Genomic DNA, 57,671 nt, shown 5'->3' with positions numbered 1-57,671 from the left:
GGCCGTCTCGGTCACCGCAACGCCGCCACGACCCTGAACGTCTACAGCCACTTCCTCGCCGAAGCCGACCGGGACGCCGCCGACGTCCTGGGTCGGATCTTCGAGGACGCAGTGCCGCCGCGTCTGACACTGAGGTCAGGCCTGGTTCGGGATGACCTCCAGCATCTCGTCGGCTGCGTCGATCACTACACGGAACCACCGGAAGAACCCAAGATGGCCGAACACCTGGAAGTCGAACGGCCAGGGATCGCAGAAGGAAACGGGCGCCTCCCAGGTGAAGTCGCCGAGCACGAGCTGGCACGTGACCATTCGTGCCTCCACGACTACCCCAGCGAGGGCGATTCCTTCGACCGCGACGCCGTCGAGGTCGATGCCGGCAAGACCGGCAACCCACGCGCCGACTCGGTTGTGAACAGCGCCGGTGTCGAGGAGCCCCAGTACGCTGACGTTTGCATGCGGACCGACGACGGACACCTCAAGGGCCGGTCGGGCAATGTCGGCCCCTGCGCCGGGGAGGAGCTCGAAGGCGAACCTCAACCCTGGCCGTGCATCCCCATGTCGGCTGCCGGGTCGACCGGAACGCGGAAGATCACGGCGCCCTCAACGCCGTTCTCCTCAAGCCAGGCAAAGACTTCCTCCGGCGTCTCGGCATCAACCAGGATCCGCTCGTCCTTACGGGCGACGTAGCGACCGATGTAGGGCCGGAGGAGGTCGGCCCGCGCCTTTTGGCGCGCCTCGACCTCCGGTCGGACCCTCGGCTCGGGTAGTCGGATCACCTGACGCATGGCCCCAGTATGCCGGGCGCCAGTCACGAACCTTCGCCCTTTGGCGGATGCTCCACCGACGCGCGCTGCATGGCGTTCTCCTGGAGCAGTTCCTCGGCCCGGTCGTAGACGGCGGCCAGGCGAGCGACTGTCTCGGGGTCGTCCAGGTCGATGACCCGCTCGATGGCGTCGGGCGAGGCGATCTGCATCCGGAGGTACGTATAGCGCCCGTCGTCGGCGGGGTCGTGGGTGAACATTACCTTGCGGAACACCCGCTCGCCGATGATCGAGTGCGAGATCGCCTTGTAAACGGCCCGCGGGTGGGTGTCGTAGTGGGTCCGCATCGACAGGTCGTCGAAGCGGTCGAGCACCCGCCGCAGGTCGCCGACCATCCGTTCGATCTGGGTCGTCTCCTCCTCCACGAGGGCGAACAACGCTTCCTCCCGGCTGCGCTGGAAATGTTCCCATGAAACCTCCGGCGGGAACCCGCCGGCCCGCCCACGCCCAGTCGCTGGCGCGACGCAGGCAGGCTCGACCGCCTTGCCGATCACCCGGCAAGTCTTCCATTGCCGGGAGGCCAACCTCGGCCTGGCTCTCGGCCCGACCGGCCCCACGTCGCGTACCTAACGCGGTTGGCAGCGTCGAGCAGGACCAGCAAGCGCTCGCCGTCCGGGCAAGGCGAAGCTCGGCTCAACAGGGGATCAGAAGATGTCGATCAAGTCGAAGACAGCGCCGCTCGAGGTGATCTCGGAGCCACCCGGCAGGTTCATGGCGCCGTCGGGAGTACTCGAGGAGCAGTCGACGGCGGCCTTCTGGGCGCGGCCCTCGGCCTGCAGTTCGACCAGCCGGTCACATGCCGGCGACGCCCCGTGGGCAGCCCGTGGGCCGGGCCGGCGAGTGCCGGCGACACCAAGCAGACCGCCGAGGCGGTGACCACCCCCACGACCCGTACGATCCGTCGCGCCCCTCCGAACATCGAACTCGTCATCTTCGTCCTCCCTCGAACCAACTGGTGTCATAGATTATGACCGCCATAATCTATGACCCCCAAGCGCTGGTCCGTCAACCTCCAGCATGGGGAACCCCACCTGGGTTGGCCGCCCCGAGGCGGCGGCCGCGATGTAGGAGCCGTCGAGATCGACGACGGCCCCGATCGTCGTCACCACCACCGTCCCTGTCAGCGACCGTGGCCGCCAACACCGACGTCGCCTAGGGCTCAGCCGTCCCGCCGGGCCCGGGCCAGCCACTGGTCGACGGGGGCTTGGTCGTCGGTCAGGACCGGGGCCCCGGCCGTGAAGTCCCGCAGTTGCGGGCCTTCCACGACTACCTCGCCACCCTGGCGGGCCCCGACTGCTCGGGTGATCGCCGCCCCGTCGATGGGCCGGTCGCTGGCCACCAGCACGAAGTTGCCTCCCTGATCGCCCTCGGCGTAGGACGGAGGCACGACCATGGCCACGTGATCGAACACGGCGGCCAGGGTGGCGACCTCGGCCCGGGCGAAGCGGGCCGGAGGCCAGTCGATGACGTTGAGCACGTAGGCCCCGCCGGGGCGCAGCCTGGACTTCACCGACCGGACGAACTCGACGGTCGTGAGGTGCCAGGGCACGGCCAGGCCCCCGAAGGCGTCCCCCAAGGCGACGTCGAAGCGACCGGGCTCCAGGCCGTCCATGAGCGTGCGGGCGTCGCCCGTGCGCACGTCGATCCCCGGCTCGGTGACCAGCCCCAGGCGTTCGACGGCGACCGTCACGAGGCCGGGGTCGATCTCCAGCACGACGCTGGACGAACCGGGGCGCACGGCCCGCACCCACCGGGGGAACGTGAACCCACCGCCCCCGATGTGAAGCACGTCGAGGGGGCCATCGGCCGGGGCGACGGCCCCGATGGCGTCGGCGAACAGCCGGGCGTAGCGGAACTCGAGGTAGGTCGGGTTGTCGAGGTCGACATAGCTGTGGTGGAGCGTGTCGAGAACGAGGAGCCGTCCCCCGGCCCGGCGAGGATCGGGTTCGACCCGCACGCAGTGGTAGGTCGTCTCGGTCTGGCACCGGTCCCCGCCGGCGCCCGCGGCCACCACGGCCACGCCCGAGCCCACCAGGGCGAGCACGACGACCACCGGGCTCACGGCCCGGTGGCCCGTCCCCGGCGCCAGGCCTATGCCGAGGGCCAACCCGGCCACCACGAACAGCCCGCCCACGACCAGTACGGTCGTGGACGTGGGCGCCAGTTCGATCAGGACGAACCCGGCCAGGAAGGTGCCCCCGATGGCGCCCGCGGTGCCCAGGGCCGACAGCCGGCCCACCACCCGGCCGGTCGCACCCAGGTCGCGCAGCTGGAGCTTCACCACCGTCGGCGACACCGCGCTGAGGACGGCCGCGGGCAGGAAGAAGGCCACGAACGCCAGGCCGATCACCGACAGGCCGGTGCTCCCCGACAAGCGCTCGCCTGCGTAGCGCACGAGGGGGACACTGGCCATGGCCATCACCCCCCCGGCCACCAGCAAGGGCCCGAGCAGGCGCCGGGGCTCGGCCCGGTCGGCCGCGTACCCTCCGCACCAGGTGCCGAAGGCGATACCCGCCAGCATCGTCCCGATGATGGCCGTGTAGGTCTCGAGCGTGACCCCCACGTAGGGGGCCACCAGGCGGACAGCCAGGATCTCCAGTACGAGGACCGCCCCCGAGGTGAAGAAGACCAGCCCCCCGGCCAGGACGGGGTTCAACCGCCGTTCACCGTGGGACCTCGTCGAGGGATGCCACCAGCGGCTGGTCGGCGACCGTCGAGCGCAGCCGCTGGGCCGCTCCCGCTTCACCCTTGAGGTGCAGGTCGAGGAAGGCCACCGTGGCCTCGACCACCATCCGGGAATCGGGGCGCTGCATCTCCCCACTGAAGGGCGGCGTGTGCTCCCCGCCGTGCACCGTGACCATGTACTTCGGGGGCCGTAGATCGGCGAAGAGCTGGCGGCCCTGCGCGTATGAAGCCCGGCTGTCGGCGTCGCCGTGTACGACCAGGGCGGGCACACCCGGGGCCGGGAAGGCCTCGCCCGGGTAGCTGGGGTGGGCACTGGCCAGCAGGACGGCGGCCCGCACCCGTCCGTCGAGACAGCACGAGTTGAACACGTACCCGAGGGTGATGCCGCCGCCCATCGAGTGGCCCATGGCGCCCACCCGCTCCTCGTCGACCAGCCCGTGGAGGAGGTGAGACGACTGGGCCGTGGCCGCCAGCAAACTGGACAGGACGAAGCGGGCGTCGGCCGGGCGGCTCCCGGGGTCACCGGCGGCGGGTAGGTAGTTCGGCGCGGCCACCACGTATCCCCTCTCGGCCACCCGGCTCAGCAGGTTGGAGTAGGACGTGCCGGTCGTCCCCCCGCCGTGACTGAACAGGACCAGCGGGAACGGGCCCCGGTCGACGGCCGGCGCGGCACCCTCACCGGCCGACTGGGCCGGGTAATAGACGGTCGTCACCAGGGCCCGCGCCGGCGAGGCGGTAACGCCGTCGGAGGCGGCCGTCGCCCGCGACGTGTCGACATAGGTCTCGGAGAACGCACCCACCGCGAAGCCGCCCACGTCGGCCCCCGGGCCGGCTCCTCCGGGGCCCGTCGCCTCGCTCCCCCCGCCCGAACAGCCCGCCAGCACGACCGCCATCACCAGCCCGGCCGCGGTCCGCGACTGGCGGCGGGCCAAGCCCAGCCGACGGCCCGCAGTCTGAGTGTCCATCCGGGCCGCGACTGTAGGGCCGGGCCGGGCCGGCATGGGCCATGGCGACGTGGCGGGCCCGGCCCACGGCGCGTGCCACCGCCCGTAGTGCTGGGCCCGGTGGGCGGCCGTCCCGGGGTCGCCTGGCAAGGCTTCGGTCTACCCCGAGCTCCCCAGCAACGACCCGGGGGGCCCTGGCTGCTGCCGTCGGGCCACAGCCCTATGGCTTCCGGCAGAGGATCGGGCAGCCCTGCTCCTGGCTGCAGCCACGGCCAGCGCTGGGCCGTGGGTTCGGGGGCGGTGGCCGGGGGGAGCAGTGCGATCCCCGCCGAGGGTGCCTGAACTAATCCGCTTCCTGACGAGGCACTGGTCGGGTTTAGGGTCGGGTGATGAGCGCTCCCGGTCCGGCCGCCCTCGGCCGCGGGGTCATCGTGACGGCGGGTACCCCGCCGCCGGCCCCGTGGGCCGAGGCCCCGGTGGTGACGGTCGACGCCGCAGCCGTCGACGACCCAGCCCTCACAGTGGCCGAGCTTCACCGGGCATGGGCCCGACGCCAGCCCGTGGTGGTCGTCCTGGCCGTCGACCCGGCCTGCTTCCGGTCGCCCCAGTCGTGGGCCGCCGAGCCCTGGACGCTGGGCCCTCGTTTCGAGCCATGGCTGGACCGGCTGCACTTCTTGGTGTGGGCCAACAACTACGACGCCCGCGACGGCGACCTCATTTGGTGGTGGGCCCGCAAGGCGGCCCGCCTGGGGGCGGTCCCCACGCCTCCCGGCCCGGCCGACGTGGCCCTGCCCGACGGCACGCCCGCCTGGGTCGACGGCGGGCCCCGGGGCCCGTTCGACCCTGCCGAGGTGGGCGCGGCCGTCGTCCACGCCGAGTCGGTCGAGCTCGACCGCCTGACCCTGGTACCGCCGCCGTCGGCCCCGGCCGCCGAGCTCGCCCCCGACCAGTTGGCGGCCGTGGCCCACGGGGCAGGGCCGGCCCGGGTCATCGCCCCCGCGGGGTCGGGAAAGACCAGGGTGCTGACCGAGCGGCTCCGCCATCTGGCCGTCGACCGGGGCTACGAGCGGGAGACGACCATCGCCGTCGCCTACAACAAGAAGGCCCAGCTGGAACTGGAGGAGCGCTGCGCCGCCTTCCGGCCCCGGGCGCGCACCCTCAACGCCCTCGGGTTGGCCTTGCTCACCGAGGCCCACGGCCGGCGACCGCGGGTCCTCGAAGAGCGCGAGGTCCGCCAGATGGTGGAGAAGCTGGTCCCCCGCCAGCAGCGCCGGGTGAACACCGATCCCATCGGGCCCTACATCGAGGCCCTGTCGCTGGCCCGGCTCGGCCTGCGGGGGCCCGCGGTGGTGGAGGACGAGCGCGACGACGTGCCCGGCCTGGCCGCCGCTTTCGGGCCCTACCGCCAGTGGCTGTCCGAGTTGGGGGCCGTCGACTTCGACGACCAGGTGTACGGGGCCGTCGAGATGCTGCTGGCCGACGGCCAGTTCCGCCGGCGGGCCCAGGGGGGGTTCCGGCACCTGCTCGTCGACGAGTTCCAGGACCTCACCCCGGCCCACGTGCTGATGCTGCGCCTGCTGAGCGCCCCCGCCCTCGACGTGTTCGGCGTGGGCGACGACGACCAGGTCATCTACGGGCACGCGGGGGCCGACCCCGCCTTCCTGGTGGGGTTCGCCGACCTGTTCCCGGCGGCCGCCGACCACCCCTTGGAGGTCAACTACCGCTGCCCGGTGGCGGTGGTCGACGCCGCCCGCCACTTGCTGTCCTACAACGACCTGCGGGTGCCCAAGACGATCCGGCCGGGCCCGGCGGCCGCCCCCGGTGACACCTTGGCCGTCGAGCTGCACCGGCCCGAAGAAGGCGCCACCTCCCTGGCCCGCCTGGTCACCGGCTGGCTGGACGAGCCGGCCGTGGGCCCCGGCCAGCTGGCCGTCCTGACGAGGGTCAACTCTCTGCTGCTCGCCCCCCACGTGGCCCTGGTCGAGGCCGGGGTGCCGGTCGACTCCGTCCTGCGCCCCGACGTCCTCGAACGCACCGGGGTGCGGGCCGCCCTCGCTTACCTACGCATCGGCGCCGACCCCGATCACATCGACGGGGCCGACGTGGTCGAGGTGTACCGCCGGCCCTCGCGGGGGTTCCCGCAGTGGTTCCCGAAGTGGCTCCGGGGCCGCCAGTCCCTCGACAGCCTCATGGCCGTGTCCCGCAAGATCGACGACCCCAAGGTCTCGCTCAAGGTCGTCGACCTAGTGGAGGACCTGCGGGTCGTGGCCGACGCCGTGAGGACGGGCACGACCCGCACGGCCCTGGCCGTGGTCAAGGACCGGATCGGGCTGGGCAGCGCCATGGGACTGCTCGACTCGGCCCAGTCGGCGGGCGGCTCCAGCCACCTCGACGACCTCGAGGCCCTTGAACAGGTGGCCGCCCTCCATCCCGAGGCGGCGTCCTTCGAGCCGTGGCTGCGGTCGGTGTTCCACCGCGAGGCCGACCCCGGGGGGGTGACCCTGTCCACCGTCCACCGGGTCAAAGGCCGGGAGTGGGACCGGGTGGCGGTGTTCGGCGTGTCGGCCGGGATCGTTCCCCACCGCCTGGCCGAGGACATCGAAGAGGAACGGCGGGTGCTGCACGTGGCCATCACCCGCGGCCGCCACCGGGTGACCCTGCTGGGAGATGGGACCCGCCCTTCCCCTTTTCTCGAGGAACTGGACGGGAGTGCCCCCCGCCGGCGCCGGCTCGACCTGGGCCCGGCCACGGCCGCGTCCGCGGGCCGGACGACTGGCCTGGCCGGGCGGGCGAGCCGGTCCGGTCCGGTCCCCTACCAGGGGCCCGAGGACCCCGAGGCCACCGAGGCCCTGCGCCAGTGGCGGCTAGAACGGGCCAAGCGCGACGGCGTGCCCGCCTACGTCGTGCTGCCCGACCGCTACCTCAAGGGCATCGCCGCCGCCCGGCCCCGCACGCTGACCGAGCTGCGCGCCCTGCCTGGCATCGGGCCCACCAAGCTGGACCTCTACGGCGACGACATCCTCGCCCTCATGGAACGGCTGGCCGAGGACGACCGGCGCATCGTGACATGACGCTGCTCGACGACCTGGCCGGGGCAGTCGGGCCGGGACGGGTCCTCACCGGCGCCGACGGCGGCGCCGGGCCCTACGCCGTCGACTACACGGGCCGGTTCGGGGGCGAGCCGGCGGCCGTGGTGCTGCCCGGGACGGTGGCCGAGGTAGCCGCGGTGGTCGACGCCTGCCGCCGCCACCGCACCCCGCTCGTGCCCCAGGGGGGCAACACCGGGCTGGTGGGGGGCGGTGTCCCCACCCGGGGCGAGGTGGTGGTCAGCCTGGCCCGGCTCGACACCGTCGCCGATGTCGACGCGTCGGCCGGCCAGCTCACGGCCGGGGCGGGGGTCACCCTGGCGGCCGTTCGTCGGGCCGCGCAGGCCGCCGGCTGGGCCTACGGGGTCGACTTCGCCAGCCGAGACCGGGCCACGGTCGGGGGCATGGTGGCCACCAACGCGGGCGGGCTCCACGTCGTGCGCCACGGCGACACACGCGCCCAGGTGGTGGGCGTCGAGGCGGTGATGGCCGACGGCTCGGTCGTCTCTCGCCTCGGCGGCCTCACCCGGGACAACGCCGGCTTCCACCTGCCGTCGCTGCTGTGCGGCAGCGAGGGCACCCTCGGGGTCATCACCGCCGCCCGGCTGCGTCTCGTCGCCGAGGCCCCCGAGCGGGCCGTGGCCCTGATCGGGTTCCCGACCACGGGGGCGGCCCTGGAGGCCGCGTCCGCCCTGCGCCGGCTACTGCCCGCGGTGGAAGCCGTCGAACTGGTCCTGGCCGCCGGCCTCGACCTCGTGTGCCAGACGATGGCACTCGACCGCCCCCTGGCCGCCGACCACGCCGCCTACCTGGTGGTCGAGGTGGCCGGGTCCGAGGGCAGCGGCCGGGCCCTGGAAGATGCCGCCGGGCGGCTGAGCGCCAGCACCGGCGCGATGGCCCTGGCCACCGGTCCCGGCGAGCGCCGCCGGCTGTGGGCCTACCGGGAGAAGCACACCGAGGCCGTGGCCACCCTGGGCGTCGCCCACAAGCTCGACGTGGCCCTGCCCTTGGGCCGCCTCCGGCAGTTCGTAGAGGAGGTCCCGGCCGTGGTGGCGGGTATCGCCCCCGGCGCCCGCACCTGGCTGTGGGGCCACGCCGGGGAGGGCAACGTCCACGTCAACCTCACCGGGTTGGCCCCCGACGACGAACGGGCCGACGACGCCGTGCTGCGCCTGGTCGTGGGGCTGGGCGGCAGCATCAGCGCCGAGCACGGCATCGGGACGGCCAAGCGCCGCTGGCTGGCCCTCACCCGCAGCCCGGCCGAGCTGACCGCCTACCGGGCTGTCAAGCGGGCCCTCGACCCCACCGGAGTTCTCAACCCCAACGCCTTGCTGCCCCCCGATTGACGCCTACAGGAACGTGACTCCTTGGGCCAGGGGCAGCTCGGTCGACGAGCTCACGGTGCACGTCATGCGCCGCATGTAGTTCTTCCAGGCGTCCGAACCGGCCTCGCGGCCTCCCCCCGTCTCCTTCTCGCCCCCGAAGGCGCCGCCGATCTCCGCCCCCGACGGGCCGATGTTGACATTGGCGATCCCGCAGTCCGAGCCCCGGGCCGAGACGAACCACTCCGCCTCCCGCACGTCGTTGGTGAACACCGACGACGACAGCCCGTGGGAGGCGGCGTTGTTCATGGCCACGGCCTCCTCGAACCGGTCGTAGGCCATCACGTAGAGCAGGGGGGCGAAGGTCTCGCGCCCCACGAGGGGCGTCTGGCCGTCCATCACCGCCAGGGCGGGCCGCACGTAGAACGCGTCCGGGGCGGCGTCGGCCAGCTCTCGCCCACCGCCCACCACCACCTGGCCGTGGCCTCCGGAGGCCACCTCGGCCAGGGCGGACGTGAAGGCCCCGTAGGCGCCGTCGTCGATCAGCGGGCCGACCAGGGTGGCGGGCCCCAAGGGGTTGCCCACGGGCAGGGACGAGTAGGCCGCCACCAGGCGCTCGACCAATTCGTCCTTCACCGACCGGTGCACGATCAGCCGGCGCAGGGTCGTGCACCGCTGGCCAGCCGTGCCCGCTGCCGCGAAGGCCACGGCCCTGACCGTGAGGTCGAGGTCGGCCGAGGGAGCCACGGCGGCCGCGTTGTTGCCCCCCAGCTCCAGCAAGGCGCGACCGAAGCGGGCGGCCACCACCGGGCCCACGGCCCGGCCCATGGCCGTCGAACCGGTGGCCGAGACCAGGGCCACGTCAGGGTGGGCGGCCAGCCGCTGCCCGACCTCGGGCCCGCCCACCACCACCTGGGACAGCCCCGAGGGCAGGCCTCCCGCGCCGGCACCGGCCGCCTCGGCTACCGCCCGTTCGAACAGGGCCTGGCAGCCCAGGGCCGACAGGGAGGTCTTCTCCGACGGCTTCCACACCACCGGGCACCCGCACACCAGGGCGACGGCCGCGTTCCAGGCCCACACGGCCACCGGGAAGTTGAACGACGTGATCACCCCGCACACCCCCAGGGGGTGCCAGAGCTCGCTCATACGGTGGTCGGGACGCTCCGACGCCATGGTGCGGCCGTAGAGCTGGCGGGACAGCCCCACCGCGAAGTCGCAGATGTCGATCATCTCCTGGACCTCGCCCCGGGCCTCGGAGCCGATCTTGCCGGCCTCGACCGAGACGAGCTGGCCCAGGTCGTCCTTGTGGGCCCGCAGCAGGCCGCCCAGGTGGCGGATGACCTCGGCCCGCCGGGGGGCGGGCACCAGGCGCCATTGCCCGAAGGCGGCCGCCGCCCGGGCCACGGCGGCGTCGACGTCCGCTCCCGTGGCCGCGGGCACGGCCGTCAGCCGTCCGCCCGTGATCGGCGTGCGGGCAGCCACCCCGCCGAGGCCCCCGGGGGCGTCAGGCCAGCGCCCGCCCAGCCGTTCGAAGGCGGACCGGGCCGTGTCGCGGATCTCCTCGGTCGTAGGCAGGACAGCCATAAAGCAAGCTTGCCCCACGTACGATGTAGTGAGGGTGAGAACCTTCGATCGGGTCCTGGTTGCTGGTCTGGGAAAGGTCGGGGAGCTGGTCGCCCGCCTCCTGCACGGCTCCGGCTACGAGGTGGTCGGCGCCGACCTCGCCCCGCCCCGGCGCGACGACCTCCCCTTCAGGGTGGTGGCCCTCGACGTGAGCGACCCGGCGGGCCTACGGGCCCGGCTGGCGACGGTCGACGCCGTCGTCTGCTGCCTGCCCTACCAGCTCAGCGGCGACGTGGCCCGGGCCGCGGCCGCTACCTCGACCCACTACTTCGACCTGACCGAGGACGTGCTCAACACCGGCCTCGTGCGGGATCTGGCCGAGGGCGCACCGTCGGCCTTCGTCCCTCACTGCGGGCTGGCCCCCGGGCTCATCTGCATGACCGGGGCGTGGCTGGCCGACGGCTTCGACGAGCCGTCGTCGATGGAGCTGAAGGTCGGGGCCCTGCCCCGCCACCCGACCGGCCTTCTCGGCTACGCCTTCAACTGGTCGCCGGAGGGGGTCGTCAACGAGTACCTCAACGACTGCGAGGTCATCCGCCAGGGGTCCCGCCGCCAGGTGCCGTCGATGAGCGAGCTCGAGGTGGTGTGGATCGCGGGCGCCCAGCTGGAGGCGTTCACCACCTCGGGCGGACTGGGCACCATGTGCTCGACCTACGAGGGCCGCCTCGACCGCCTCGACTACAAGACGCTGCGCTACCCGGGCCACTGCCAGCTCATGCGGTTCTTCTTCGACGAGCTGCACCTGCGCAACCAGCGGGAGCTGGCCGGACGCATCCTGGTCGAGGCCAAGCCGCCGGTCGACGACGACGTCGTCTACCTCTACGCGGCCGTCGAGGGCCGCCGGGACGGCCGGCTGGTGCGCGACCAGGTCGTGAGGGCCTACGAACCGATTTGCATCGACGGCCGCCGCTGGCGGGCCATCTCGTGGACGACGGCCGCCTCGGCGTGCGCCGTCGTCGAACTGGTGGCCACCGGCCGGTTGCCGGCCCGGGGGTTCGTCCGCCAAGAGGACGTCGCCGCCGCCGACTTCGCCGCCACTCCCACCGGACGGCTCTTGGGTAACACCGCGACCGAGGAGGTCGCGGCATGAAATGAGGACACCATGACAGACCCGTCGCTCCTGGAACACCTGGTAGCCGCCCACCTCGGCGGGCCCCGAGCGGGATGGCTGGTGGCCGCCCTCGACCTGCACCCCGCGCTGGTGGCGCCCCGCCCCGGCGAGGCCGCCCCCCGGGCCGTCGTGGCCCAGGCCCTGGGCGTCCTGCTGCTCGACGACCTGCTGGCCCGGGTGCCGAGCGGGGCCGAGTACGCCCAAGACCGGGTGGGGGCCGGCCACCGGCTCCACCTCGACCACGGCGCCGTGCGGACGGTGAGGGGGGTGGCGTGCGGTGCCTTGGCCGAGGGCCAGGCCAGCCTGACGAGGGTGCTGGAGCCGCTCGGCTACCGCCAGCGCTACACCTACGACCTCAGCCGGCTGAGGATGACGGGCCGGTCGTGGTGCCACGCCGACCTACCCGAGCACGTCGTGCAGTACTTCGTCAGCGAGCTGCACGCCGACCGGTTCACCCCCGGGTTCGCGTCGGTCACCGCCCGCGTGCTGGCCACCTCTCGCGACCCGCTGTGGGGGACGGCCCCCGCCCACCTCGACCGCCTGGCCGGCCAGGGCTGGCTGGCGCCAGGCGAGGCCGAGGAACTGCTGCCCGTGCTCGTGGCCTGCTTCCGCCGCCACCACGACCTTCCGTCGGTGGCCGACTACGAAGCCCTGCTGGCCGAGTCCGACGAGATGGCGTGGATCTCGACCGAAGGCACGTCGTTCAACCACGCCACCGACCGGGTGGACGACGTCGTGGCCGTGGCCGAGCACGAGCGGGCCGCCGGCCGGCCCATCAAGGACAAGGTCGAGGTCTCGGCCTCGGGCCGCATCGTCCAGACCGCCCACCGGGCCGCCGAAGTCACCTACGACCTGCCCGACGGCCGGGGTGCGACGGTGAGCCGTACCGTCCCGGGCTCGTTCTTCGAGCTGATCACCCGCCACCCCCTGCCCGACGGCACCGGCCTCGACCTCGCCTTCGACGCGGCCAACGCCCAGCAGATATTCGCCATGACCAACGCCACGAGGCTCTGACCAGCGCCGGCAGGGGCCGGAGGGCTTAAGGCTTAGGACTGCCTAAGATCGGGGGATGCCATCTGATCGGTCGGTGAGCTGCGTGCTGCATCCGGGCGCGGGCCTGACCCGGTGAAGTCGGCGACCGCCGCCGCGGCCGGCGCCGCATCCTCGGCAGGGCCGGGAGGGACTGCCGACCGAGCTGGGCCGGACGGGGCCGGGCCGGGCGTGGCTGGAACTGTGGCGGTGGAGTGCGCCGGGGTCACCAAGTCCTACGGACGGGTGCCCGCCTTGCGGGGGGCTGGCCTCACTCTGAAAGCCGGCAGCCTGACGGCCGTGCTGGGCCCGTCCGGGTGCGGCAAGACGACCCTGCTGCGGGTCATCGCCGGGTTCGAACGGCTCGACGGGGGCACGGTCCACGTCTCGGGACGGCTGGTGGCCGGGCCGGGGACGCACCTTCCCCCCGAGCGGCGCCGGGTCACGATCGTGCCCCAGGAACAGGCCCTGTTCCCCCACCTGAACGTGGCCCGCAACGTCGGCTACGGGCTCAAGCGGGGACCGGCCAAGGCGGCCAGGGTCGAGGCCATGCTGGAGTTGGCGGGACTGGTCGGTCTGGCCGACCGGATGCCTTACGAGCTGTCCGGCGGCCAGCAGCAGCGGGTGGCCCTGGCCCGGGCACTGGCCCCCGAGCCGTCGGTCGTGCTGCTCGACGAGCCCTTCGGCAGCCTCGACGCCGCCCTGCGGGCCGAGATCCGTACCGAGGTCGTCTCGGTGCTGCGGGCCGCGTCCACCACCGCCCTGCTCGTGACCCACGACCAGGAGGAAGCCCTGTCGATGGCCGACGAGGTGGCCGTCATGCGCGACGGGGTCATCGTCCAGTCGGGGCCGCCCGACCAGGTCTACCGGCGGCCGGCCGACCTGTGGGTGGCCGGGTTCGTGGGCAGCGCCAACGTCCTGCGGGGCCAGATCGTCCCGGGCGGCGAAGCCGTCGACTGCGCCCTGGGCCGGGCGCCGGTGGCCGTCGGGCCTGAGGGACCGGCGCTGGAAGGGCTGGTCGAGGTCGTCGTGCGCCCCGAACAGGTCAGGCTGGCCGTGGGCGAAAGCGGGACCGTGGAGGACCGGCAGTACTTCGGCCACGACGCCCTGGTACGGGTGCGGATGACCGACGGGACCCGGCTCATGGCCCGCCTGCCCAGCTCAGAGCCCATGCCCGTGGGTTCGCCGGTATCGGTCAGCTGCGTAGAACCGGTCATCTGCTTTCCCGCCGTCCGCTAGGCCCGGCAGGCACTAAGCTTGGCTCTCGCACTGGTCCTGTGGTGCAGCTTGGAGTGCACGCCGCCCTGTCAAGGCGGAGGTCGCGAGTTCAAATCTCGTCAGGACCGCGCGGTCGGGTAGCTCAGTAGGCAGAGCGCGCGCCTGAAAAGCGCGAGGTCACCGGATCGACGCCGGTCCCGACCACCGGATAGGTCCTTCCCCCGGCCACATCTGGACCGACGCGTCTCTCAGACCGCGAGCGCGTCGGCGAGGAACAGACCGAAGGTGGACACGCCCGTCCAGAGCAACAGGGCGCTCCCCGGATCGCTCGCGACCACGGGGCCCGGGCGGTTGGGGGGCCTACCGGGGGACCGTGCGGTAATCGCGGCCGAGGTGAGCCATCGCAGCCCGAAGGGCGGGACCGTCGTCGCCCCGCCACACGCAGACGGGCGCCTCGAGGTGCTCGGAGGCGGCCACGCATTCAGCGCCGAGCGTCGATACACGATGTGCGGCGGCAATCTCGGCCATCCGGTACGAGATCGTCCTCATCGGCACGATCTCGATGCTCTCGGGCAGCGTCAGCAAGCTCGACCCGAGTGCGGCACGCCGTTCCGGGCTCCACGCTCCCGTGAGCGCCCCGCCGCGGGCCGAGATCACACTTCTGGATAGCCGGTAGAGGTAGAGGTTGGTGGTTGCCGGTTCGTACCTGGCGAGGACCTGCGCCAGCTCGTCGGGCACGTCGTCGGCGAGAAGGTCCCGCAACAGATGGTCGTCGAGGATCACACGGCTCACGTGGTGGCCAGGTCTGGATCACCATCCAGCGACCGCACGAACTCCGCGTGCTGTTCGCGGGTGACGAGATCATCGAGCAGCTTCCTGCCCGCTCCGTTGGGGACCGTCAACACGCCGAAGCCGAGGTCGATGACGTCAACCGGGCCGCCGTTGTCGAGGTTCCAGCGGTGTCGAACCACAGCTGGCAGCGACATCTGACCGGATGCGGAAACGAGGTACTCCTGAACACCCATGCCCGCAGGATACTTGGTGATGAGCATGTCACCACCAAGTGCCGAGGGACGCGCGTGCCTCGGCATGCACACCGAGCCGCCACCGCGAGCCGATGGTGACGGTTGAAAGAGGCGGCCCTCGATCTCGAGTTCGCGCTCTCGGCCCCCGAGGACTGAGCGGCCCTGGCCACCAGCAGGCTAAGGCTGAGCCCGGGCCGCAGTTCAGCGACGCCCGCCCCGTTCCCCGTTGACGTAGTCCTCGGCCAACGGGGCCGGTGCGCACGCCAGCCAGCCGTCCACGATGAGGGCACGCAGGGGCCGCTTGGTCGCGGCCTTCAGCTCCACCAGCACCGCCGCGTAGCCGTCGAAGTGGGGGATGGTGAAGAAGGCAGGCGGGCCGGCGGCGAGGACGGCCTCCTTCTCGCTCAGGTCGGCCACCCGCACGGCCAGGACGGGCTCGCTCGGGGGCGTGGCGTCGCCGAACCGCCGGAGGTCGGCCTTGCTGAAGGGCCGCTCCCACGCGAACACCTTGCCGCCCACCGCCCACGTGCGGTGACCGTGGCGCTCGCCTTCGGTCACCCCGGGCAGGGCCATGGCCATCTCGGCGACTGCGTCGAGCCGGACCATCCGCTCAGGCCCGGGCCGGCCCCGGGAAGGCACTCCCCACCGCCGCCAACCTACCCGGCCAGTTCGGGGCAGTCAGTGGGCGGCCAGGAAGGGGCGTACGGCCGCCTCGAAGGCCGCCGGGCTCTCCAGGTAACACTCGTGGCCCAGACCAGCCAGGACGACCAGCTCGGACGACATCAGCCGGCGGTGGAGATCAGCAGCCACGTCCAGGCCCGCCCGCTGGTCACCCTCGCCGTAGACGAGAAGGGTCGGGGCGGCGGTGGCCGCCAAGTCGGCTCGCAGGTCGGACTCGGCCATGGATCGGGCCATCGTCACCGTGGCCGACGGGCGGGCCTCGGCCATCACCGCGCCCAGCCGTTGCGCCCGGTCGGGGGGAATGAGGTCCGAGAACAACCCCGGCATCGTGTGGGGGTCGAACCGGCCCGGCCCGAGGGCGGCCATTTCGAGCGCGAACGAGAGTCGGCGCTCGACCTCCTCGGCGGGCAGCGACCCCGCCCAGCCCGCGTAGGCGCCCACCAGCACCAGGCTGCGCACGAGGTCGGGACGGCGACCGCATAGGGCGAGGGCCAAGGTCGAACCCCACGAGTGACCCAGCACGTGGGCAGGGCCGGGGCCCACGGTGTCGAGCAGCCCGGCCAGGCAGGCGGCGAAGTCGCCCATCCGGAACGATCCGGGCGGGTCGTCGGACTTCCCGCAGCCGGGAGCGTCCCAGGCGATCACTTCGAAGTCGTCCGAGAAGGCCTCGACCTGGTCGTCCCACACCCGGCTGTCGCACACGGCCCCGTGCAGCAGGACGAGAGGGGCACCGTGACCCTGGCGCCGATAGGCGACTTCCAGGCCCCCGATCTCCACCTTGTCCATGGCCGCCTCCGGCTCGACGAGCAACCATTCTGGCCGCTCACCGTTCATGGCCGGAAACGACCCGTCGAGCCGGCGGACGGCCTGCCGCTCAGGCGCAAAGGTGGGCAGATGCGCCTGAGCCGCAGGGCGGCCTTCGGGTCAGGGACGGGTGCCGGCCCCGTCGCCCATGGCCCGATCGACGACGGCCTTGCCGACCAGGCGGCCCCCGTCGATGCTGACGGCGTCGAAGTCCCAGTGGATGCCGGCGTACTGGCGGGAGAGGGCCTGCTCTTCGGCCCGGCGGTTGAACTCGGCCGCCTTCGACGGGAACAGGTGGGCCATCACCGCCTCGGCTGCCCCGGCGTAGCCCGCGCTGCCCGAGGGGTAGGCCGGGAAGAACGGCGTGGGCAGGTGGGGCGTCCAACTGCGGTCGAGACCGATGTCACGGATGCCGTTCTCGGGCCGGGGGTACCAGTACTGGTACTTCTCGGCCCACACCGCGATCCCCCCGTCGGACATGGCCACGTTGAGCAGGGCCACGGCCCGGGCCAGCCACGGCAGCGTGGCCCGTTGCGACGGCTCGCCCGCGGTGGCCGCCTCCCGCAGGTCCTCGAAGTAGACCTCGTTCACGATGCCGGCCGGCAGGGGGGTGCCCTCCGCCCCTTCCCAGAACTTGGCGATGGCCGCCTGCTCGGGGGTCAGGTTGTTCTTGATGTCGATGAGCTTCTGGGCCGAGGCCCGGAACTCGGCCGAGTTGTAGGCTGGCGGGGGCGGCGAGGGGAACTGGCTGGGTGAGCGCAGCACGAAGGTCTTCCACGTGCCACCCAGGGGGGCAGCCGGGTTGGCCACCGAGCCCGGCGGCGGTTCCCAGAACGCCGGTCCCCGCCCGATGCCGGCCGGCCGCCGGCCGTCCCACACGGCGTCGGAACGGTCTGTCTTGGCGTAGGCGATGACCTTCTCGGCCACCTCACGGCCCAGGGCCAGCCCGGCCTCGACGTCGGTGGGCGTGTTGGTGCCGGCCTGGACCCTCGTCCACGCTGCGTTGTCAGCCATCTCGTCGAGCCGCAGGGCCGATTCGTTGGGGTAGAGGTGGGCGATGACCCGGGAGGCGGCCCCGGCCATGGCCGCGTGCTCGGAGGGGTAGGAGGGGTCGGCGCTGGCAGGGACGGCCCGGTCGACGCCGCTGGGCGGGTCGACGTTGTAGCGGTACTTCCAGTAGTAGGACGACACGATGGCGTCGTTCATGGCGATGCTGACCAGCGCGTAGTTGCGCGACGACAGCGGCGGGTTCTTCTCGCTGCGGGCCACCAGGTCGAACACGACCTGCATCCACGGCTCGACGGCCAGGGGGGCGCTCCACTTTTCGATGGCTTCCAGCACCTCGGGCGTGCGCGACGAGGCCTCCTGCCTCACCCGCTCGACGTCAGCTTGGGTCGGCGCGCCCTGGGGCGGCGCGGGCACGGCCACGTCGGCGCCCGAGGCCAGCACCCAGGTCGTGAACGTACCTGCCCGGGGCTCGGCCGGGGCCCCGCTGACCTCGGACGGACCGTCGTCACCACAGGCGGCCATCGTGCCGACCAGCACGGCACCGGCCACGGCGACCCGCAGCCTGCTCCCGACCGCCCACCTTCCCGAACGAACCCGCACCGTTCCCTCCCTCTCATGACGGCTTGCGGCCGGCACGGCCCCAGCGCCCGGACAGGCGCCTGGGGGGGAATCTACGAACGCGCCGTAACCAGACCGTTAACGGACCGTAACGGTGGCCCCGGGGATCAGCGCGAGATGTGGGCGACGGCCTCGGTGACCAGCAGGGTGCGCAGCAGGGGTTCGGGGCTACAACCAGAGGGGGTGGGAAGCGAGTTGAACATCCCGGCCTCGGTGAAGGTGCCGTGCCCGGTGGTCCCGCGGTAGAGCCCGGTGGCCGAACCGATGGTGAAGCTGCCCACCGAGGTGAACCGCCCCACGCAGGTCGTGGGGTCGACGGTCACCGACGTCACCTGGCCCTCGAAGGGGGCCGTGACCGTGCCCAAAGGGAATCGGAAGGTGAGCCTCCCCACGAATGACCCGTCGGGGTGCAGAGTGCTCTCCTCCTGGGCGGCCCCGACGGCGTTGATGACCCCCGAGGCCAACGCCACCCCCGAGTACCCACCGGCGAAGACGATCCGCACCCGCTGGTTGGCCGTCGTGGCGTCGGCCGCCGCTGGGCTCCAGGCCGCAGCCACCGCGGTGGACACCAGCGCCATCACCACGCACAGGCGACCGAGCCTCCGTGCCAGCACTGTCCTGCTCACAGTTGCCCTCCTTCATCGGACCGTAAACGGGGCGGCGTGCACGCCGGCGTCGCCCGCAACGGTGAACCTCAGTTCGTAGCGACCGGGCCGGTAGCCCGAGGTCGAGAGGGTGAACGAGTACGCCCCGTCCTCGAACCGGAAGCTGCTCTCGGGGTTCGATCGCCCCGGTGACCTCAGCGGGACCACCGCCCCGGTCGCGACCTCCACCACGCCCACGACCTCAGGCCTCAGTTGGGAAGAAGACAGGTTGGAGCCGGCCGCGTCACAGAGCTGGACCGTGACCACCACCGCGCTGCCGGCCTGCCGGGGGCGGTCGGCGTCGTAGAGCAGGCAGGTGGCGTAGCCGACCGAGTAGGAGACGGCTCCCTGGGACCGGTTGCCGGTGTGGTCGGCGGCATGGACCACGAGCTCGGCCTGGCCCACCGTCGACGTGTCGAGCGCGGCACCGGGCGGGACCGGGCCCTCGCACGCCGCCACGCCGGAGCCGCCGTCGGTACAGCTGTAGGCGGCGGTCACCACTTGGTTGACGACGTAGCGCCCCGGCACCGGCGCACTGATCATGACGTCGGGCGCTCGGCGGTCGACCCGGTGGCCACCGACAGGGCCGGCGGTGGCGCAGTTGCCCGCCACATCACAGACGGCCCGGCTCCCGGTCGCGGCCTCGGCCGTCTCGGTGCCCTCCGGCACGGCCGTCATGAGCGTGAACGACCCGTCGCCGGGCGTCACCAGCCCCGAACCGCCGTCGATGGCGGTGCAGGCGACGCCCACGTCGGCCGCGTGCCAGACGCCGTCGGGCTCCCCGCAGCCGATGGTGGGCGCCTGCCGGTCGATCCTCACCATGAGCGGGGGCGCCTCAGCGCCCCGGCGGCCGGCCCGGTCCACGGGCCGTACGACCAGCAAGTGCTCCCCGTCGCTGTCGAACGTCACTGTCGTGCCGTCGGGGACCGTCTGGGGGGGGCCGCCGTTCACCCGGTACTCGAGGCCGCCGATCCCCGACCCACCCGGCGCGTCCTGGCCGGCGAGCAGCACGTCGACCGGTACCCGGTACCAGCCCCCGGTCGCCGGGACCGACGAGGTCGCGGTGGCAGAGGCAGCTGTGGGGTCGTTCAAGTCGACCTTGTACTGGAAGGCCGACTCGGACCGGGTGCCGTTGCGGGCGGTGGCCGTGGTCTCGACCTGGTAGATGCCGTCGGCCCCGAAGCTCAAGGACCACACATTGGTCTGGGTGCCGGTCAGCTCCGACCGGCACGTAACGGCCCCGGTGGTGGCTCCCGCGGCCGGGCACGCCAGAGGCGAGCCGTTCACCGCCACCGAGACCCCGAGCAGCGAGGTGGTGGCCGGCACCGAGGCGGTAACCGTGACCGGGGCGCAGGCCGGCGCCCCACCGGCGCACGGCCCTGGCCCGGCGTTGCCCGTCAGCCACCCGTCGTCGCCCACCAGCGCGCCCGCGCGCGCCTCCGAGAAGGCGGGGCCGGGGGGATCGCCAGCCGGCGGCGCCGGAAGCAGGTCGGGGCGCATCTTGGCCATCAGACGCCCGGCGATGGCCTGGTAGCCGCGGGCCGTGGGGTGGAGGGTGCCCGTCGTCTCGGTGGTGGCCGGGGGCGCACAGGCAGCCAGGAAGACGATCGGGTTGAGCACCATGAGGCCCACGTTGCACACCGCCGGGGGGTCCCACGGGCCCTGCATGGCCACCGACTCGGTCGCCGTCCGGATCCAGTTGTCGGGCGCGCAGTACCCGTGGCCCGAGAACAGGTTGGCGGTGCCGTCGGCGATCCCGTCGACCAGCGTCCAACCGTTGGCCGCCGCCCCCGAAGCGACGGCCCCGTTCATGGCAGCCAGGACAGCCGAACCGGCCCAGCCCACCTCGCCCCCGCCCGGCCGGTCCCCGCCGTCGATCTGGTAGGGAGGCAGAGGGGCGGGCTGGGACTCGATCACCGCGATCGGGGCCAGCAGGGGAGCCATCCACACCGGGATCACGTCGTCGAGGATCTTGGGGCACAACGCCCCGCCCGTCGTGCGGCTCGGGTCGGGGTACTGGGTGACGTAGGTGTGGCCGATCTCCAGGTCGGACAGCGCCGCGCCCAGGGCCGCGTAGCGGGCAGCCATCGTGGCCACCGACTGCCCGAACCGGTGCGAGAGCCGTACGGGCCCCTCGCCCAGGGCCCCGGAGACGAAGTGGTCCTGGCACTCGTAGTAGAGGGTGCAGACCAGCGCCACCGGCCCGAAGCCCATGTCGTTGCCCCCGGCGCTGATGGTCAGCGCGTCGATGTGGCGGGCGGTGGTGCCCGGGTCGCCGTTGGTCAGCGCTCGGCGCAGCTGGTCGACCTGGGACGGCAGCTTGCCGGCGTCAGACCAGTCGTCGGGGTCGGGCGGGTCGACGCCCCGGTAGGGACCGAGCACGCCCGTGCCCACGGGCTTTTCGAAACCCCCGGCCGGGGCGGCCCGGTAGGGGTCGAGCTTGGCCTGGTCGCCGAAATAGGGCGTCGAGATCGTCGCCCCCGAGCACGCGAACGACAGGAAGGTCACCGTGCTGTGAGGGTCGGCGGCCTCGAGCTGGCGGGCGGCCACCGCCGACGGCGCGTTGGCCGAGCGGTGGCAACGCTTGTCGACCCACCGGGCCGGGGACGCCACGAAGCCCAGCCCGTCGATGACCTGGGGGGCGTCGGGGGCGCCCTCGCCCGAACCGTAGGAGTCGCCCAGGGACACCACCAGGATGTCGCGGACCTCGACGAGCTGCTCGTCGAACGTCTTGCCCGACGGGTAGCCGGGATAAGGGGCACCCTCGGTAGTGGTGATCGTGAGGCGGACGGTCACGGGCGCCGACCGCCCGGTCACAGGGTCGAGGTCGAACGATCGCGACCACTCACAGCTGCGGGCCGAATGACCAGCGCCCATGGCCGCCCCGGTCACGGGGTCGTGGACGGACCACGTGTACACGTAGGTGGTGGTGCCCGGGGCTTCGGCTTCGGCCTTGGTCGGGCACCCGTCGAAGTAGGCGGTCCGGCTGGCGGGCCGCACGTAGGCCGGGTCGTAGGTATAGGCCGGCCCGTCGAAACGGCTGCCGGCCTCCTCGTTCCATCGATAGTCGACGATCCCGTTGCGAGTGGGCCCGAAGTTCGACGGGACCTGCCAAGCGAAGCCGTCGGGCGGAGCCTCGAAGAACTCGAACGGCAGCTCGGGCAGGTCCAGGGGGTCGATCGGCAGAGCACCCGAGGGTGGGGCATCCAGCACCGTTCCCACCCACACCGCCGTGGCCAGCAATGCCGATACCACCCGTGCCCTCATCCTGGCCTGGAACCTAGGGCCGGGCGCCGTTGTTCGCCCCAGGGAAAATCCCTAGTGATCGGCCGCCGCCGGGGTATAACGAACCGGCAGGGGGACTTTGTCGAGAGCGAGTCGTGGAGGCGCGTCCTGGCCCAGCCAGACCCCAACCTGCCAGAACCCAACCTATTCGTGGGGCGGGAGGCCGAGATCGGGCGGCTGGCCGCCCGCGCCGAAGCCGCACGCTTGGGGAGCCCGTCCTTCGTGCTCATCGAAGGCCCGGCCGGGATAGGCAAGACGGCCCTCGCCCGCCAGGCCCGGGAGATGGCCGAGGGCTTCCGGGTGCTGTCGGCCACCGGGGCCGAGGACGAGACCGGCCTCGCCTACGGCGTCGTCGACCAGCTCCTCGCCGGGCTGGCCCCCGGTCGCGCCCTGAGCCGGGACCACCGCGCCCGTCCCGACGAGCAGTGGGCCGCGGGCTCGGCTCTGGTCGACCTTTTCGGCACTCTGGGGGCCGAACAGCCGCTGGCGGTGTTCGTCGACGACGTCCACTGGGCCGACGGGCCGTCGCTGTCGGCCCTGGCCTTCGCCCTCCGGCGGCTCCGGGCCGACCCAGTCCTGGGGGTTCTCGTGGGCCGGAGCGGAGCCCCCCTGCCCGCGGGCCTCGTCCGGCTGGCGGGCGGCGAAACCGGCGAACGGATGGAGCTCACGGGCCTCGACGCCCGCGAGCTGGCCGAACTGGCACACGGCCTGGGCCTGCGCGACCTGCCCCGGCGCACGTTCGAGCGCCTGGCCGACCACACCCGAGGCAGCCCGCTGCACGCTCGCGCCCTGCTGGAGGAGCTCAGCCCCGACGACCTCCGCTCGGGCGGGCCTCTCCCCGCGCCCCGGGCCTACTCGTCGCTGGTGCTCTCCCGCCTGGCCGCGCTGGCGGCCCCGGCCCGGGACCTGGTCGTGGCCGCCGCCTGCCTGGGCCCCCGATGTCCTCTCGGCCTGGCCGCCCGGGTGGCCGGTGTGGACGACCCCGGCGCCGCGGTCGACGCGGCCGTCGAGGCCGGGATGCTCTCGGCCCGGTCCCGGGCCGCGGGCTGGGAGCTGGCGTTCTCGCACCCGCTGGTGAGGGCGGCGGTCTACGAGGACCTGGGCCCGGCCAGGCGAACGTCCCTGCACGGCCGGGCCGCCGATCTCACGACCGGAGCGGCGCGGCTCGATCACCGCGTGGCCGCCGCGCTGGTCGAGGACGCAGATCTGGCGACCGAGCTGGAGGCCGCGGCCACCGGCGAAGCCGCCGAAGGGGCCGTGGGCGCGGCCGCCGAGCACATGCTCTCGGCCGCCCGCCTGTCGCCGGCGGCCGCCGTCGGCGAACGCCGGCTGGTGGAGGCGGTGCGCCTGCTGGTGCTGGCCGGGAACGCCAGCGAGGCCTCCGCTTATGCCGCCGAGCTGGCCCGCCTGCCGGCCAGCTCCCGGCGAGACCTCGTGCTGGGCCACCTGGCCCTGTTGACCGGACGTCTCTCGGATGCCGAGGCCCTCCTGGAGGCATCCTGGGCCGGAGGGTCTCACGGGGCCGAGGCGGCCCACACGGCCGCTCAGTTGGCCCAGCTCATGCTCATCCAGGGCCGCGGGACAGAGGCCGCCCAGTGGGCGCGACGGGCTGCTCAGGCCCATCCCGAGGCCTCGGCCCGGGTGGCCGCCGTCAGTCGCCTGATGACCGGCCTGGCCAACTCGGGGCGGGCCGAGGAGGCCTTGGGCCTGGTCGAGGGCTTCGATCCCCCCAGCGGCACGGCTGGCCTGAGCCCCGCGGATGTCGACCGCCTGCTGGGCCGGGGCGTGGTTCGGTTGTGGACCGACCACTTGGAAGGGGCGAGGGACGACCTGCTGGCGGCCGTCACCCAGGTGAACCGCTGGGGCCATCTCAAGGAGGCGGCCATATTCCTGACCCACCTGGCCGACGCCGAGTACCGGCTGGGCCTGTGGGACGACGCACTGGCCCATGCCGACCAGGCAGCTTCGCTGGCCGAGGACTCCGATCAGGCCTGGCTACTGGGCGGGACGCACTCCATGGTCGTGTTCCCGGCCGCCGGCCGAGGTCTGTGGGAGCTGGCCGGCGCCCATGCCCGCCGGGCCGTCGAGGCCGCCGCCGCCCTGCCCGAGACCGAGGAGGCCAACCGCGGCTACGCGGCCAGCGCGGCCGCCCACCTGGCGTGGGCACAGGGGGACCCCACCGGCGTGGTCGAGGCGGTCAAGCCCATCCTCAGCTTCCGGAACCGGGCCGGTTCCTACGAACCGGGCACGATGCCCTGGCGGGAGCTCTACGCCGAGGCTCTCGTCACGCTGGGCCGGCTGGACGAGGCCGACGCCGTCCTCACGCCCTACGAAGAACTGGCGGCCGAGCGGGGCCGCCGGTCGTCCCAGGCGGCCGCCTCCCGCGCCCGGGGCGCGCTGGAGCTGGCCCGGGGCCGGCCGGAACTGGCCCGCCAAGCCTTCGCGCTGGCCGTCGAGCATGCGGCCGCCGTACCCGCGCCCTTCGATGAGGCGCTGGCCCGCTACTGCTACGGACGGTTCCTGCGCCGGGCGGGCGAGCGGCGGGCGGCGTTCGCCGAGCTGAGCGGGGCCCGGCAGACCTTCCTGGCCGTCCAGGCCGTTCCCTTCCTCGAACGAGCCGACCGAGAGCTGGCGGGTACCGGGCTGGCCCCGTCACCGCGCCGCGGGCCGTACCCCTCTCGCCCGCCGCTCACGCCCCAGGAGCTGGCCGTGGCCCGCCTGGCAGCCGCCGGCCGGACCAACAAGGAGGTGGCGGCCGAGCTGGTGGTCAGCGTGAAGACCGTCGAGTACCACCTGGCCAACGTCTTTGCCAAGCTCGGCATCCGGTCCCGCCGCCAGTTGGTGGCCCACGTGGGCTAGTCCCTCGGCCTAGCGGGCCAGGTAACCGCCGTCGACGTAGAACTCGGCCCCGGTGACGAACGAGGCGTCGTCGCTGGCCAGGAAGGCGACCATGGCAGCCACCTCCGAAGGCAGCCCCAGGCGGCCCATGGGGGTGAGGGCGATCATGGCCACCTCGAACTCGGTGCCCTTGGCCTGATCGAGGATGGGCGTGTCGATGAAGCCAGGGTGCACGGAGTTGACCCGCACGCCGCTGGTGGCCCAGTGCAGGGCCACGTTCTTGGTCAGGGTGCGAACGGCACCCTTGGCCGAGTGGTAGGCGGGCGAGGTGCCGAACCCGCCGCTGGCCCCGAATATCGAGCTGATGTTCACGACCGAGCCGTGCCCGGAGGCCTTGAGCAGGTCGGCCGCCAGCTTCATCCCGTAGAAGACGCTCGTCTGGGTGATGGCGATGGTCCGGTCGTACTGCTCGGTGGTGGCCTCCTCGATGGGGGCCAGGTCGCCCACGCCGGCGTTGTTGACCAGGATGCCGAGCCCGCCCAGTTCCGACTCGGCCCGGGCCACGGCCTGGCGCCACTGCTCCTCGTCGGTCACGTCGTGGTGGACGTACGCCGCCCGGCCCCCCCGGTCGCGGATCCCGGCGGCCACCTTCACGCCGGCGTCGTCCTGGATGTCGGTCACCAGGACGGCGGCCCCCTCCTCCGCCAGCCGCTCGGCCGTCGCCCGCCCTATCCCACTGGCCGCTCCGGTGACCATTGCCACCCGGCCGTCGAGCCTCGCCATACGCCTCGCCTCCTCTGGGCGGCTCCAGCCGCCGTTGGTCTCCCAGAGACGCTACCCACCGGGCACGCGGCCCTACCGCCGGGCCGAGCGAAGACCGCGGCCACCCCGTACTCTCGGTTCAGGCTCAAGCACAAGGAGGGGGCCGCATGGACGATTACCCGGCCGATCTCGATCTCGACGCCCCGGTGGAGGTGGCCAACTGGCGCCCGCTGGTCCACTGGCTGCTGGCGGTCCCCCACTTGATGATCGCCAGCGTGCTGGGCCAGGTCGGCGGGGTGATCGGCTTCGTCAGCTGGTTCATCATCGTGTTCACGGGAAGGTTGCCGGAGTCGCTGGCCAACTTCCAGTGCCTGGTCCTGCGTTATACGGCCCGGGCTTACAGCTACGCGCTGTGGCTGCGCGAGCCCTACCCGGCCTTCGACTTCTCGATGACCCCGGCCGACCCCGGGGGCGACCCGCTACGGGTCGACCTCGCCCCCCGCCTCGAGGACCGCAACCGGCTCACCGTGGGCCTGCGCTTCATCTGGATCATCCCCATCGCCATCTACCTCGCGTTCGTGAGCCTGGCGGCCATGGTGGTGGCCTTCGCCGGCTTCTTCGCCGTGCTGTTCACCGGGCGCTGGCCCGAGGGCATGCGCCGCTTCCTGGTCGCCACCGGCCGCCTCAGCATCCGGGTCAGCGCCTACGGCTACCTCTTGGTCGACGACTACCCCCCGTTCGCCGTGACCTGATTCAAGCCAGGGCCGCGCCGGGCCACCAGAGGGCGGCTACCCGGTGCTCGCTGGGTACGCGGGCCCGCAGGAGGTCCGCGATCTCGGCGTCGCGCTCGGGGCCGACCATGAGGCGGCCACGGACGATGGCCACCACCTCCTCGGTCACCTCGGTGGGCTGGGGCGGGACCACGAAGTCCTCCCGCTCCACCGCGAGACCGAGGGCCGAGAGGACGGCCTGGGCCTCGTCGGCCACCAGACGCCGGGGCCGGTCGATCCCGTGGATCGCCTTCCACAGCGGTTCGAGGCCTGACTGGGGCGGGTGTTCGGACAGCTCGAGCACCACCCGGTGGCGGGCCGCGGCCGTCAGAGCCATGACGAAGTCCTCGACCTCGGCCACCCCGTACATGGCGTGGTGGCAGACGACCACGTCGGCGGTCCCGGCCTCGGTGGCCACCTCGGGCCAGGTGCCGAGCACGGCCCGCACCTCGACGCCCAGCTCGGCCGCCGTCTCGGCGAAGGCCTCGAGCATGGCTTCGATGCGGTCGAAGCCGATGATCAGGCCGGCCTTGGCCGCCAGGCCGAGGCTCGACGCCCCCGCCCCGCAGCCGACGTCGAGCACGGTGCCCCCCTCGGGCAGGGCCTCCAGCGCCCGCCGGCGAGACGGCCGTACGGGTTTGGTGGCGTCCTCCTCGGGCCGGAAGCGGAACCGGTCGGGGGTCAGGCCCACCCGGGCGTCGGACGACTTGCGGCGCAGCTCCTCGGGCAGGGCCGCCGCCTCGATCCCGGCCCGCCAGCGGTCGCCGGGCCGGCTCCCCTCGTCCTCCAGCACGCCCGCCGCCCCCACCTTCGCGTCCCCGCTCATCGCCCTCCTCGCTTCCGGTGGTGTCACCGCCCGGCGGCCGACAGTAGGCGGGCGGGGCCAGCGGCTGCACAGCGGGCGGGAGAGGACGCACCGGTAGAGTTGCCGACCGTGACCACCGCCGAGCGGGCGGAGCCGGCCCGGTCCGACTTCATCCGCGAGATCATCGAGGCCGACCTGCGTTCCGGCCGCCACGGCGGCCGGGTGGTCACCCGCTTCCCACCCGAGCCCAACGGCTACCTCCACATCGGGCATGCCAAGTCGATCTGCCTGAACTTCGGCATCGCCGCCCAGTACGGCTCCAAGTGCAACCTGCGCTTCGACGACACCAACCCCTTGGCCGAGGACGTCGAGTACGTGGAGTCGATCCAGCGCGACGTCGAGTGGTTGGGGTTCTCGTTCGGGGAGCGGGCGCTGTTCGCCTCCGACTACTTCGCCGAGATGTACGACCTGGCCGAGGGCCTGGTGAAGGCCGGCAAGGCCTACGTCGACCACCTCAGCGAGGACGAGATACGACAGCACCGGGGCTCGCTGAGCGAGCCGGGCCGGCCTTCGCCGTACCGCGACCGGTCCGTCGAGGAGAACCTGGCCCTGCTGGGCCGGATGCGCTCGGGCCAGGCAGCCGACGGGGAGTGCGTGCTGCGGGCCCGCATCGACATGGCGGCCGCCAACATGAAGATGCGCGACCCGCTGCTGTACCGGGTGCGCCACGCCCGCCACCACCGCACCGGGGACGAGTGGCCCATCTACCCCATGTACGACTACGCCCACCCCATCTCGGACGCCATCGAGGGCATCACCCACTCCATCTGCACGCTGGAGTTCGAGAACAACCGGGAGCTCTACGACTGGGTGGTGGCCAACACCGGGGTCTCCGAGCGCCGGGGCCTGAGCCGGCCCCAGCAGATCGAGTTCGCCCGGCTGAACCTCGACCACACGGTCCTGAGCAAGCGCAAGCTCCTGCGCCTGGTCGAGGAGGGTCACGTGAGCGGCTGGGACGACCCCCGCATGCCCACCATCGCCGGGATGCGCCGCCGCGGCTACCGGCCCGAGGCTATCCGGGCCTTCGCCGACCTGATCGGCGTGGCCAAGGTCAACTCGGTGGTCGACCTGGGCAAGCTCGAGTTCTGCGTCCGCGACGACCTCAACTGGGTGGCGCCCCGGGCCATGGCCGTGCTCCGGCCCCTGCGGCTGACCGTCACGTCGTGGCCCGAGGACAGCGTCGAGCACCTGACCGCCCCCCTCTTCCCGCCCGACGTGGGCCGGGCCGGCGAGCGGACCGTCCCCTTCGGCCGCCACCTGCTCATCGAACGCCACGACTTCAGCCTCGACCCCCCGCCCGGCTACCAGCGGCTGGCACCCGGCCGTACGGTCCGGCTGCGCCACGGCTACTGCGTCACCTGCGACGAGGTCGTCGAGGAGGACGGCGAGGTGGTGGAGGTGCGGGGCCACCACGTGCCCGGCTCGGTCGGGCGGGCCCCCGAGGGCGTGGAGGTGTCGGGCGTGGTCCACTGGGTGCCGGCCGCCGGGGCGGTGCCGGCCGAGGTCCGCCTCTACGACCGGCTCTTCCGGGCCGCCCGGCCCGACGACGAGGGTGACCTGGCCGCGGCGCTCAACCCGTCGTCGCTGGAGGTCGTGACCGGGGCCATGCTCGAGCCTCACCTGGCCACGGCGGCCGAGCCGGGGAGCCACTGGCAACTGGAGCGGGTCGGTTACTTCGTCGTCGACACGGCCAGCTCCCGGCCCGGCGCCCTGGTGCTCAACCGGGTCGTCACCTTGCGGGACTCCTGGCAGGCGACCGCCGAGCCGGGCGGCGGCGCGGGCGGCAAGGCAACCGGCGGCGAACGGCCGAAGTCGGCCAAGGCCCGTACCCGGCCGCCCCGGCGCAGTCCCCGCGAGTTCCGGGCCGAGGCCCGCCTGCGCGACCCGGTGCTGGCCGAACGGCACGAGGCCTGGCCGGCCCGCTACGGGCTGAGCGCCGACGAAGCCGACCTGCTCACCGGCGAACGGCCGGTCGGGGACCTCTTCGAGGGGGCCGTGGCCGCCGGAGCACCCGCGGGAGCGGTGGCCAAGTGGGTGCTCAACGAGCTCCCCCCCGCCCTGGGCGAGCGCCCGCTGGCCCAGTCGGCCCTCACCCCGGTGGCCCTGGCCGCCCTGGTCTCGGCCGTCGAGGAGGGAACGGTCACGGCCGCCGCCGCCAAGGAGGTGCTGGCCGAGCTGGTGGCCCGCGGCGGCGACCCTTTGGCCATCGTGGCCGCCCGGGGCCTGGCCCAGGTGAGCGACGAGGCGGCCGTGGCGGCCGTCGTCGACGAGGTCCTGGCCGCCAACGCCGAGAAGGTGCGCCAGTACCGCCAGGGCAAGACGGCGCTGTTCGGGTTCTTCGTGGGCCAGGCCGTGCGGGCGTCCGAGGGCCGGGCCAACCCCCAGGTCGTCCGCCAGGTGCTGGCCGAGCGCCTGGGCTGAAGGTGCCCACGGCCCCAGCCGGTTCCCCGCGACGGTGGTCGGAGGCCGAGGCCACCCTGGCCGCCGCCGACCCCGCCCTGGCGGCGGTGATGGCCTGGGCCGGCCCCTGCCGCCTGGGCCCGGGAAGGGTGGCGGGCGGGGCCTTCGGGGCGCTGGCCCGGGCCGTCTGCTACCAGCAACTGGCGGGCCAGGCGGCGGCTGCCATCCACGGGCGGTTCGTGGCCGTCTACGGCGGGCGGCCCACGGCCGGGGCGGTGGCCGCCACCGACGACGCCGTCCTGCGGTCGGTGGGCCTGTCCTCCGCCAAGGTGGCGTCCATCAAGGACTTGGCCGCCAAGGTCGGCGACGGCACGGTGCGCCTGGGCCAGTGGCACCGCCAGGGCGACGACGAGGTCGTCGAACGCCTCACCGCGGTGCGGGGCATCGGGCCGTGGACGGCCCACATGTTCCTGATGTTCCACCTGGGCCGGCCCGACGTGTGGCCCACCGGGGACTTCGGGGTCCGGGCCGGCTACGCCCGCATGCACGCCCTGGCCCAGGCTCCCTCGGCCCGGGAGCTGGCCCCGCTGGGTGAGCTCTACCGGCCCTGGAGGAGCGTGGCCGCCTGGTACTGCTGGCGGGCCGTGGACGGCCTGGCCCCCGACTGGTGAGCAGCCTGACCGGTGCCCGCAGCCGCCCGGGTTGTCGCCGCCCAAGCCCGAACTTGTACGGTACGGGACCTGTGAGAACCGAACTCCTCCGCCGGCGGGCTGTGGCGGTGGCCGCGGCCGCCGCCCTTGCCCTCACCACCGCCGCCTGCGGGCGCGACACCGCCACCCGGTCCATCGCGGCCGCCGTCGTCGACGGCGCCCCCGGGTTCACCCCCCAGACCATCACCGTCGACCAGGAGCAGCCCGTCGTGCTGCGGGTGGGCAACGGCACCGACCGCGAGCACGGCTTCTCGATCGTGGGCTACCGCATCAGCGAGGTCGTCGGGCCCAACCAGACGGTCGAGATCGAGTTCAGGGCGACCCGGGGCGGCACGTTCAAGATCTACTGCCAGCTCCACCCGGCCCACCAGACCGCCACGCTGATCGTCCGCTGACGAAGGCATATAGCCTGAGCGGCGCGTGAACGTGTTCGACCGCATCGGGGCGGACGGCTACGAGCAGGTGGTCTTCTGCCAGGACCGGGCGACCGGGCTGCGGGCGATAGTGGCGGTCCACTCCACCCGGCTGGGCCCCTCCCTGGGGGGCACCCGCTTCTACCCCTACCCCAGTGAGGACGCCGCCCTGGAGGACGTCCTGCGCCTGGCCAAGGGCATGACCTACAAGGCGGCCGTGGCCGGCCTCGACCTGGGCGGCGGCAAGGCGGTGATCATCGGTGACCCCGCGGTCGACAAGACCGAGGGCCTGCTGCGGGCCTACGGCCGGTTCGTGGGCTCCCTGGGGGGCCGGTACATCACGGCCGAGGACGTGGGCACCACCCAGGCTGACATGGACCTGGTCCGCCGGGAGACGGCCTGGGTCTCGGGCTCCAGCGTCGAGCTGGGCGGGTCAGGGGACCCGTCGGTGGCCACCGCCCTCGGCGTTCTCCACGCCATGAAGGCGACGGCCCGTCACCTGTGGCACGACACCGCCCTCACCGGCCGCCACGTCGTGGTGTCGGGCGTTGGCAAGGTGGGCAGCGGCCTGGTCCGCCTCTTGGTCGAGGAGCGGGCCAAGGTGACCGTGGCGGACGTCAACGACAGGGCCGTGGCCCGCATGGTGGAGCGCTTCGGGGTCGAGGCCACCGACGTGCCCGACGCCCACACCATGGCCTGCGACATCTTCGCCCCGTGCGCCTTGGGCGGCCTGCTCGACGCCGTTACCATCCCCCGACTGCGGTGCGCGGCCGTCGTCGGCTCGGCCAACAACCAGCTGGCCGAGCCCGCAGGCGCCAAGCTCCTGGCCGAGGCGGGTGTGCTCTACGGGCCGGACTACGTGGTGAACGCGGGCGGGTTGATCAACATCGCCGAGGAGCTCTCGCCCCGGGGCTACCACCCCGAGAGAGCCTTGAAGGCCGTGACCCGGGTGTTCGACACCACCGCGCTGGTCCTGCGCACAGCCGAGGCCGAGGGCGTCACCACCGTCGACGCCGCCGACCGGCTGGCCGAACGGCGCATGGAGGAGATGGCCCACGTCCAGCAGATCCGGGCCCACGGGTAACCACGATGGGCCCTGCTCCGGTCGGAGGGAGATGACGCAGGCGGACATGAAGCGGGATGGGCGCCACACCGAGCTCGGCCTGTCGGGCGACGACCTCGTCGCCATGTACCGGCTGATGGTGCTGACCCGCACGGTCGACCAGAAGCTGTGGAACCTCCAGCGCATCGGCAAGATCCCGTTCATCATCCCGGGCGCCGGCCAGGAGGCGTGCCAGGTCGGTTCGGCGTGGACTCTGCGCCGGGGTTACGACGTGGCCGTCCCCTATTACCGCGACTACGGCGTCGTGCTGACCCTGGGCATGACACCCACCGAGGTGTTCCTCAACGGGTTTGCCCGGCCCGGCGACCCCAACTCGGGCGGCCGCCAGATGCCCAGCCACTGGGGGTGCCGGCGGCTCAACATCATCACCGGCTCGTCACCCATCGCCACCCAGCTCCCCCACGCCGCCGGGCTGGCCAACGCGGCCACCATCGCCGGCGAGGACCGGGTGACCGTGTGCTGGTTCGGCGAAGCCACGTCGTCGCGGGGTGACTACCACGAGGCCCTGAACTACGCCGGCATCCACAAGCTGCCCCTCGTCCTGGTGTGCGAGAACAACGGATATGCCATCTCGGTCCCCCACTCCATGCAGGCGGCCGTGCCCAACGTGGCCGACCAGGCGGTGGCCTACGGCTTCGAGGGGGTCATCGTCGACGGCAACGACGCCCTCGAGGTCTACGGGGCGACGGCCGCGGCCATGGCCAAGGCCCGGGCCGGCGGGGGCCCGACCCTGGTCGAGTGCAAGACCTACCGGCTCCTGCCGCACACCTCCGACGACGACGACCGCCGCTACCGCACGGAGGCGGAGATCGAGTCCTGGCGCCGGCGCGACCCCCTGGTCCGCCTGCGCGACTACCTGTTCGAGCACGCCTTGCTATCGGCTGAGGACGAGGAGAAGCTGGCCGAACACGTGCGCGACGAGGTAAACGAGGCTGCCGAACAGGCCGAGGCCGCGCCCGACGCCACCGCCGACATGGCCTACGCACGGGTGTGGGCCCGGCCCCTGCGGCCCATCCCGCGGGTGCCGGCCGAGGTGGTCCAACACGTCGAGGTCCGACCCCGCCCTGCCCACCCGGGAACCGGCACCGAGCGCAGCGTCCTCGACACCGTGCGCCAGACCCTCGACGACCTGATGGCGGCCGACGAGCGGGTGGTGGTGCTGGGCGAGGACGTGGGGATCATGGGCGGGGTGTTCAGGGCCACCGACGGCCTGCTCGACCGCTACGGGCCGGCCCGGGTGATCGACACCCCACTGGCCGAGTCCTCGATCGTGGGCATCGCCATAGGCCTGGCCATGGCCGGCCTGCGCCCGGTGGCCGAGATCCAGTTCGCCGACTTCCTGCACTCGTGCGTCGACCAGTTGGTCAACGAGGCGGCCAAGGTCCACTACCGGTCCAACGGCGACTTCTCGGTGCCCATGGTGGTGCGGGCGCCCTGGGGCGGGGGCACCCACCGGGCGCTCTACCACTCCCAGGCGGTGGAGGCCGTGTACGCCCACGTAGCCGGGCTCAAGGTCGTGTGCCCGTCCACGCCCTGGGACGTGGCCGGGATGTTGCGGGAGGCGGTCGACGACCCCGACCCCGTGCTCTTCCTGGAGCACAAGCTGACTTACCGGCGGGTCAAGGGCCTGGTGCCCGAGGGCGACTGGCGGGTCCCCCTCGGGGTGGCCGACGTGGCCCGGGCGGGCGACGACATGACCATCGTCACCTACGGCCGCCACCGCCACCTCTCCCTGGCGGCGGCCGAAACGCTGGCCGGCGAGGGGTTCTCGGTCGAGGTCGTCGACCTGCGCACGATCTCCCCGCTGGACCGCGACACGGTCCTGGCGTCGGTGTGCCGCACCGGCCGCCTGCTGGTCGTCCACGAGGACAACGTCAGCTTCGGGGTGGGGGCCGAGGTGGCCGCCCTGGCCGCCGAGGAGGCCTTCTACGACCTCGATGCCCCCGTACGCCGCCTGGCCATGCCCGACGTGCCGGCCATGCCCTACAACCGGGCCCAGGAAACCGCCCTGCTCATCGAGCCCGACCACATCGTGGCGGCCGCCCGCGCCCTGCTCGGCGAGTAGCGCTCTCGGGTGGCGCGAGCGCCTACCGCACCAGGAGCGTGTTGTAGATGGCGGTGGGGATGGAGTCCTCGGGGTTGGGGACGAGGTTGATGGTGGCCCCACCGCTGACCTTGAGGCTGGTGGCGATGAACTGCGCACTCAGGTAGACGGGCAGCGCACCCCCGCCCGTCAGGTTGAACGAGTCGGCGTTGGGCATGAAGAACGACCCGGCCATGCTGGTCGTGGCCCCCCCGGCCATCCCGTTGGAGTTGCCACCGGCCTCGGTCCACAGGGCCAGGTCCTCGTAGCGGTTGGTGGTGGCCAGCTCCGAGGCCGTCGGGAGCCGGCCGGTGATCTCGTTGGGCGCCGACCAGTCGACGAAGCCGCCGCTGGAGATGCTGACCGTCCCGGTGTAGCTGGTGCACGCCGACGTCTTGCACGGGACCGTGCCGTCGGTGGCCGGCACCTTGCCGAAACCGCTGGCCAGGTACACGAAGGTCTGGCACAGGCGCAGGGTGGCCCCGGAGCCGACCTTGAGCTGGCCGTTGGCCAGGACCAGCCGGTTGGCGTTGCCCGGGCCCGTCCGCAGGCTGCACGTGGGGCTGAGGCCGTTGTTGACGGTGAGGATGCTCGTCGACCCGCCCACGTCGATGCCCACCCGGTTCCCACTGGGCCGGCCCCAGACGTAGACCTTGCGGGGGTCGGAGATCGTGAATGCGCCGCTGATCGTGAGCGCTCCGTTGATCACGATGTAGGAGTTGGGGGCGGACAACGTGAGCGCGGAGTTGACCGTGATGTCGCAGTTGAACCAGATGTGCTGGGCCGTGGAGCGCCCCGGTATGAGGAAGAAGGTGGCGAAGCTGTTGCAGTCGCTCTGGCTGAGCACGAGCCACGTCACCCCATTGCCGGTACACGAATTGTTGGACACCGACGTACACCCCGGGGGCAGCCCGCCGTTGCCCGTGAGCACCGACTGGACCTCGGCGTCGAGGTCGACGACGTTCTGGCGGTAGCGGCGGTCGGCGAACTTGCGCCCGGTGCGGGGCGAGGCGATGGCCACGGTGTCGCCGTAGGTGGCCGGGAAGCCGTTGGTGATGTTGCCCGGTGGCCGGTTGAAGTTGAGGGCGTAGATCCCGATTCGCGACTTGTGCACTCCCGTGCCGCCCGAGCAGGCCGGGTTGGTGGAGTTGGTACTGCAGGCCACCACCGACGGCCCGCCTGAGGTCGACTGGGAGTTCAGGATGGGCGAGGGGCAACTCCCGGAATCGGCCGCCGAGTCGATCTGGATGGTCCCCGGGTACTCGCCGAAGGCCTGGGAGATCACGCGGGTGTTCGAACCACCGGTCTGCAGGACGTTGCAGGCATTGCGTTCCAGGAGCTGGAGGGCAGCCACGAACTCGATCGTCTCGATGGCGTTGAGCCGGCCGACCGAGCGGATGACCGACGTGATCGAGCCGGCGCCGGCGACCTGGCCGAAGGTGGTGGGCCGTAGCTGGGTGACGACTACCGAGAGGTTGTCACAGCCCCCCTGGGCCGGGTCGCCGGTGTCACCCCGCCCCGCGTCCTCGGGGAACCGGGGGTCGGGTAGGTAGTAGCCGCTCTGGATCTCGACGGTGAAGCGCCCGCCGCCGGCCGTCGCCTGGAGCTTGGCCCACGTGGCCGGGTTGTCGGGGGCGCACGGTGTGCTGTCGGGCTGGAGGGGGTTGGCCGGGCAGGGGTTGGAGGGGTACACGGTCGGGGGGGCGGCGGCGTTGGACCACGTCTCGCTGCCGGGGTCGAACACCGAGAACGAGGCGTTCTCCAGCAGGTAGCCCCGTGCCCGGCACACCCCGGCCCAGGGACCGAAGGGGAGCCGGGAGATCCCGGCGCGCGCCGCCAGGTCGGTGACGCTCTTGTTCATCCGCCGGTCGGTCCGCACCTGGCCCAGGTCGACCACCAAGGCCACGATCAGGGCGATCCCCGTGACCATCAGCGACACGATCACGATGGCCAGGCCCCGCTCGTCGCCTCGGCGGGCGGCCAACAACTCCCGGGCCCGGCCGCTCACCCCGTGTCCCTCTCGTAGCGGGCCGCGGCCCGGCCGTCGAGCGTGAGGTCCATGCTGGCGAAGAAGAACTGGAGGGTGGCCTGGGTGGCGGCCGAGACCTTGACGAGCTGGACTGTCGGCTCGGCCGACGCACCCGCAGGGTCGTTCACCCCGCAGTCATTGCCCCCGTTGGGCAGGACGAGCCGGGCACAGACCTGAGGAGCGGTGAGGGAACCCCCCGACAGGCTCACCACCCTGTTCTTGACGGCTGCCTCGAAGTCGGCGACGGCCGTCGGGCCGCTGCCGAGCTGCAGGCTGGCCCCATAGCGGGCCCCTTCGCGCACGGCGTCCACCACGGCGATCTTCTGGGCGTAGGCGAAGCCGCCCGACACGGTCCCCAGCACCAGGGCCAGCAGCACGGGCAGGACGACGACCGTCTCGACCAGCACCGCTCCGGCTTCTCGGGGATGGACGCGGCCCACTGCCATAGGTCCCTTGTCGTCATCAGGGCTCAACTCCTTGAGCCCGGGTGCCGATCATCCCGGGATACCCGACAACCGTCGGGCCCCAGGAGGAACTGACATGCGAGCTCCGATGGCGCGGAGGACGAAGGTGACACTCGCGGCTGGCGTGCTCGTCTTCGTGGGCGGCGGCGTGGGGGCCGCCTACATGGCGGCCCGGCCGGAGCCCGCCCCCCAGGGGGGAGGCGCCCCCCAGGCCACCGTCTACTACACGACCCAGAACGTCAACACCGGCACGGCCGGGTCGGTCGCCCTGGCCCAGGGCCTGGTGAGGCCCCGCAACGTCGCCGCCGCTGAGGTGCCCGACGGCGCGGTGACCTCGGAGGGCCAGCTCGCAGGGCGGGTGGCGGCCTCCACCATCCCCGCCGGCTCCGTGGTGCTGGCCGAGATGTTCCCCGCCCCCCAGACCCGGATCGGGACGGTCGTGATCCCCCCCGGCAAGCGGGCCCTGGCCGTCGAGCTCGAGCCGGTGGCCGGCGTGGCCGGCTTCGTGGGCGCCGGGGACCTGATCGACATCTACGGCGTGGCCCGCGGCCAGAACGGTCCCGCCGGGGTCCAGCTCGTCCTCCAGGCCGTGGAGGTGCTCAACGTCAACGGCGCCGGGCTCCCGTCCGCCCAGGGACAGCCCAACGGGCCCAACCTCGTGTACCTGCTGGCGGTCACCCCCGCCGAAGCGGAGAGGCTCATCTACCTGACCAAGTTCGAAGAGCTCTACTTCGACCTCGTCCCCCGGGGCGAGCCGCCCGTGGTGACTCCCGGGGCGGGCCCGGGCCAGGCCCTCCAGGCCATCTAGACGCCTCCATGCGCGCCCCCAGACTTCTCGTCCTCGACACCGGGAACGACCTCGCCGGACAGGTGGAGCGGGCCAGCCGCGCCCTGCGGCCCCACCCCGAGGTGACCCATCACCGCAGCCTCGACAGCGTGGAGAAGGCCCGGGCTGGCGGCGAGCACTGGGACCTGCTCATCGCCGGGGCGACGCTGGGCGACGAAGCCGGTCTGCGCGAGCTGCGCAACCTCAAGCGGCGCATGCCCGACACCGTCCTGATCCTGGCCTTCGACCAATGGCGGAGCCGGAGCCTGCGCGAGACGGTCCGGACCGGTGCCCTGGACATCCTGCGCCTGCCGGCCAAGGACGAGGTGGTGGCCGACGCCATCGAGCAGGCGCTGCAACTGAGGCCCGTCCTGAGCCCGGCGCCCGCCGTCAGGAGCGGACGGCCCGAGGGCCGGGGCCGGGTCGTCGCCGTCATGTCGGCGACGGGCGGGTGCGGCAAGACGTTCTTCGCCACCAACTTGGCCTACGACCTCCAGACCCGCCTCGGAGAACGAACCTGCCTGGTCGACCTCGACCTCCAGTTCGGCGAGCTCTCCACCGCCCTACGGCTGCGCCCCCGGTACACCATCGCCGACCTCGTGGGCCACAACGACGACGAGGAGCTGGCCGCCCGCCTCGGGGAGTACGCCGTCGCCCACGACACGGGCATCGCCGTGCTGGCCGCCCCGGACGAACCGGCCGCGGCCGACAACATCGACTCAGCCGACGTCGGCCGCGTCATCGAAGCGGCGCGCTCCCAGTTCGACGCCGTTGTCATCGACACTCCCGCCAGCCTGACCGAGGTGGTGCTGGGGGCCATCGAGTACGCCGACCAGTTGTTCGTACTGGCCACCCTCGACCTGCCCAGCATTCGCAACCTGGGGCTGCTGCTCAAGACGCTGGACGCGCTGAAGGTCCCTGAGGAGCAGGTCAAGCTCGTGCTCAACAAGGTGGAGCCCGACGTCGGCATCGACGTCAACCAGGTGAGCCGCTACTTCCCCCAGGGTTTCTCGGTCGTCATCCCCTACGGCCGGGAGGCCAACCGGGCTCTGAACATGGGCATGCCGATGCTCGCCTACGCCCCTCGCAGCGAGGTCTCCAAGGCGGTGGCCACGGGGCTGGCGGTCACCATCGAGAACGGGGAGCGGACCAGTGAGGAGAGCACTGCCCCGGCCACCACCCCCGAGCGGCGGCGGTTGCTCGGGCGGCGGGCCAAGAAGGCCTCATAGGGCGGCCCGGACGTGACCATCGCCCTGCTCGCCCTCTCGACGGGAGTCGCCCTCATCGGGCTCAGCGCCCTGCTCCACCGGTCGTCCCGCCAACACGAGATGGACGAACTGCTGGGGCTGTTGCCCTTCCCGCTCGAGGAAGGGAAGGACGGCGCGGCGGTGAGCGCCCTGGCGTCGCGCGCCACCGACCTGGCCACCCAGATGGTCGACAAGGTCGACCAGAAGCGCTCGCTGAGCAGTTCTCTGGAGCGGGCCTCCATCCCCCTGCGCCCCGGCGAGTTCGTCGTCGTGACGGTGGCCGGTGGCCTGGCCCTGGCCGCTGTGCTGGCGGCCGTCACGGGGGTGACGGCGGCCGCCGCCGGGGGCCCCCTCCTGGCCGCCGCGGTCGCCAGCCAGGTGGTCAAGCGGAGGATCTCCAAGCGCACACGGGCGTTCGAGGCCCAGTTGCCCGACGCCCTCAGCCTGATCGCCTCGTCGCTCTCGGCTGGTCACACCTTCCTGCGGGCGATCCAGATGATGTGCGAGGAGTCGGGACCGCCCCTGTCCGAGGAGTTCGGCCGGGTGGTGGCCGAGACGCGGCTGGGCGACCCCGTCGTCGACGCCCTCGATCGCATGGCCCAGCGACTGGGGATCCGGGACATGGACATCGTCGTGCAGGCCATCCGGATCCAGCAGACGGTCGGCGGCCGGCTGGCCGACCTGCTCCACACCCTGGCCGACTTCATCCGCCTCCGGGACGAGCTCCGGCGCGAGGTCAGGGTCCTCACCGCCGAGGGCCGGATGTCGGCCTGGGTGCTGGCCGCCCTGGTTCCCTTCCTCTTCCTGGTGATGCGCAGCCTCAACCCCGGCTACCTGGACCCGCTCTACTCGGGGTGGGGCCTGGTCGTGCTCGGCTACTGCGTGGCGTCGGTCGTCGGCGGCGTCGCCCTGATCCTGCGCATGGTGAGGATCGACATATGAGTGCCGAGGTCGCGGTGCTGCTGTGCGTCGCCCTCGCCGGGCTGATCACCGTCGGCCAGGCGTTGGCCCAGGCCCGCCGGGTGGCGCCCGAGTTCGGGGACTTCCTCGAGGGCGCCCTGCCCGACCCCCGGGCCACCAAGCTCGAGGAACCACTCGTGCCTCGCCTACTGGAGATGGTGCGCCGCGGGGTGGGCCGGCGGGTGGAACGGCTGCTGCCGGGGCCCTACCTCGACAACATCGAGCACCAGTTGACCCAGGCCGGCCTGGCCGGCCAGCGCACGCCCGCCGAGCAGATCGCGGCCCAGATGGGCCTCACCGTGGTGGGGGCGGCGGTCGCCTTCCTCCTGCGTCCGTTCGAGCAATCGGCCACGACCGCCCTCGCCATCTTCATGTTGCCGGTAATGGGCTGGATGCTGCCGGCGGCCCGGCTGAAGCGGGCCATCCGCCAGCGGTCGGACCAGATCTTCAAGGACCTCCCCGACATCATCGACATGCTGGCCGTCGCCGTGGAGGCCGGTAGTGGCTTCGAAGCCGCCCTGAGCATCGTGTGCCAGCACTTCCGCTCCCCTCTGGCCGACGAACTGGCCTTGTCGCTGCGGGAGATGGAGCTGGGCATGCCCCGCAAGGAGGCCCTCCAGGACCTCAAGCGCCGCATGGACATCGACGTCGTGCGCACTTTCGTCCTCGCCATGGTCCAAGCCGACGCGCTGGGCATCCCCATCGGTCGGGTCCTCAAGACCCAGGCCAACGAGGTGAGGGCGCGGCGGCGGGCCTGGGCCCGAGAGAAGGCGGCCAAGCTCCCGGTGAAGATCCTGTTCCCGCTCGTGCTGTTCATCTTCCCGCCCATCATGGCCATCGCCATGGGGCCGGCGGCCGCCGGGTTCAGCCGCCTGGGCGGGGGCTGAGGGTCAACCGGGTCAGCCCGCGGGGTGGACGAGGTCGACGCTCGGCAGGAAGCCGGCGCTCTCGGCCGCCCGGGCCAGGGGTACGTCCACCGGGTAGTCGCCGGTCAGGCAGGCCGCGCAGAACCCCGACCCGGCCGCGCCCGTGGCTGCCAGCAGGCGGTCGAGGTCGAGGTAGGCGAGGGTGTCGCAGCCGATGTAGTCGCCCACCTCCGAGACCGTGAGGTCGGCAGCCAGGAGCTGGGTGCGGGTGCCGGTGTCCATCCCGAAGAAACACGGCCACCGGTAAGGCGGGGAGGCGATCCGCAGGTGGACCTCGGCCGCCCCCGCCTCCCGCAACATGGCCACCAGGGCCCGCATGGTCGTACCCCGCACGATCGAGTCCTCCACCACGACTAGGCGCTTGCCGGCGATGTTGTCGGGCATGGGGTTGAGCTTGATGCGCACCCCCTGGGCCCGCTTCTCCTGGCTGGGGGCGATGAACGTGCGCCCGATGTAGCGGTTGCGGACCAGGCCGTGGCCGAACGGGATCCCGCTGCGGCGGGCGTAACCCTCGGCCGCGGGGATACCCGACTCGGGCACGGGCATGACCATGGCCTCGCGCGGCACCAGTTGGGTGTCAGGCGGCAGCGGGGCCTGGTCGGCCAGCAGCTCGCCCATGCGCTGGCGGGCGGAGTGGACGGTCTGGCCGTAGAGCTTGCTGTCGAGGCGGGCGAAGTAGACGAACTCGAACAGGCACAGCTTGGGGTCGACGCGCTCGGGGGGGAACGGGCGGGTCGAGCGCGTACCTTCCTCGTCGACCACGACCATCTCGCCCGGGTCGAGCTCGCGGACGAAGTGGGCACCGATGATGTCGAGGGCCGTCGTCTCCGAGGCCAGCACCCACCCGCTCTCCAGCCGGCCCAGGCACAGCGGCCGGAACCCGTTGGGGTCTCGCACGCCGATCAGCCGGTGCTGGTCGAGCATGACCAGCGAGAACGCCCCCTGGAGGCGGGGCAGAACGGTGGGCAGGGCCTCCTCGAGGCTCTGGTCCTGGGCCACCATCTCGGCGTGCAGCAGCTCGGCGACCAGGTCGCTGTCGCTGGTCAGCATGCCCGGGAGCACACCCGCCTCGTCGGCCAGCTCGGCCGTGTTGACCAGGTTGCCGTTGTGGCCCAGGGCGAACCCGGCACCGCCGGAGGGCCGGTAGATGGGCTGGGCGTTGCCCCAGGTGCTCGACCCGGTCGTCGAGTAGCGGACGTGGCCCATGGCCAAGAAACCCTGCATGGGGGCCAGCTTGCGCTCGTCGAACACGTGGGTGACCAGCCCCATGTCTTTGATGACGGTGATCTCCTCGCCGTCGCTGACGGCCATGCCCGCCGACTCCTGGCCGCGGTGCTGGAGGGCGTACAGCCCGGCGTAGACGAGCTGGGCGACCGGCTGGTCGGGGGCGTACACCCCGAAGACCCCGCACGCCTCCCGCGGCTTGGCAGGCTCGGGCACCGGGGGCACGCCCCCGATTCTCCCACAGCCCCACCCCATCGCCGGGGGACCCGGGGGAGGGGGCCCCGGCCCATCGCCCGCAAACCTGCGCGGGAACCGTGGGCGTTTTGCCCACGGTTCCCGCGCAGGTTTCGTCGAGGGGTCAGTCAGTGGCCGGTAGGGGCGGCCATGACGGTGGGGAGGTGGTGGCGCCAGCGGTCCTGGGCGGCGGCCAGCGCTAGGTCGACGAGGCCGTCGACGACCAGGCGATCGCCGCCCGCCACGCCGATCTGGGCCACGGGGACACCCGTGGGCTCGGCCGCGGCCTCCACCGCGCCCAGCCGGCCGGGGGCAACGCACGCCACCGCCCGCGAAGGAGCCTCGCTGAAGAGCTCACCGTGGCCGTCGACGCCCGCCACCTCGAACCCGACGCCGGAACGCACCGCCATCTCGGCCAGGGCCAGGCCCAGTCCCCCGTCGGCCACGTCGTGCAGGCCGTCCACCAGCCCTTCGGACGCCAACTGCCGCAGGAGCCCGCACACCGCCAGATGGCGCGCATAGTCGAGGGCAGGTAGCTCGCCCCCCCGATGCCCGTGCACCATGTCCGCCCACCGTGACCCGGCCAGCTCGCCGGTGCGTTCGCCGATTATCACGATGGTGGCGCCCTCGGTCAGGCCCACGCCCGGGGGGCGGCGGTCGAGCCGGTCGATGGTCCCGACCATCCCGATCACGGGGGTGGGGTCGATGTCCCGCCCACCCGACTCGTTGTAGAGGCTCACGTTGCCGCCCACCACGGGGACCTCCAGCGCCTGGCACGCCTCGGCCATGCCGTCGATGGCCTCCGAGAGCTGCCACATGACCTCAGGGTGCTCGGGGTTGCCGAAGTTCAGGCAGTTCACGACGGCCATGGGCCGCGCACCCACGCACGAGACGTTCATGGCCGCCTCGGCCACCAGCAGGGCCGTGCCGGCGCGCGGGTCGACCGCGCACCACCGGCTGTTGCTGTCGGTCGTCACGGCCAGCGCCCTCTCCGACCGGGGCAGGCCCGGGGCCTTCAGGCGCAGGACGGCGGCGTCGCCCCCCGGGCCCTCGACGGTGTTGAGGAAGAGCTGGTGGTCGTACTGGGACCACACCCACCGGGTATCGGCCACCATGGCCAGCAGGTCGGGCCCGCAGTCGGCCGGGGCCGCCAGGCCCGACGGGTCGTCGGCCCGGCGGGCCGCCAGGTCAGCGGGGGGAGCCAGCGGGCGGTTGTAGTTGGGGGCGTCCTCGTGCAGCGAGGCCGCGGGCACGTCGGCCAGCACGTCAGCCCCGGCTTCGGGCCCCGAGAGGACCCGCAACCGGCCCCCTTCGGTGACCCGGCCCACCACTGCGGCGTTGACCTCCCAGCGCCGGCATACGGCCAAGACGGCGTCGAGCGAGGACGGCTCGACGATGGCCAGCATGCGCTCTTGGGACTCGCTGGTCATGACCTCGGCCGGCACCATCCCCCGCTCCCGCAGGTGAACGGCCGACAGGTCGACATTCATGCCCATCCCCCCGCGCGAGGCCGTCTCGCTGGTGGCACAGCTCAGGCCCGCGCCTCCCAGGTCCTGGATGCCCGTCACCAGGCCGGCCTCGTACAGCTCCAGGCAGGCCTCGATCAGCCGCTTCTCCTCGAACGGGTCGCCCACCTGGACGCTCGGCCGCTTGGACGCGTCACCGTCGTCGCTGAAGCCGGCCGAGGCCAGGACACTGACCCCGCCGATGCCGTCGCGCCCGGTGGAGGAACCCAGCAGGACGGCCAGGTTGCCCTCGCCCGTGGCCTGGGCCAGCAGGACCCGGTCGGTTCGCAGCAGGCCCAGGCACATCACGTTGACCAGGGGGTTGTCGGCGAAGCACTCGCCCACCGCCACCTCCCCGCCCACCGTGGGGACACCGACGGAGTTGCCGTAGCCCGACACCCCGTCGACTATCCCTTCGAGGTGCCACCGGCTGCGGGGGTGGTCGAGGGGGCCGACGTGGAGGGAGTCGAGCACGGCCATGGGCCGCGCCCCCATGGTGAAGATGTCCCGCAGGATGCCCCCCACTCCCGTGGCCGCACCCTGGGCGGGTTCGATGGCCGACGGGTGGTTGTGGCTCTCGATGCGCACGGCCACGGCGATGCCGTCGCCGGCGTCGATGACCCCGGCGTTCTCCCCGGGGCCGACCAGCACCCACGGGGCCTTGGTCGGGAGCCGGCCCAGGTGGCGCCGCGACGACTTGTAGGAGCAGTGCTCCGACCACATGACGGCGTACATGGCCAGCTCGAGCTCGTTGGGGCTGCGCCCCAGGATGGACTCGATGGCGGCCAGTTCGTCGTCGGTCAGCCCGAGGGCGAGGTGAAGAGGGGCCGCGGGCCCCGTTGAGACGGCCACGGCCTCTCACCGTACCGGAACGGGCCCGGGCGGCCCGCCGCGTACGAACGCCAAAATGGCCCGCTGGCAGATCCTTGAAATCCCAGGCGGCACACGGCAGAATTGGAGTATGCCAGCGGCACACAAGAAGGTCCGTACCCCTATGTCGGATTCCCACAAGGCGGCTTTGGCCGAGGGACGTGAGCAGGGCCGGGCGGTGCGCAACTACCTCGAAGCCTTGGAGAGCAACAAACCCAAGCGGGGCCGCAAGCGCACCCCGCAATCCATGCAGAAGCGGCTTCTCGCCATCGAGGAGAAGATGGCCACGGCCGACCCCCTGAGCCGAGTCCTCCTCACCCAGGAGCGGATCGACATCCAGCGGGCGTTGGAAGCCGGCCCAGCCGGCGTCGACCTGGAAGTCCTCGAAGAAGCCTTCGTAGCCGCGGCCGGGCCCTACGGGCGGCGCAAGGGCATCACCTACAGCGCGTGGCGGGCCGCGGGCGTCAACCCGGCGGTGCTACGCCGGGCGGGAGTCAGCCGTTCGGGCGACGACCGTTGAGGCTGGGCCTTCGCCGGCCACCCAACCAGCCAGGCTCTCCCACAGGCGGAGCCCGTCGAGCGATCCGAGCGGGTCACAGGCCCGCTCCGGATGGGGCATCAGCCCGACGACGTTGCCCCCCTCATTGCAGATCCCGGCGATGTCGGCCACCGACCCATTGGGATTGTCCGTGTAGCGCAGCACGATGGCGTCGAGGTCCCGTAGTTGGGCGAGGACCTCCCGACCACATGTGTAGGAGCCCGAGAAGTGGTTTATGGGCAGATCGAGCCGTGTCCCCGGCGCGACCGACCGAGTAAGGGCCGAGCGGCTGGTCACGACCTCGGTCGTGACCGTCGTACACAGGAACTTCAGGCCCTGGTTCTGGCGCAGGGCCCCAGGTAGCAGCCCGGCCTCGGTCAGCACCTGGAAGCCGTTGCAGATCCCGACCACCGGCCCGCCATCGCGTGCGAAGGCGGCCACTGCGTCCATCACCGGGCTGAACCGGGCGATGGCCCCCGGTCGCAGGTAGTCGCCGTGGGCAAACCCACCAGGCAGCACCACGGCGTCGAGACCGGCAGCCAACGTGGGGTCGCCGTGCCAGAGCAGGCGGGCGTCCATACCGGCGGCGGCCGCGGCCTCGACTACGTCGTGTTCGCAGTTGGAGCCGGGGAAGACGACCACCCCGACCGTCTTCACGCCCGGGCCGCCTCGTCAAGGGCCTCGACGGCGATGTCGGCGTCCTCGATCACCGGGTTGGTGAGCAGGCGCTGGCACAGTTCGTCGACCTGGGCGCGGGCCTCGGCCTCACTCGCGGCCTCGATCGTGAAGCGCACGGCCTTGCCGATCCGCACGTCGCCCACGCCCTCGTAACCCAGCCCGGCCAGGGCCCTTTGGACCGTCGCCCCTTCGGGGTCGGCAATGCCCTCCCGGGGCTTGACTTCGACCATCACCGAGTACCTCACGCCGACGCTCCCGGCCACTCGGCCAGCGAGCGCCCGGTCACCCTCTCGTAGGAAGCCCGGTAACGGTCCCGGGTGGCCCGCACCACGTCGAAGGGCAGGAAGGGCGGGGGCGGCGACTTGTCCCACCCGCTCGTCTCCAGCCAGTCGCGCAGGGGCTGCTTGTCGAACGACGGAGGGGTCGAACCCGGCTCCCAGGTGTCCGCGTCCCAGAAGCGGGACGAGTCGGGGGTCAGCACCTCGTCGCACAGGCTGAGGCGGCCGTCGATGAAGCCCAGCTCGAACTTGGTGTCGGCCACGATGATCCCCCGCTCGGCGGCCAGGTCGGCGGCCCGCTGGTAGACGGCCAGGGATATGGACCGGGCCTGCTCGTAGACCTCGTCACCCACCAGCTTGGCCGCCTCGTCGGGCGAGAGGTTCTCGTCGTGGGCGCCCCCCTCGGCCTTGGTGGACGGGGTGAACAGCGGTTCGGGCAGCTTGGCCGCCTCGGCCAGGCCGGCCGGGACGGCGATCCCGTGCACAGTCCCCTGCTCGCGGTACTCCTTCCACGCCGACCCGGCGACGTACCCCCGCACGATGCACTCGATGGCCAGCATCTCGGCCCGGCGTACGACCATGACCCGGCCGTCGAGGTCGGCACCCAGCTCGGCCACGGCCTGCTCGGGGGGGACCGTCGAGACCAGGTGGTTAGGCACGATGTCGCGTACCTGATCGAGCCAGTAGACGGTCATGGCCGTCAGCACCCGGCCCTTGTCGGTGATCGGCTCGTGCATGACCACGTCGAACGCCGAGATCCGGTCGGACGTGACCATCAGCAGGCGGTCGTCGCCCAGGTCGTAGATGTCCCGGACCTTGCCACGGTGAACCAGAGGGAGCGTCATCGGTCCGAACGTTAGCGGCGGGCGGGCCGGGGGTCGGGTGGGACCAGAGCTGTCACAGGATGGGGGCGGGGCGGTAGGCCGCGGCCTCGGGGTGGCGGGCGGCCAGGTCGCGGGTGCGTTCGACGAAGGCCGCCACCTGGTCACGAGCCGCCCCGGTGAAAGCCAGCGGGTCGGCCACGATGGCGTCGAGGTCGGCCCGCGTCAGCCGCAACCGCTCGTCGCCCGCCAGCCGCTCGAACAGGTCGGCCCCACCGGACGAGGACGGCCCGGCGGCGGCCGCGGCCGCGGCGGTGGCGGTGGGCGGCCCGGCGGCTCCGCGGCGGGCCAGGGCGGCGGCCACCGCGTGCTCCTTGATCACCCGGTGGGCCTCCTCGCGGCCCACCCCGGCGCGCACGGCCGCCACCAGGGCGGTGGTGGTGGCCAGGAAGGGCAGCTCGCGGGCCAGGTCGCGCTCGATCACGGCCGGGAAGGGAGCCAGCTCGTCGAGCACCGTGAGGAACGCCTGGTAGAGGCCGTCGACGGCCATGAAAGCGCCCGGCAGGGCCACGCGGCGGACGACCGAGTCGGACACGTCGCCCTCGTTCCACTGGTGGCCGCTGATGGCCGTGACCATGGCCAGGTGGCCGCCGACCACCGCGGCCAGGCCGCAGATGCGCTCACACGTACGGGCGTTCATCTTGTGGGGCATGGCCGACGAGCCCACCTGGCCAGCCGAGAAGCCCTCGGTGACGAGGTCGAGGCCGGCCATGAGGCGCAGGGTGGTGGCCAGCGACGCCGGGGCGGAGGTCGCCTGGACGAGGGCCGACACCGCGTCGAAGTCGAGCGACCGGGGATAGACCTGGCCGGTCGACAGGAACGAACGCTCGAACCCCAAGTGGCGGGCCACGGCCTCCTGCAGGGCCCGGAGCCGTTCAGGGCTCCCGCCCAGCAGGGCCAACTGGTCCTGGGCGGTGCCCACCGGGCCGGTGAGGCCCCGGAGCGGGTAGCGGTCGATCAGGTCCTGGAGACGGTCGAAGGCCACCAGCAGTTCGTCCCCGGCCGTGGCCCACCGTTTTCCGAGAGTCGTGACCTGGGCGGCCACGTTGTGGGTCCGCCCGACGACGGCCAGGGTGGCGTGCTCGGCGGCCAGCTCGCCCAGGCGCACGAGGGCCGAGACCATCCGGTCGCGTACCAGCACCAGGGCGCTGCGCACCTGGAGCTGCTCGACGTTCTCGGTCAGGTCGCGCGACGTCATGGCCTTGTGGACGTGCTCGTGGCCGGCCAGGGCGCAGAACTCGTCGATCCGGGCCTTCACGTCATGGCGGGTGACCCGCTCCCGGGCCTCGATCGAAGCCAGGTCGACATGGTCGACGACGGCCTCGTAGTCCTCCACCACCCCGTCGGGGACGTCCACCCCGAGGTCGCGCTGAGCCCGGAGCACAGCCAGCCACAGCCGCCGTTCGAGCACGACCTTGTGCCGGGGCGACCACAGCAGGGCCATCTCGGCCGAGGCGTACCGGGCCGCTAGGACGTCGGGGACGATGTCGGGAACGGTCCCCCCGCCCGGACCTGTCGCGCTCACGGGCGGGGCCCGTGGTCCCGGGCGACAAGTACGGTCAACGGCCGGCCGCCCGCCGTTCGTCGAGGCGGGTGGCGATCTCGGGGTCGGTGATGGCCATCATCTGGGCCACCAGGAGAGCGGCGTTGACCGAGCCGTCGATGGCCACCGTGGCCACCGGGATGCCCCGGGGCATCTGCACGGTGGCGTAGAGGGCGTCGACACCGTTCAGGGCGCTGCCGGACAGCGGTACGCCGACGACCGGCAGGGTCGTATTAGCGGCCACCGCTCCGGCCAGGTGGGCGGCCATGCCCGCCCCGCAGATGAGAGCGCCGTAGCCGTTGGCCCGGGCCGACCGGGCGAACTCGGCCACCTGGGCCGGGGTGCGGTGGGCCGACATGACGTGCTCGGTGGCCTCGATCCCCATCTCGGCCAGGGTGGCCACCGCTCCGGCCATCTTGTCGCGGTCGTTGGGCGAACCCATCAGCACGGCGACCTTCAACTAACCGACCTCCCCTGTGGCGGCCGCGGCGGCGATGTCGCGGCGGAACTGGACACCGGGCCACGAGATGAGCCCGGCCGCTTCGTAGGCCCGGGCCCGGGCCTCGGTCAGGTCCCGGCCCAGGGCGGTGACGTTCAACACCCGCCCCCCAGCCGTGACCAAGCCCTCGCCCCCGTCGGCCGGGCCGCCTGGGCCGCCACCGGTAGCCCCCCCGGTCCCGGCACGGGTGACCCCGGCGTAGAACACGCTCACGCCGGGCACGGCCGCGGCGGCCTCCAGGCCGGCGATGGGGTCACCGGTGCGGGGCGCCGACGGGTAACCACCGGCGGCCAGCACGACGGTCACGGCTGCCCGCTCGTCCCACACCGGCGCCGTGCGCAGGTCACCGTGAGCCGCCTCGGCCAGAAGTTCGGCGAGGTCGCCGGTGTAGCGGGGCAGCACGACCTGGGTCTCGGGGTCGCCGAAGCGCACGTTGTACTCCAGCACCTTGGGGCCGTCGGGCGTGAGCATGAGCCCGCAGTACAGCACACCCCGGTAGTCGGTCCCCTGGGCCCCGAGCGCGGCCAGGGTGGGCCCGACGGCCCGTTCCATGACCTCGTCGACCAGGTCCTTGCCCGCTCCCGGGACGGGCGAGTAGGCCCCCATGCCGCCGGTGTTGGGCCCGGCATCGCCGTCGAGCAGGCGCTTGAAGTCTTGCGCCGGCTCGAGGGGGACGGCCCGCTGCCCGTCGCACACGCACAACAGGGAGACCTCGGGCCCCGACAGTCCCTCCTCGACGACCACCCGCCGGCCGGCCTCGCCGAAGGCCGCGCCGCTCAGCTTGGCCTCGATGTCGGCCTCGGCCTCGGCGAGCGACGAGGTCACCAGCACGCCCTTGCCGGCGGCCAGGCCGTCGGTCTTGACGACCCAGGGCGGCGGGAGAGAGCGCAGGAGCTCGATGGCCGGGCCGGCCTCGGTGAACACCCCGTAGCGGGCCGTCGGTACCCCCGCCGATGCCAGGAGCTGCTTCATCCACGCCTTGGACCCCTCCAGCCGGGCGCCGTCGGCCCCCGGCCCGAACACCGCCTTGCCCTGGGCCCGCAGGCGGTCGGCCAGGCCGTCGACCAGGGGCACCTCAGGGCCGATGACGAACAGGTCGGCATCGATCTCGGTGGGCGGCCGGGGGGTCGATCCCGGTATGCCGGCGTTGCCGGGCGTGACCACGACGTGGTGGCCAGGGCGGGCCAGGGCGCCGGCCAGAGCGTGCTCCCGGCCGCCCCCGCCGACCACGCACACTCGCATCAGAGCACCAGGACGCCGGGGCCCACGCCCCAGCCGTCCTCCCCCTCGTCGTCGTCGAAGTCGCCGTGGCCGTGGCCGTGGCCGTCGTGGCTGAGCGGGACCATGGGCGTGCGGATGAACTGGTCGCGCTCGGGCCCGACACCCACCATCGTGATGGGCACGCCCACCTGGCGGGCCAGGAAGTAGACGTAGTCCTGGGCCGGGGCCGGGAGCTGGTCCCAGTCGGTGAAAGCCGTGAGGTCGACGTTCCACCCCGGCAGTTCCTCGTAGATGGGCTTGACCTTGTGCAGGACTGACTGGTGGTAGGGCATGTGGTCGAAGCGCTGGCCGTCGGCCTCGTAGCCGACGCACACCCGCACGGTGTCGAAGGAGTCGAGCACGTCGAGCTTGGTCAGCGAGATCTCGGTCAGCGAGTTGAGCCGGGCCGCCTGGCGAAGCATCACCGCGTCGAACCACCCGGGACGGCGCTGGCGCCCGGTGACCGTGCCGAACTCGCGTCCCCGGTCGACGAACGTGTCGGCCAGCTCGCCGTCGAGCTCGGTGGGGAACGGTCCCGACCCGACCCGGGTTACGTAAGCCTTGGCGATGCCGATCACCCGGTCGATGGCGCCCGGGCCCACGCCCGCCCCGATGCACGCCCCCCCGGCCACCGGGTTGGACGACGTGACAAATGGATAGGTGCCGTGGTCGAGGTCCAAGAAGGTGGCCTGAGCCCCCTCGAAGAGCACGTTGGCCCCGGCGTCGAGGGCGTCGTGGACGAGGCCCACGGTGTCGTCGATCATGGGCGCCAGCCGGGGGGCCAGCTCGCCCAGGTAGCGGTCGGCGATCTCGTCGGCCGACAGGGCCAGGCGGTTGTAGACCTTGGCCAAGACGAGGTTCTTCTCTTTGAGGACCACCTCGAGCTTCTCGCGGAAGATCTTGGGGTCGAGCAGGTCCTGTACCCGCAGCCCGACCCGGGCCGCCTTGTCGGCGTAGGCCGGGCCGATGCCCCGCTTGGTCGTGCCCAGCTTGTTCTTGCCCAGGTGACGCTCGGTGAGGCGGTCGAGCTCGAGGTGGTAGGGCATGATCAGGTGGGCGTTGCCGCTCACCCGCAACCGGCTGGTGTCGACACCCCGGGAGGCGAGCATGTCGAGCTCTTCGAGAAGGACCCCGGGCTCGACGACGACCCCGTTGCCGATCACGGCCGTCACCCACGGGTAGAGGATGCCGCTGGGCACAAGCTGGAGGGCGAAGCGCTCCTCGCCCACGACGATGGTGTGACCGGCATTGTGGCCGCCCTGGTAGCGGACGACCATCTGCATCTCTTTGGCTAGTAGGTCAGTGACCTTGCCCTTGCCCTCGTCGCCCCATTGGGTGCCCACTACCACTGTTCCGGGCACGCGCGACTCCTCCAGACGTGCACTGCTGCGGTCCGGTCAGTGTAGCTCCGGCGGGACCGGGGGACGGGGAATTACGTCCACCAGCCGGTAGATGGGGGGACGGCCTTGGGCTCCGGCCGTGCACGTGAGCAGCCGGGGCGCACCGGCGTCGACGGCCACGCGAACCTCCACCTCCTCGGGCCCGCCGCCCACGGTGAACCGGGCGTGGACTTCGCCGGTGCCCCCCTCCCGGTGCCACCCCTGGAGGGCCACGGCTTCGACACCCATTTCGCCCGTCTCCCGGCGCAGGAACGCCTCGGCCGCCTGCACGGCGAACGGGTCGCCGGCCCGGCCCCGGTAGTGGTCCAGGTCGATGCGCCCGGCCTCGTAGGCGGCCACGGCGGCGGCCGCCTCCTCGGGGCCCAGCCTCCCGAAGTAGAGGCCGTGGGGCAGGCAGATGAGGTTGGCCGCGAAGCGGTCGCCGCCGATGTGGGAGCACTCCCAGACCTGCCCCGGGCGCCCGGCGGCCGAGAGGGAACGGGCCACCGGGCGGCCCAGGCGCGCACAGCAGGGGTCGTGGCGGCCGTTGGTGCACACCAGATAGAGGGGCCGTGGCCAGGGCCGGCCGAAGCCCGCGGGCTCGGGGCGGGTGAAGGCGGCCAGGTCGACGCCCGCCAAGTCCCGGGGATGGTCGAGCACGCGGTGCTCGGTCCACGGGCGGGCGCGCCCTGAGTGGCAGGCGAAGGCGTGCCGTCCCTCCTCCAGGTGGCGGTCGGTACGGCGGAGCAGGACGATGCGGGCCCCGTGGGCGCGGGCCGCGGGCACCAGGGCGCGGGCCAGCCTCCGGGGGAACCGGCTCTCGAACAGGGCGTCTGGGCCCCAGGCTCCGGGCTGTTCGACCAGCAGCCAGCCTCGGACCAGCGAAGCCGTCCCCGCCACCGGCTCGTCCAGGGCCGCCGAGGTGTCGGCGCAGGGGTCAGCCACCGCCGGGGACGATCTCCAGTACCCCTTCGAGCACGAGGCGGCGGACCAGCACGCGGCGGCTGGCTTCGTCCACCATGTCAGCCAGGTCGCCGAGGGCGAACGTGTCCCCCGCGGTCACCCGGGCCAGCACCGGGGACAGGGCGGCGGGCATGCGCAGCGTCCGTTGCCCGACCCTCATCTCGACCTTCTCCGGGCCGGTCGAGAGGTGGCAGACGGCGGTCGGGCGCGGGCGCAGGCGGGTGGTGTCGTCGAGGCCGTCGAGGGCGAGGACCTGGGCGAGCTGGCCGGTGAGCACCGGTGGGCGCCCCGCCCAGAAGCGCTGGACCGTGCGGGCGGCCACCGCGTCGGTGTCGAAGGAAGCGAGGCTCTTGGCCACGGCGTCCAGGGCCTCGCGGGCCCCGGCGGCCAGCGCCCGCTCGTCGTGGGCCCAGCCCGGCGGCAGCGACCGCCGCAGTTCGGGTTCGTCGGCCGTGGCCGCCAGGGCGGCGTGGACGACGTCGTGCCACGTCTGGGCGTGCACCCCCACCGTGAGGTGGGCCGACACGCCCTCCTGGGCGGTGGCCGAGTGCAGGAAGCCGCGCGGCACGTAGAGGCAGTCCCCGGCGGCCACGTGGGGGGCGGCGATGGCCGGGCCCGCGGCCTGGCGGCGCGTGGACCAGGGTTGGCTGGGCAGCGGGTCGGGCCACACCGGCGGGTGGACGGACCACGACTTGGTCCCCGCCAGTTGCAGGACGAACACGTCGTGGGTGTCGTAGTGCACATCCAGGCCCCGCGACCCCGCAGGGGTGACGTAGGCGTTGACCTGGACGGGGAAGGTCAGCTCGTGCTCGAGGGAGCGGCAGAAGCTGGCCAGCGGGGGCCAGGACCGCTGGAGCCCCTGGAGGACGATGGTGGCCCCGGCCGCGAACTCCTGGAGCACGAGGCGGGGGTCGCCCACGCCCGGCACGTCCCGGCCGCCCACCCGGGCCGAGCGGGAGTAGCGCGCCGGGTCGACCGGCTTGCCGTCGCGGACCAGCCGGAAGGTCGGGGACCGGGCAAAGGACGACGACACCAGCCGGTCGACGTCGTCGAGGGACAACAGGTCGGCGAACGCCGCCTGGTCAGCGCCCTCGACATGCAGCGGCGACTGGGCCCAGTGGTGGTCGAGGAACGCCTGGGTGTCGCCCACGCACCGGCTCAGCGCCGGCCATCGCCCTGTCAGCTGTCGGTGCCGTCCGAGTCGGCGTCGGTGCCGTCGGAGTCGCTGTCGCTGTCGTCCGAGTCCGAGTCGGTGCCGTCGGAGTCACTGTCGCGGTCGTCCGAGTCAGCGGTGTCAGCCGCGTCGGTGGTGTCGGTCGCGTCGGTGGTGTCCGTCGCGTCGGTCGTGCCTGCGTCGGTGCCGTCGGCGTCGCTGTCGGTGCCGTCGGCGTCGCTGTCGGTGGCGTCGGGGTCAGCCGAGAGCGTCGGGGACGGCCCCCCGACGGCCTCGATGTCGTCATCGGTCAGGCCGGTGATGATGTCCGTCATTTTCTGACTCTAAACCCTCAAGTCGGCGCGTGGTGCGGCCGATAGATAGGTATGCGGCTCCCGCCCGCCGCAGGGAGAGCGGGGGGCCGAGCTAAGGCCAGGGACGGCGCTTTCCGCCGGGCGACCGTCCCCGCTGCTCGGCCCCCGCCTCCCACTTTCTCCCCGGCGGCCCTCGGTGTCCCCCCGCCGCAGGGCCGCGCCCGAGCGAAAGTCGCCCTCAAGTCCGGCCCGCCTCCCGTCGATGATCTTCAACGCGGCCCCGTGGCCGCACGGAAGGCAGGGGCCCGAGCTCAAGGCCAGGACAGCCCCTCGGGTGACGTCCCCGCCGCTCGGCCCCGCCTTCCGGTACCTTGGTCTCATGGCGGCCGTGACGGTTTTCGTCGATGACGCGGTGAGAGGCGACTTCCCGAGGGTCTGCGCCCGGTCCGGCCAGCCCACCGACCAGATCGTGATCTTCCGGCGCCAGATGGGCGGCATCAGCCCGGCCATGCTGCTGCTCGTCTTCCTCGGCCCGGTCGGCTGGGTCGTGCTCGTGGGCTTCGCCCTGTTCTCCCGCACGGAAACGCTCACCGTCCGCCTGCCCTACGCCCCTCAGGCCTGGCGGCTCGACCGCCGGCTGCGGGGCGCGTCGCTGACGGTCGGGGTCATCGGGGTAGCCGCCCTGGTGGCCAGCTTCGGTTTCGTCCCCCTCGGGCAGGGGACCGGCTGGCTGGCCACCGGGTTGGCCGCCCTCGCCATAGCGGCCGCCATCGAGATCGGCCGGCGCTTCGACGACCCCCGCCTGGACCTCGACGCCTCCCGCCGCTGGGTCACGCTCACCAACGTGCACCCCGCGTTCGTCGAGGCCACCCTGGCCCGGGTGAGCCGGTACACCTCACACTGAACCGGTGTCCTAACGTGCCAGCAACGGCCCGTTTCGCACACACCGGTTCGCCGGCGGCTCGGCGGACCGGGCACGCCGGTCACTTCAGGACGAGGTCGTCGCCCGCCACCTCGACGCGCACGGTGTCGCCCTCGGAGTAATAACCGGCCAGCAGCTCCAGGGCCAGGGGGTCGGCGATCTCCCGCTGGATCACCCGCTTGAGGGGGCGGGCGCCGTAGGCGGGGTCGTAGCCCTTGGCCGCCAGCAGCGAAGCGGCCTCGTCGCTGACCTCCAGGGCTAGGCGCCGGACGGCCAGGCGGTCCCGGAGCTGGCGTAGCTGGATGTGCACGATCTGTTCGATGTCGTCCCGCCCGAGCTGGCGGAACTGCACGATCTCGTCGATCCGGTTGAGGAACTCGGGACGGAAGAAGCTCTCGGGGCTGACGGCCAGGTTGGACGTCATGATCAGGACCACGTTGGTGAAGTCGACCGTCCGGCCCTGGCCATCGGTGAGGCGCCCGTCGTCGAGCACCTGGAGCAGCACGTTGAACACCTCGTGGTGGGCCTTCTCGATCTCGTCGAGAAGCACCACGGCGTAAGGCCGGCGGCGGACCGCCTCGGTGAGCTGGCCCCCCTCGTCGTAGCCGACGTAGCCCGGGGGTGCCCCGACGAGGCGGGACACGGTGTGCTTTTCCTGGTACTCGCTCATGTCGATGCGGACCATGGCCCGCTCGTCGTCGAACAGGAACTCGGCCAGCGCCCGGGCCAGCTCGGTCTTGCCCACCCCGGTGGGGCCCAGGAACAGGAACGAGCCGATGGGCCGGTGGGGGTCGGACAGGCCGCTGCGGGACCGGCGGATGGCGTTGGCCACGGCCGAGACGGCGGCGTCCTGGCCGATGACCCGCTCGTGCAGCTTGTCCTCCATACGGATGAGCTTCTGGACCTCGCCCTCCATGAGGCGGGCCACGGGGACGCCCGTCCAGCGGCTCACGACCTCGGCCACGTCCTCGGCGTCGACCTCCTCCTTGAGCATCTTCTGGTTGGCCTGGAGGGCGGCCAGGGCCGCGCTGGCCTCGTCCACCTTTCGCATGAGGTCGGGGAGCTCACCGAAGCGCACCGAGGCGGCCTTCTCCAGGTCGCCCTCGCGTTCGTAGCGCTCGACGTCGGCCCGCTTGTTCTCCAGTTCCTCCTTGAGGGCGCGGATGCGACCGATGGCGTCCTTCTCGGACTGCCAGTGGGCCTTCATGGCGTCGGTCTGCTCCCGCAGGTTGGCCAGCTCAACGTCGAGGGCGCCGAGGCGTTCGGCACTGGCCGTGTCGGTCTCTTTGGCCAGGGCCACCCGCTCGATCTCCAACTGGCGGATGCGGCGCTCGACCACGTCGATCTCGGTCGGCAGCGAGTCGATCTCGATGCGCAGGCGGCTGGCGGCCTCGTCGACGAGGTCGATGGCCTTGTCGGGCAGGAACCGTCCCGTCAGGTAGCGGTTGGACAGCACGGCCGCGGCTACCAGGGCGGCGTCTTGGATGCGGACGCCGTGGTGCACCTCGTAGCGCTCCTTGAGGCCCCGGAGGATGGCTATGGAGTCCTCCACGGAGGGCTCGCCCACGTGGACGGGCTGGAACCGCCGTTCGAGGGCCGCGTCCTTTTCGACGTGCTTGCGGTACTCGTCGAGGGTCGTGGCCCCGATCATGCGCAGTTCGCCCCGGGCCAGCATGGGCTTGAGCATGTTGGAGGCGTCCATGGCGCCTTCGGCAGCCCCGGCGCCGACGACCGTGTGCATCTCGTCGATGAAGGTGATGACCTCGCCCTGGGAGTCGACGATCTCCTTGAGGACGGCCTTGAGCCGTTCCTCGAACTCGCCCCGGTACTTGGACCCGGCGACCATGGAACCCAGGTCGAGGGCTATGACCCGCTTGCCCTTGAGACCCTCGGGCACGTCGTGCTCGACGATGCGCCGGGCCAGGCCCTCGACGATGGCCGTCTTGCCGACCCCCGGTTCGCCGATGAGGACGGGGTTGTTCTTGGTGCGCCGGGAGAGCACCTGGATCACCCGGCGGATCTCCTCGTCGCGCCCGATGACCGGGTCGAGCTTCTGCTGGCGGGCCGCTTCGGTCAGATCGCGCCCGAACCGCTCGAGGGCTGCGTAGGTCGACTCCGGGTTCTGGCTCGTTACCCGGTGACTGCCCCGGACCTCGCGCAGCACGTTGAGCAGGTCCTCACGAGTCACCCCGATGCGCTCGGCCATGGCCAGCAACAGGTGCTCGGTCGAGATGTACTCGTCGTGCAGGCCCTCGCGTTCTTGGTCGGCCTGGTTGAGCAGGTCCCGGGTCTCCCGGGAGATCTGGGGGTCGGCGCCCCCGTAGGCCCGCCCCAGCTTGGCCAGGGCGTCCTCCACCTTGTTGCGCAACGTGGGGGGCGAGACGCCGGCCCGCTGGAGGGTGGGGAGCACGACCCCCGCTTCTTGGCCGAGCAGGGCCGACAGCACGTGGTCGGGCGTGACCTCGGGGTGGCTGCGCTGGCGGGCCAGTTCGACGGCCGCCTGTACGGCCTCTTGGGTCTTCAGGGTCCAGCGGTTGGGGTCCAGTGCCATCTACGTTGCCCTCGCTCTTAGGAAACTTGCCAACACCGGAATCAACTTTGGCCGGGTCCTAATGCTTCCCCGTTATTCGCCATCCCGGTCGGGTTCGGTGGCCGCCGCCCGCTCGGCCTCGGCCGCCCGCAGTGACTGCACCATCGGGTCGTCGGGATCGGGCTCGAACAGCTTGGACAGCAAGCGCTTAGGAGGCGGCGGGAGGAAGTCGTCCGAGGGGGCTCGGGTCACCGCCGGCTCCGGCGGTGGCGGGGTCGAGAACTCCTCGTCGATGAGCTCCTTCAGCCAGACCGACTCGTCGGCGGCCGCGGCCAGCGCCTCTCTCGGGATGACCAGGTCCTCGTCGAGCAGGTCGTCGAAAGCCCCCGGTTGCCCGACCGGCTCCTCGTCGAACCACAGCTCCTCGGGCCCGAACGTCTCCACCGGTCCCGCCCGCCCCGGGCCGGCGGGTCCCGGCGCGGCAGCCGGCAGGGGGGGTTTCGGGGGGGTGGAGGCCGGCCCTGGCTGGGGCGCGGGGCCCGCGCCGGGCGGCGGGGCGGCGGGCGGGCCAGGCGCCGGA

The 57,671-nt window shown here is 72.6% G+C and carries 47 protein-coding genes, 2 tRNA genes and 1 pseudogene (1 of these 50 running past the window's edge); 21 read left to right on the top strand and 29 right to left on the bottom strand.

The genetic code is table 11. The annotated features are described in order from the left end of the window. Positions 1–687: the final stretch of a site-specific integrase gene (locus tag AB1673_08955; protein ID MEW6154098.1), read on the top strand. Its footprint begins 840 nt before the window's first position; 687 of the gene's 1,527 nt are visible here — the last part of the coding sequence; the start codon falls outside the window, past its left edge; it ends in the stop codon at positions 685–687. Positions 688–808: 121 nt separating this feature from the next. Here the strand turns inward: AB1673_08955 and AB1673_08950 are convergent, their stop codons facing one another. The 3 genes from AB1673_08950 to AB1673_08940 all read right to left on the bottom strand — a co-directional run bounded on the left by AB1673_08950 (position 809) and on the right by AB1673_08940 (position 4,471). Continuing rightward, positions 809–1,198 carry a hypothetical protein gene (locus tag AB1673_08950; protein ID MEW6154097.1) on the bottom strand — a complete coding sequence of 130 codons (390 nt, stop codon included), beginning with the start codon at positions 1,196–1,198 and terminating at the stop codon, positions 809–811. 782 nt (positions 1,199–1,980) lie between these two features. Beyond that, positions 1,981–3,384, bottom strand: coding sequence for a fused MFS/spermidine synthase (locus AB1673_08945; GenBank protein ID MEW6154096.1), 1,404 nt, complete (start codon positions 3,382–3,384; stop codon positions 1,981–1,983). 100 nt (positions 3,385–3,484) lie between these two features. Further along, the gene (locus tag AB1673_08940; protein ID MEW6154095.1) at positions 3,485–4,471 is read right to left on the bottom strand and encodes a dienelactone hydrolase family protein; all 987 of its coding nucleotides are present in this window, start codon (positions 4,469–4,471) and stop codon (positions 3,485–3,487) included. A 368-nt stretch (positions 4,472–4,839) separates the two neighbouring features. Between AB1673_08940 and AB1673_08935 the strand changes: the two genes are divergently transcribed. Continuing rightward, complete coding sequence (locus tag AB1673_08935; protein MEW6154094.1) at positions 4,840–7,521, top strand: ATP-dependent DNA helicase UvrD2; 2,682 nt, start codon at positions 4,840–4,842, stop codon at positions 7,519–7,521. Then, the gene (locus AB1673_08930) at positions 7,518–8,882 is read left to right on the top strand and encodes an FAD-binding oxidoreductase (protein ID MEW6154093.1); all 1,365 of its coding nucleotides are present in this window, start codon (positions 7,518–7,520) and stop codon (positions 8,880–8,882) included. The genes AB1673_08935 and AB1673_08930 overlap by 4 nt, the downstream gene beginning before the upstream one ends. A 3-nt stretch (positions 8,883–8,885) precedes the next feature. On the opposite strand, the gene AB1673_08925 is transcribed toward AB1673_08930, so the two are convergent. Next, a complete protein-coding gene (locus AB1673_08925; protein MEW6154092.1) occupies positions 8,886–10,442 on the bottom strand; it encodes an aldehyde dehydrogenase family protein in 1,557 nt (518 codons plus the stop codon). Between the two features lie 34 nt (positions 10,443–10,476). On the opposite strand from AB1673_08925, the gene AB1673_08920 reads away from it, so the two are divergent. The 5 genes from AB1673_08920 (at position 10,477) to AB1673_08900 (ending at position 14,043) form a co-directional block, all read left to right on the top strand. Beyond that, positions 10,477–11,571, top strand: coding sequence for a saccharopine dehydrogenase C-terminal domain-containing protein (locus AB1673_08920; GenBank protein ID MEW6154091.1), 1,095 nt, complete (start codon positions 10,477–10,479; stop codon positions 11,569–11,571). A gap of 12 nt (positions 11,572–11,583) precedes the next feature. Beyond that, on the top strand, positions 11,584–12,606 hold the full coding sequence (locus AB1673_08915; GenBank protein MEW6154090.1) for a DUF1338 family protein: 1,023 nt from the start codon (positions 11,584–11,586) through the stop codon (positions 12,604–12,606). Between the two features lie 219 nt (positions 12,607–12,825). Next, a complete protein-coding gene (locus tag AB1673_08910; GenBank protein MEW6154089.1) occupies positions 12,826–13,860 on the top strand; it encodes an ABC transporter ATP-binding protein in 1,035 nt (344 codons plus the stop codon). A gap of 32 nt (positions 13,861–13,892) precedes the next feature. Next, a tRNA-Asp gene (locus AB1673_08905) sits at positions 13,893–13,967 on the top strand. A gap of 3 nt (positions 13,968–13,970) precedes the next feature. Then, positions 13,971–14,043 (top strand) — tRNA-Phe (locus AB1673_08900). Positions 14,044–14,199: 156 nt separating this feature from the next. Here the strand turns inward: AB1673_08900 and AB1673_08895 are convergent. The 7 genes from AB1673_08895 to AB1673_08865 form a co-directional block, all read right to left on the bottom strand. After that, the gene (locus AB1673_08895; protein ID MEW6154088.1) at positions 14,200–14,622 is read right to left on the bottom strand and encodes a hypothetical protein; all 423 of its coding nucleotides are present in this window, start codon (positions 14,620–14,622) and stop codon (positions 14,200–14,202) included. Between the two features lie 5 nt (positions 14,623–14,627). After that, positions 14,628–14,891 (bottom strand): hypothetical protein, encoded by a 264-nt coding sequence (locus AB1673_08890; protein MEW6154087.1) that lies wholly within the window; start codon positions 14,889–14,891, stop codon positions 14,628–14,630. 174 nt (positions 14,892–15,065) lie between these two features. After that, complete coding sequence (locus tag AB1673_08885) at positions 15,066–15,470, bottom strand: MmcQ/YjbR family DNA-binding protein (GenBank protein ID MEW6154086.1); 405 nt, start codon at positions 15,468–15,470, stop codon at positions 15,066–15,068. 72 nt (positions 15,471–15,542) lie between these two features. Next, positions 15,543–16,379 carry an alpha/beta hydrolase gene (locus AB1673_08880; protein MEW6154085.1) on the bottom strand — a complete coding sequence of 279 codons (837 nt, stop codon included), beginning with the start codon at positions 16,377–16,379 and terminating at the stop codon, positions 15,543–15,545. A 90-nt stretch (positions 16,380–16,469) separates the two neighbouring features. Then, a complete protein-coding gene (locus AB1673_08875) occupies positions 16,470–17,957 on the bottom strand; it encodes a hypothetical protein (protein MEW6154084.1) in 1,488 nt (495 codons plus the stop codon). Between the two features lie 125 nt (positions 17,958–18,082). After that, positions 18,083–18,601: a hypothetical protein gene (locus AB1673_08870; GenBank protein MEW6154083.1), complete on the bottom strand. Its 519-nt coding sequence runs from the start codon at positions 18,599–18,601 to the stop codon at positions 18,083–18,085. 12 nt (positions 18,602–18,613) lie between these two features. Further along, entirely contained in the window at positions 18,614–21,886 is a 3,273-nt protein-coding gene (locus AB1673_08865) for a hypothetical protein (GenBank protein MEW6154082.1), read from the bottom strand. A gap of 168 nt (positions 21,887–22,054) precedes the next feature. On the opposite strand from AB1673_08865, the gene AB1673_08860 reads away from it, so the two are divergent. Next, complete coding sequence (locus AB1673_08860) at positions 22,055–24,763, top strand: AAA family ATPase (GenBank protein ID MEW6154081.1); 2,709 nt, start codon at positions 22,055–22,057, stop codon at positions 24,761–24,763. Between the two features lie 9 nt (positions 24,764–24,772). Here AB1673_08860 and AB1673_08855 read toward each other — a convergent pair whose 3' ends face one another. Then, positions 24,773–25,525 carry a glucose 1-dehydrogenase gene (locus AB1673_08855; GenBank protein ID MEW6154080.1) on the bottom strand — a complete coding sequence of 251 codons (753 nt, stop codon included), beginning with the start codon at positions 25,523–25,525 and terminating at the stop codon, positions 24,773–24,775. Between the two features lie 146 nt (positions 25,526–25,671). Between AB1673_08855 and AB1673_08850 the strand changes: the two genes are divergently transcribed. Then, the gene (locus AB1673_08850) at positions 25,672–26,256 is read left to right on the top strand and encodes a DUF4389 domain-containing protein (GenBank protein ID MEW6154079.1); all 585 of its coding nucleotides are present in this window, start codon (positions 25,672–25,674) and stop codon (positions 26,254–26,256) included. A gap of 1 nt (position 26,257) precedes the next feature. Here AB1673_08850 and AB1673_08845 read toward each other — a convergent pair whose 3' ends face one another. Continuing rightward, entirely contained in the window at positions 26,258–27,100 is an 843-nt protein-coding gene (locus tag AB1673_08845) for a class I SAM-dependent methyltransferase (GenBank protein ID MEW6154078.1), read from the bottom strand. Between the two features lie 108 nt (positions 27,101–27,208). Between AB1673_08845 and AB1673_08840 the strand changes: the two genes are divergently transcribed. The 5 genes from AB1673_08840 (at position 27,209) to AB1673_08820 (ending at position 33,850) form a co-directional block, all read left to right on the top strand. Further along, positions 27,209–29,560, top strand: a complete 2,352-nt coding sequence (locus AB1673_08840) for a glutamine--tRNA ligase/YqeY domain fusion protein (GenBank protein ID MEW6154077.1) — start codon at positions 27,209–27,211, stop codon at positions 29,558–29,560. Positions 29,561–29,562: 2 nt separating this feature from the next. Continuing rightward, on the top strand, positions 29,563–30,210 hold the full coding sequence (locus tag AB1673_08835) for a DNA-3-methyladenine glycosylase 2 family protein (GenBank protein MEW6154076.1): 648 nt from the start codon (positions 29,563–29,565) through the stop codon (positions 30,208–30,210). A gap of 71 nt (positions 30,211–30,281) precedes the next feature. Then, positions 30,282–30,644: a cupredoxin domain-containing protein gene (locus tag AB1673_08830; protein ID MEW6154075.1), complete on the top strand. Its 363-nt coding sequence runs from the start codon at positions 30,282–30,284 to the stop codon at positions 30,642–30,644. Between the two features lie 25 nt (positions 30,645–30,669). Then, entirely contained in the window at positions 30,670–31,746 is a 1,077-nt protein-coding gene (locus AB1673_08825; GenBank protein MEW6154074.1) for a Glu/Leu/Phe/Val dehydrogenase dimerization domain-containing protein, read from the top strand. A gap of 46 nt (positions 31,747–31,792) precedes the next feature. Then, a complete protein-coding gene (locus AB1673_08820) occupies positions 31,793–33,850 on the top strand; it encodes a dehydrogenase E1 component subunit alpha/beta (GenBank protein ID MEW6154073.1) in 2,058 nt (685 codons plus the stop codon). Positions 33,851–33,872: 22 nt separating this feature from the next. On the opposite strand, the gene AB1673_08815 is transcribed toward AB1673_08820, so the two are convergent. After that, complete coding sequence (locus tag AB1673_08815; GenBank protein ID MEW6154072.1) at positions 33,873–35,876, bottom strand: Tad domain-containing protein; 2,004 nt, start codon at positions 35,874–35,876, stop codon at positions 33,873–33,875. After that, the gene (locus AB1673_08810) at positions 35,873–36,343 is read right to left on the bottom strand and encodes a TadE/TadG family type IV pilus assembly protein (GenBank protein ID MEW6154071.1); all 471 of its coding nucleotides are present in this window, start codon (positions 36,341–36,343) and stop codon (positions 35,873–35,875) included. The genes AB1673_08815 and AB1673_08810 overlap by 4 nt, the downstream gene beginning before the upstream one ends. Before the next feature lie 124 nt (positions 36,344–36,467). Between AB1673_08810 and cpaB the strand changes: the two genes are divergently transcribed. From cpaB to AB1673_08790, 4 genes are read left to right on the top strand one after another with little or no spacing between them, the layout of a single operon-like run. After that, complete coding sequence (gene cpaB, locus AB1673_08805) at positions 36,468–37,169, top strand: Flp pilus assembly protein CpaB (protein ID MEW6154070.1); 702 nt, start codon at positions 36,468–36,470, stop codon at positions 37,167–37,169. A gap of 8 nt (positions 37,170–37,177) precedes the next feature. Beyond that, the gene (locus AB1673_08800) at positions 37,178–38,416 is read left to right on the top strand and encodes an AAA family ATPase (GenBank protein ID MEW6154069.1); all 1,239 of its coding nucleotides are present in this window, start codon (positions 37,178–37,180) and stop codon (positions 38,414–38,416) included. 12 nt (positions 38,417–38,428) lie between these two features. After that, the gene (locus tag AB1673_08795; protein MEW6154068.1) at positions 38,429–39,376 is read left to right on the top strand and encodes a type II secretion system F family protein; all 948 of its coding nucleotides are present in this window, start codon (positions 38,429–38,431) and stop codon (positions 39,374–39,376) included. After that, positions 39,373–40,281 (top strand): type II secretion system F family protein, encoded by a 909-nt coding sequence (locus tag AB1673_08790; protein MEW6154067.1) that lies wholly within the window; start codon positions 39,373–39,375, stop codon positions 40,279–40,281. The genes AB1673_08795 and AB1673_08790 overlap by 4 nt, the downstream gene beginning before the upstream one ends. Positions 40,282–40,293: 12 nt before the next feature. Here AB1673_08790 and purF read toward each other — a convergent pair whose 3' ends face one another. Next, positions 40,294–41,769, bottom strand: a complete 1,476-nt coding sequence (gene purF / locus AB1673_08785) for an amidophosphoribosyltransferase (GenBank protein ID MEW6154066.1) — start codon at positions 41,767–41,769, stop codon at positions 40,294–40,296. Positions 41,770–41,906: 137 nt separating this feature from the next. Continuing rightward, complete coding sequence (purL, locus tag AB1673_08780; GenBank protein ID MEW6154065.1) at positions 41,907–44,135, bottom strand: phosphoribosylformylglycinamidine synthase subunit PurL; 2,229 nt, start codon at positions 44,133–44,135, stop codon at positions 41,907–41,909. Positions 44,136–44,277: 142 nt separating this feature from the next. Here purL and AB1673_08775 point away from each other — a divergent pair, with 142 nt between their 5' ends. Beyond that, on the top strand, positions 44,278–44,673 hold the full coding sequence (locus AB1673_08775; protein MEW6154064.1) for a hypothetical protein: 396 nt from the start codon (positions 44,278–44,280) through the stop codon (positions 44,671–44,673). Here AB1673_08775 and purQ read toward each other — a convergent pair. The 10 genes and pseudogenes from purQ to AB1673_08725 all read right to left on the bottom strand — a co-directional run bounded on the left by purQ (position 44,632) and on the right by AB1673_08725 (position 53,660). Then, positions 44,632–45,348, bottom strand: coding sequence for a phosphoribosylformylglycinamidine synthase subunit PurQ (gene purQ, locus AB1673_08770; GenBank protein MEW6154063.1), 717 nt, complete (start codon positions 45,346–45,348; stop codon positions 44,632–44,634). The two genes, AB1673_08775 and purQ, sit on opposite strands and share 42 nt — an antisense overlap. Continuing rightward, positions 45,345–45,599: a phosphoribosylformylglycinamidine synthase subunit PurS gene (purS, locus tag AB1673_08765; GenBank protein MEW6154062.1), complete on the bottom strand. Its 255-nt coding sequence runs from the start codon at positions 45,597–45,599 to the stop codon at positions 45,345–45,347. The genes purQ and purS overlap by 4 nt, the downstream gene beginning before the upstream one ends. 11 nt (positions 45,600–45,610) lie before the next feature. Then, positions 45,611–46,492 (bottom strand): phosphoribosylaminoimidazolesuccinocarboxamide synthase, encoded by an 882-nt coding sequence (locus AB1673_08760; protein ID MEW6154061.1) that lies wholly within the window; start codon positions 46,490–46,492, stop codon positions 45,611–45,613. Positions 46,493–46,544: 52 nt separating this feature from the next. Next, complete coding sequence (gene purB, locus AB1673_08755; GenBank protein MEW6154060.1) at positions 46,545–48,053, bottom strand: adenylosuccinate lyase; 1,509 nt, start codon at positions 48,051–48,053, stop codon at positions 46,545–46,547. 34 nt (positions 48,054–48,087) lie between these two features. Beyond that, complete coding sequence (gene purE, locus AB1673_08750; protein ID MEW6154059.1) at positions 48,088–48,531, bottom strand: 5-(carboxyamino)imidazole ribonucleotide mutase; 444 nt, start codon at positions 48,529–48,531, stop codon at positions 48,088–48,090. Next, positions 48,532–49,812, bottom strand: a complete 1,281-nt coding sequence (gene purD / locus AB1673_08745) for a phosphoribosylamine--glycine ligase (protein ID MEW6154058.1) — start codon at positions 49,810–49,812, stop codon at positions 48,532–48,534. It lies immediately after the preceding gene. A gap of 119 nt (positions 49,813–49,931) precedes the next feature. Next, positions 49,932–51,191 (bottom strand): annotated as a pseudogene (locus AB1673_08740) (adenylosuccinate synthase). Positions 51,192–51,227: 36 nt separating this feature from the next. Beyond that, a complete protein-coding gene (locus AB1673_08735; GenBank protein MEW6154057.1) occupies positions 51,228–52,154 on the bottom strand; it encodes a sucrase ferredoxin in 927 nt (308 codons plus the stop codon). After that, on the bottom strand, positions 52,147–53,322 hold the full coding sequence (locus tag AB1673_08730) for a cupin domain-containing protein (protein MEW6154056.1): 1,176 nt from the start codon (positions 53,320–53,322) through the stop codon (positions 52,147–52,149). Before AB1673_08730 ends, AB1673_08735 begins: the two co-directional genes overlap by 8 nt. A 29-nt stretch (positions 53,323–53,351) precedes the next feature. Then, the gene (locus AB1673_08725; protein MEW6154055.1) at positions 53,352–53,660 is read right to left on the bottom strand and encodes a hypothetical protein; all 309 of its coding nucleotides are present in this window, start codon (positions 53,658–53,660) and stop codon (positions 53,352–53,354) included. 358 nt (positions 53,661–54,018) lie between these two features. Between AB1673_08725 and AB1673_08720 the strand changes: the two genes are divergently transcribed. Next, on the top strand, positions 54,019–54,543 hold the full coding sequence (locus tag AB1673_08720; protein MEW6154054.1) for a hypothetical protein: 525 nt from the start codon (positions 54,019–54,021) through the stop codon (positions 54,541–54,543). A gap of 79 nt (positions 54,544–54,622) precedes the next feature. Here the strand turns inward: AB1673_08720 and AB1673_08715 are convergent, their stop codons facing one another. Both AB1673_08715 and AB1673_08710 read right to left on the bottom strand, forming a co-directional pair. Beyond that, positions 54,623–57,112 carry an AAA family ATPase gene (locus AB1673_08715; GenBank protein ID MEW6154053.1) on the bottom strand — a complete coding sequence of 830 codons (2,490 nt, stop codon included), beginning with the start codon at positions 57,110–57,112 and terminating at the stop codon, positions 54,623–54,625. A gap of 72 nt (positions 57,113–57,184) precedes the next feature. Continuing rightward, a complete protein-coding gene (locus tag AB1673_08710; protein MEW6154052.1) occupies positions 57,185–57,535 on the bottom strand; it encodes a hypothetical protein in 351 nt (116 codons plus the stop codon). Positions 57,536–57,671 lie beyond the last annotated feature (136 nt).

Source organism: Actinomycetota bacterium (genome assembly GCA_040754375.1).
In the GTDB taxonomy this organism is placed as follows: domain Bacteria; phylum Actinomycetota; class Acidimicrobiia; order Acidimicrobiales; family AC-14; genus JBFMCT01.
The sequence above is the reverse complement of the archived record's forward strand: the minus strand, read 5'-3'. Positions and strand labels throughout refer to the sequence as shown.

Coding starts and splice junctions, on each gene's coding strand:
- AB1673_08940 (MEW6154095.1), bottom strand. CDS start 4,471: ATGGACACTCAGACTGCGGGCCGTCGGCTGGGCTTGGCCCGCCGCCAG.
- AB1673_08935 (MEW6154094.1), top strand. CDS start 4,840: ATGAGCGCTCCCGGTCCGGCCGCCCTCGGCCGCGGGGTCATCGTGACG.
- AB1673_08930 (MEW6154093.1), top strand. CDS start 7,518: ATGACGCTGCTCGACGACCTGGCCGGGGCAGTCGGGCCGGGACGGGTC.
- AB1673_08925 (MEW6154092.1), bottom strand. CDS start 10,442: ATGGCTGTCCTGCCTACGACCGAGGAGATCCGCGACACGGCCCGGTCC.
- AB1673_08915 (MEW6154090.1), top strand. CDS start 11,584: ATGACAGACCCGTCGCTCCTGGAACACCTGGTAGCCGCCCACCTCGGC.
- AB1673_08890 (MEW6154087.1), bottom strand. CDS start 14,891: ATGCTCATCACCAAGTATCCTGCGGGCATGGGTGTTCAGGAGTACCTC.
- AB1673_08885 (MEW6154086.1), bottom strand. CDS start 15,470: ATGGTCCGGCTCGACGCAGTCGCCGAGATGGCCATGGCCCTGCCCGGG.
- AB1673_08880 (MEW6154085.1), bottom strand. CDS start 16,379: ATGAACGGTGAGCGGCCAGAATGGTTGCTCGTCGAGCCGGAGGCGGCC.
- AB1673_08865 (MEW6154082.1), bottom strand. CDS start 21,886: ATGAGGGCACGGGTGGTATCGGCATTGCTGGCCACGGCGGTGTGGGTG.
- AB1673_08855 (MEW6154080.1), bottom strand. CDS start 25,525: ATGGCGAGGCTCGACGGCCGGGTGGCAATGGTCACCGGAGCGGCCAGT.
- AB1673_08850 (MEW6154079.1), top strand. CDS start 25,672: ATGGACGATTACCCGGCCGATCTCGATCTCGACGCCCCGGTGGAGGTG.
- AB1673_08845 (MEW6154078.1), bottom strand. CDS start 27,100: ATGAGCGGGGACGCGAAGGTGGGGGCGGCGGGCGTGCTGGAGGACGAG.
- AB1673_08820 (MEW6154073.1), top strand. CDS start 31,793: ATGAAGCGGGATGGGCGCCACACCGAGCTCGGCCTGTCGGGCGACGAC.
- AB1673_08810 (MEW6154071.1), bottom strand. CDS start 36,343: ATGGCAGTGGGCCGCGTCCATCCCCGAGAAGCCGGAGCGGTGCTGGTC.
- AB1673_08800 (MEW6154069.1), top strand. CDS start 37,178: ATGCGCGCCCCCAGACTTCTCGTCCTCGACACCGGGAACGACCTCGCC.
- AB1673_08790 (MEW6154067.1), top strand. CDS start 39,373: ATGAGTGCCGAGGTCGCGGTGCTGCTGTGCGTCGCCCTCGCCGGGCTG.
- AB1673_08775 (MEW6154064.1), top strand. CDS start 44,278: ATGTCGGATTCCCACAAGGCGGCTTTGGCCGAGGGACGTGAGCAGGGC.
- purS (MEW6154062.1), bottom strand. CDS start 45,599: ATGGTCGAAGTCAAGCCCCGGGAGGGCATTGCCGACCCCGAAGGGGCG.
- AB1673_08760 (MEW6154061.1), bottom strand. CDS start 46,492: ATGACGCTCCCTCTGGTTCACCGTGGCAAGGTCCGGGACATCTACGAC.
- purD (MEW6154058.1), bottom strand. CDS start 49,812: ATGCGAGTGTGCGTGGTCGGCGGGGGCGGCCGGGAGCACGCTCTGGCC.
- AB1673_08725 (MEW6154055.1), bottom strand. CDS start 53,660: ATGACGGACATCATCACCGGCCTGACCGATGACGACATCGAGGCCGTC.
- AB1673_08720 (MEW6154054.1), top strand. CDS start 54,019: ATGGCGGCCGTGACGGTTTTCGTCGATGACGCGGTGAGAGGCGACTTC.
- AB1673_08715 (MEW6154053.1), bottom strand. CDS start 57,112: ATGGCACTGGACCCCAACCGCTGGACCCTGAAGACCCAAGAGGCCGTA.